We start from the raw sequence: 56282 nt of genomic DNA, 5'->3' as shown, positions 1-56282 counted from the left end.
GACACCGGAGGTCCATCACGGGCTGCCCGGGCCGCGTGGGAGCTGGGAGACCGCGCCCCTGGTCCTCGTCGGCGACGACGCCGCCCGGCGGGCCCGCGGGGCGCCCCGCAGACATGGGGTGGTGCTGGTCGGCCGCGACCAGGACGACCCCGGCGTCTGGCGGCGTGCCGTCGGGATCGGCGCCGACCACGTGCTGATGCTGCCCGACGGCGAGCAGTGGCTCGTCGACCGCATCGCCGATGTCGCCGAGGGCGTCGGACGGCCCGCGCTGACCGTCGGCGTCATCGGCGGCCGGGGCGGCGCGGGCGCGTCCACCCTGGCGTGCGCGCTCGCCGTCACCTCCGCCCGCGAAGGGCTGCGCACCCTGCTGGTGGACGCCGACCCGCTGGGCGGCGGACTGGACGTGGCGCTCGGCGGCGAGACGGCGAAAGGGCTGCGCTGGCCCGCCTTCGCCTCGTCGCACGGCCGGGTCGGCGGCGGGGCGCTGGAGGAGTCGCTTCCGGAACTGCATGCCTTGCGGGTGCTCAGCTGGGACCGTGGCGACTGCCTCTCGGTGCCGCCCCGGGCGGTGCGCGCGGTTCTCGCCGCCGCCCGGCGCGGCGGCGGAGCCGTCGTCGTCGACCTGCCGCGACGCGTCGACGAGGGCGTCGCCGAGGTCCTCGCCCAGCTCGACCTGGCGCTCCTCGTGGTCCCCGCCGAGCTGCGCGCCGTCGCGGCGGCCGGCCGCGTCGCCTCCGCCGTGGGCATGGTCCTGCGCGACCTGCGCGTCGCCGTCCGCGGGCCGTACGCACCCGGTCTGGACGACCACGAGGTGGCCCGGCTCCTCGGCCTGCCCCTCGTCGGGGACGTGCCCGTCGAACCGGCGCTCCAGCGCCCGTACGGCACGGGCCGGCCGCCCGGGGTGACCGGACGCGGCCCGCTGGCCCGCTTCTGCCGGGAGTTCTGGGAGCGCGCGCTGGTGGAGGCGAGGACGGCATGAGCGGCATGGAGACGACCGGGGCGGGGATGCCTCCCGGGCTGCTCGACGGGGTGCGGCGGTGGCTGGCCGAGAGCGGTGCCGAGCCGACCCCCGCGCGGGTGGCGCAGGCCCTGCGCGAACAGGGCCGGGTGCTCGGCGACGCGGAAGTGCTCGGCGCGGCCGAGCAGTTGCGGTCCGAGCTGGTCGGCAGCGGACCGCTGGAACGGCTGCTGTCCGATCCGACCGTGACCGACGTGCTGGTGTCGGCGCCGGACCGGGTCTGGGTGGACCGCGGCGGCGGCCTGACGCTCACCTCGGTCTCCTTCCCGGACGAGCCGTCCGTGCGACGCCTGGCACAGCGGCTCGCGGCGGTGGCCGGCCGGCGCCTGGACGACGCGCGGCCCTGGGTGGACGCCCGGCTCCCCGACGGGACCCGGCTGCACGCGGTGTTGCCGCCCGTCGCGGTGGGCGGCACGTGTCTGTCCCTCCGGGTTGTACGGCCGCGCGCCTTCACCCTCGGCGAACTGGTGGCCGCCGGCACGGTGCCGCCCGGCGGCGACCGGGTGCTGCGGGCCCTGCTGGACGCACGGCTGTCCTTCCTGGTCAGCGGCGGCACGGGCACCGGCAAGACGACCCTGCTCAGCGCCCTGCTGGGGCTGGTCGGGGCGGACGAGCGGATCGTGCTGGCGGAGGACTCGGCCGAGCTGCGGCCCGACCACCCCCACGTCGTGCGGCTGGAGACCCGGCCCGCCAACCAGGAGGGCGCGGGACTGGTGACCCTGGAGGACCTGGTGCGCCAGGCCCTGCGGATGAGGCCGGACCGTCTCGTCGTGGGCGAGGTGCGCGGGCCCGAGGTGGTGCATCTGCTCGCCGCGCTCAACACGGGACACGAGGGCGGTTCCGGCACGGTGCACGCCAACGCGGCGAGCGACGTCCCCGCCCGGCTGGAGGCGCTCGGCACGGCGGCGGGCCTCGACCGGTTCGCCCTCCACAGCCAGCTCGCGGCCGCGCTGTCGGTGGTGCTGCACCTGGTTCGGGACCGCAGCGGCAGGCGGCGGATCGCGGAGGTGCACGTCCTGGAGCGGGACCCCTCGGGGCTGGTGCGGACGGCGCCGGCGCTGCGGTGGGGGCCGGAGACCTTCGTCGCCGAGCCCGCCTGGCCGCGTCTGCGGCAGCTGCTGCGCGCCGCGCAGGACGAGGATGCCCGGGCCGGACGAGAGGCGGTCGGCGCATGAGCGGGGCGACCGGGGCGACGGTGGGCGCGGCGGTGGCGTGCCTGGGGACGGCGGCCTGGGTGCTGGGCGGCGGACACGGGGAGGTCAGACGGGCGCGGGCGCTCGTCGGGGACGACCGGGGTCCGGCGGGACGGCCTCTTCTCGCGTCGGCGGCGGACCGGCTTCGGGCGCGACTCCGCGTCGAGTGGGCGTCCTTGGCCGTCGGCGTGGCGCTGGCGGTGCTCGGGGCGTCGGTGCTGCCGGTCGTCGCGGGGGCGGCCGGGGTGCCTGTGCTGCGGAAGGTGCGGCGGGCGGCCGCGGGGCGCAAGGAGAGGGACGGCCGCGCGGACGCGGTGGTCGCGCTGTGCGGGGCGCTTGCCGGGGAGCTGCGGGCGGGGCGGCAGCCGGGCGAGGCGCTGTTGCCGGCCGCCCGGGACTCCGCAGGGCTCGGTGACATGCAGGCGGCCGTGCTGGCGGCGGCGCGGTTCGGCGGTGACGTGCCGGGCGCGCTCACGGCGGCGGCCCGGCAGCCCGGCGCCGAAGGGCTGCGCGGACTCGCCGCGTGCTGGCGGGTGGCGGTGGACCAGGGCGCGGGACTCGCGGACGGCCTCGACCGGCTGGAGGCGGCCCTGCGCGCCGAGCGGGACCAGCGGGCCGACCTGCGCGCCCAGTTGTCCGGGGCCCGGACCACGGCGGTGATGCTCGCGGGGCTCCCGGTGGTGGGACTGGCGCTGGGCGCGGCCCTGGGCGCCGACCCGCTGCACGTCCTGCTGCACACGCCGTCGGGGACGGTCTGTCTGGCGGCCGGCGGAGCGCTGGAGGGGCTGGGCCTGTGGTGGGCGCTGCGGATCATGCGCGGGGCCGAGGAGGCGTCGGCATGAGCGACGACGTCGTCCACAGGCTGGGGACGGTCCTGGGAATCGCCGCCGTGCTCGTGGGGGCGTGGGCCTGGTGGCAGCGGCTCCGGTGCGAGCGGCGGGCACGGCGGAGACTCGACGCGCTCGCGGCCCGTGAACGGCGGGGAACGGATGCGTGTCTCCCGCTGCTCAGGACCGCGCGCGGCCGGCTGCCGTACGTGGCGGTCGTGGGCGCCGGGTGGGTGACGGCCGGTGGGATCGGCGGTCTGGGGCTTGGACTGGTCCTGGCCGCGGGACTGTGGCAGTGGCGCCGGCGGGAGACGCGGGCGAGTGCCGAGGCGAGCGCCGTTGACACAGCTCTGGCGGCTCGCCAACTCCCGCTCGCCGCCGACCTGCTGTCCGCCTGCATCACGGCGGGCGCCGGACCGGTGCCGGCGGCGCAGGCGGTCGGGGAGACCCTGGGCGGCCCGGTAGGGGACGCCCTGGCGCGAGGCGCCGCGGAGGTACGGCTCGGGGGTGGGCCGGGGGAGGCCTGGCGCCGGCTGGCCGCCCTGCCCGGCGCGGCTCCGCTGGCCCGGCTGCTGGAGCGGGCCGACGTGTCCGGTCTTCCGCTGGCCGCACCGGTGGGCCGGCTCGCCGCCGAGGCGCGGGCCGAGTGGTCCCGCGCGGCGACCACGCGGGCCCGGCGCGCGGCGGTCCTGATCAGCGCGCCGGTGGGGCTGTGCTTCCTGCCCGCCTTCATCGCCGTCGGCGTCCTGCCCGTGGTGATCGGGCTCGCGGGCGGGGTGCTGGGAGGGGGTGGGTGAAAGCGGGGTGCTGGGAGGGGGTGGGTGAAAAAGGAGGGCGGACGACGAGGGACGACAGCGGACGACGACCGATGACGACAACAGGCGACGACAACAGACATGGCGCGTATGGAGGTTCGGATGTATCAGGCGGTGCGGGCGCGGCTGCGTGCCCTGACGGCGAGGGTGCGCGGGGCGCGGAGGGACGCCGGGATGGTGACCTCGGAGTACGCGATGGGAATCGTTGCGGCGGTGGCGTTCGCCGTGGTGCTGTACCGGGTGGTCAACAGCGGCCCGGTCAGCACGGCCCTGCGGAACATCGTGCAGCAGGCTCTCGATGGCCGGATGTGACCGGTGGCCCGGCAGATGGCGCGGCGCGTGGCGCGACAGGCGGCGCGACCGCGGGTTCGTGACGGCGGAGTCGGCGTTGGTGCTGCCCGTGCTGGTGCTGTTCGTGACGGCGCTGGTCTGGGGACTGATGGTGGTGGCCGCGCAGATCCGGTGTGTGGACGCCGCACGGGCAGGTGCCCGGGCGGCGGCACGGCAGGATCCGCCGGACGCGGTGGTCGAGGTGACCCGTCAGGCCGCGCCGACCGGTGCGCGGGTCACGGTCGGCCGGGACGCCGAGCAGGTCCGGGTGACCGTCGTGGCCAGGGCGCCGATGCTGCGCGCGCTGCCCTTCGAGCTGAGGGAGGAGGCCGTCGCGGCGGTCGAGGAGGCGGTGGCGGGCGTGGGCGCGGCCAGGTGAAGGACGCCTCAGGAGGGCGGGACCGCGGCTCCGCCTCCGTCTGGTGCGTCGGTGCGGTCGCCGTGCTGTGCGTGGTGCTCGCCCTGGGGCACGCCGTGGTGGTCCGGCACCGGGCGGCGGGAGGCGCGGACCTCGCGGCGCTCGCCGCCGCCGACCACTGGGCGCACGGTGCGGCCGAGGCGTGCGCGCGGGCGGACCGGGTGGCCCGGGCCCAGGGCACGCGGCTCGTGCGGTGCGTGATGACCGGCGAGGTGTCGGACGTGTCGGTGGCGTCCGGCGTGGGGCCGTTCACCGCGGAGATCAGGGCGCGGGCGGGGCCTCCGGGTCCGACGCCCCCTCGGCCGACGCGCTGACCCGGCCGCCGCGCCCCTCGGAAGCCTCCGTTTCCTCGGCCCCTTCCTCCGCCCCGTCCGTCTTCTCATTGGGCGCCCCCTCCAGCAGCACGTCCAGCAGCCGCACGGCGCCCCGCTTGTGCAAGGGGTCGTTGCCGTTGCCGCACTTGGGCGACTGGATGCAGGAGGGGCAGCCGGCCTCGCACTCGCAGGAGGCGATGGCCTGGCGGGTGGCGGTGAGCCAGGAGCGGGCGGTGTGGAAGGCGCGTTCGGCGAAGCCCGCCCCGCCCGGGTGGCCGTCGTAGACGAAGACCGTGGGCAGCAGGGTGTCGGGGTGCAGCGGGATCGAGACGCCGCCGATGTCCCAGCGGTCGCAGGTGGCGAACAGCGGCAGCATCCCGATCGACGCGTGCTCGGCCGCGTGCAGGGCGCCGCCGAGGATCTCCGGGTTGATCCGGGCCCGGTCCAGCTGGTCCTCGGTGACCGTCCACCACACGGCGCGGGTGCGCAGCGTACGAGGAGGAAGGTCGAGTTTGGTCTCGCCGAGCACTTCGCCGGTGATGACCCGTCGCCGAAGGAAGGAGACGACCTGGTTGGTGACCTCGACGGAGCCGAAGCAGAGGCGTCCGTCGCCCCAGGGGATCTCGGTGTCCGTCTCCAGGACGGAGATGGACGTCGTGTCCCGGGCCACCGTCGTGTAGGACGGGCTGGCCTGCTCGACCAGGGCGACGGAGTCCTCGAGGTCGAGGGAGCGGACGACGTAGGTGCGGCCCTGGTGCAGATGGACGGCGCCCTCGTGGACGCTGGTGTGCGCGGCGCCCGCGTCGACCGTGCCCAGCAGCCGGCCCGTCCCCGCCTCCACGACCTGGACGGGGCGCCCGCCCTCCCCGCGGATGTCGGTGAGGTCGGCGGCCCGCTCACGGCGCGTCCAGTGCCACGCCCGCGTCCGCCGGCGCAGCAGCTTCGCGGCCTCCAGCTGCGGCAGCAGCTCCTCGGTGGTGGGGCCGAACAGGGCGACGTCGTCCTCGGTGAGGGGCAGTTCCTCGGCGGCCGCGCACAGGTGCGGGGCGAGGACGTACGGGTTGTCGGGGTCGAGGACGGTGGACTCCACGGGACGGTCGAAGAGCGCCTCGGGGTGGTGGACGAGGAAGGTGTCCAGCGGGTCGTCGCGGGCCACGAGCACCGCGAGCGCGCCCTGCCCGGAGCGTCCCGCGCGGCCGGCCTGCTGCCACAGGGAGGCACGGGTGCCCGGGTAGCCGGCGATGACCACGGCGTCCAGGCCGGAGACGTCCATGCCGAGTTCGAGGGCGTTGGTGGCGGCGAGGCCGAGGAGTTCGCCGGAGTGCAGGGCGCGTTCCAGGGCGCGGCGCTCCTCGGGGAGGTAGCCGCCCCGGTAGGCGGCGACCCGCCGGGCCAGGGACCGGTCGACCTCGGCGAGGCGCTCCTTGGCGATGACGGAGATCAGCTCGGCGCCGCGCCGGGAGCGGACGAAGGCGACCGAGCGGACGCCCTGCACGGTGAGGTCGGTGAGCAGGTCGGCGGCCTCGGCGGTGGCGGTGCGGCGGACCGGGGCGCCCTTCTCGCCGTGCAGTTCGGTCAGCGGCGGCTCCCAGAGGGCGAACACCAGTTCACCACGGGGTGAGGCGTCGTCCGCGACCTCCACCACGGGCAGGCCGGTGAGGCGGCGGGCGGCGACGGCCGGCTCGGCGGCGGTCGCCGAGGCCAGCAGGAAGACCGGCGACGCGCCGTAGCGGGCGCACAGCCGCCGCAGCCGGCGCAGCACCTGGGCGACGTGCGAGCCGAACACGCCCCGGTAGGTGTGGCACTCGTCGATCACGACGTACTTGAGCGCCTTGAGGAAGGAGGACCAGCGGGGGTGGGACGGCAGGATGCCCCGGTGCAGCATGTCGGGGTTGGTCAGCACGTAGTTGGCGTACTGGCGGATCCATTCGCGTTCCTCGAACGGAGTGTCGCCGTCGTGGACCGCCGCGCGCACCGAATGGCCCAGTGGCTGTGAAAGTTCCTTCACGGATCGGCACTGGTCCGCGGCGAGGGCCTTCGTGGGGGCGAGGTAGAGGGCGGTGGCGCCCCTGCCGTTCGGCGCCTCGGCCCCGTCGAGCAGTGTGGACAGCACGGGCACCAGGTACGACAGGGACTTGCCGGAGGCCGTGCCGGTGGCGACCACCACCGAGTCGCCGTCCAGGGCGTGCTCGGCGGCCCGGGCCTGGTGGGCCCAGGGGTGTTCGATTCCCGCGGCCTGCACCGCGGCGATCACCTCCGCGCGGATCCGGTCGGGCCAGACGGCATGCCGACCCGCACGCGGGGGCAAGTGCTCCGTATGAGTAATGCGCGCAGCCCGGCTCGGTCCGGACGCGAGCCGGTTCAGGACGTCGCCCGGCGCGGCGGTCCTGGATCGCGTGTCCGTCGGGAGTCCATCGGATCGGTGATTCTTGGCCATCGGCACCGAGTGTGTCACCGGCGTGACGGACAATGGGGCCAAGGCGTCGTGCACGCCTGCCGGTAAGTGATTGAATGCCATGGCGGCTGGCGAACCGTCCCGGGGGCTGAGCCGAGATGTCCCAAGGGCGACCGCTCGATAGCTAGGTGCTGGAGGATCCGTGGACCTGTCCCTGTCGACCGAGACCGTGGGCGATCGCACGATCGTCAGGGTCGGTGGCGAAATCGACGTATATACCGCGCCCAAGCTGCGCGAGCAGCTGGTCGAGCTGGTGAACGACGGCAGTTTCCACCTTGTCGTCGACATGGAAGGTGTGGACTTCCTCGACTCCACCGGTCTCGGCGTGCTGGTCGGCGGCCTGAAGCGGGTGCGAGCCCACGAGGGCTCGCTGCGCCTGGTCTGCAACCAGGAGCGCATTCTGAAGATCTTCCGCATCACCGGCCTCACCAAGGTGTTCCCGATCCACACCTCGGTCGAGGAAGCGGTGGCGGCGACCGACTGACCATCCGCTCCCGGGCGGTCGTGCCCGGGCAGCGCAGAGACACCGAAGGGGGCCGGGCGTTCGGCGGCCCGGCCCCTTCACCGCACGCCCGTAGTCGCGAGGGGGATGCATGGCCACCGTCGAACTCCGCTTCAGCGCGCTGCCCGAGCACGTCCGGACCGCCAGGCTCGTGGCGGCGGCGGTGGCGCGCAGGGCCGGAGTGGACGAGGCCGTCCTCGACGAGGTGAGGCTCGCCGTCGGCGAGGCCTGCACCAGGGCCGTCGGACTGCACCAGCACGGCGGCATCTCGGCGCCCGTGCGGGTGCTGCTGATCGAGGAGGAGAAGCAGTTCTCCATCGAGGTCGGCGACGAGGCCCCGCACGCCCCTGTCCGAGCCCGCTCGGCCGACGAGGTGCTCGGCGACCCCGACACGGAGACCGAGGAGGACGAGATGGGCCTCGCGGTCATCAGCGGCCTCGTCGACGACGTCGAGGTCAGTGCCGGGGAGAACGGCGGATCGATCCGCATGAGGTGGCCCACCACGCCGCCGGCCGCGACGTTCACCTGACCGGTTCACCCGTACGCCGACCGTTTTCCGAAGGGCCCCCTGTGTGGGGGCCCTTCGGCGTGTGCGGGCGCCGGGGACCGCGCTTACAGTGGTTCCCAGCGGAAGATCGCGTGAATTCGTTCACGATCCTCCGTGCCCGGGAAAATGCGATCACGAGAATGCTTCAAAGGCATTACCGATTTCCGGCCGGCCGGTCGCCGGAGATCAATGGTGAAGAGCGACTGCACGCCATTTACATTTCTCGTGGTCTGTTTAGATCAGGTTCCGGTACCTACAATCCCGTCCACATCTTGAGCTCAGCCCAAGCGTCAAGGAGGACGAATGGCGGGGCTTTCCATCTCATACGAGTCGGGCCAACCCACATCCCTCGCAGCCGCCGTGCTGACCGACGAGAACCGCGTGCTCGTGGTGACCATCGGCATCGTGGCCCTGGCGGCGCTGGCCGTCGCGGCGGTCCTGGTGCGCCAGGTGCTCGCGGCCGGCGAGGGCACCGACAGCATGAAGGAGATCGCGGCCGCGGTCCAGGAGGGCGCCAACGCCTATCTGGCCCGCCAGCTGCGTACGCTCGGCATTTTCGCCGTGATCGTTTTCTTCCTGCTCATGCTGTTGCCCGCGGACGACTGGAATCAGCGTGCCGGGCGGTCGGTGTTCTTCTTGATCGGAGCGGCGTTCTCGGCGGCCACCGGCTATATCGGCATGTGGCTCGCGGTGCGCAGCAATGTCCGGGTCGCAGCCGCGGCCCGGGAAGCCACTCCGGCCGAGGGCGAGCCGGAAAAGGATCTCACCACCGTTTCGCACAAGGCGATGAAGATCGCTTTCCGTACGGGCGGTGTGGTCGGCATGTTCACGGTGGGGCTGGGGCTGCTCGGCGCCGCCTGTGTCGTGCTGGTGTACGCGGCCGACGCGCCGAAGGTGCTCGAGGGCTTCGGCCTCGGGGCCGCGCTGATCGCGATGTTCATGCGGGTCGGCGGCGGCATCTTCACCAAGGCCGCCGACGTCGGCGCCGACCTGGTCGGCAAGGTCGAGCAGGGCATTCCGGAGGACGATCCGCGCAATGCCGCGACCATCGCCGACAACGTGGGCGACAACGTCGGCGACTGCGCGGGCATGGCGGCCGACCTCTTCGAGTCGTACGCCGTGACACTGGTGGCAGCGCTGATCCTCGGGTCCGCGGCGTTCGGGAACGCGGGCCTTGCGTTCCCGCTGCTGGTCCCCGCCATCGGTGTGATCACCGCGATGATCGGCATCTTCGCGGTGGCGCCCCGGCGCGCCGACCGCAGCGGCATGAGCGCGATCAACCGCGGGTTCTTCATCTCCGCGGTGATCTCGCTCGCGCTGGTCGCGATCGCGACGTTCGTCTACCTGCCGTCGTCGTACGCCGACCTCGACGGGGTGACCGACGAGGCGGTCCTGGCCAAGAGCGGCGACCCGCGGATCCTCGCGCTGGTCGCGGTGGCCATCGGCATCGTGCTCGCCGCGCTGATCCAGCAGCTCACCGGGTACTTCACCGAGACCACCCGGCGTCCCGTGCGGGACATCGGGAAGACCTCGCTGACCGGACCGGCCACCGTGGTCCTCGCCGGCATCTCCGTGGGTCTGGAATCGGCCGTCTACACCGCCCTGCTGATCGGCCTGGGCGTGTACGGGGCGTTCCTGCTCGGCGGCACGTCGATCATGCTGGCGCTGTTCGCGGTGGCGCTGGCCGGCACCGGTCTGCTCACCACGGTCGGTGTGATCGTCGCGATGGACACCTTCGGCCCGGTCTCCGACAACGCGCAGGGCATCGCCGAGATGTCCGGCGACGTCGAGGGCGCGGGCGCGCAGGTGCTCACCAACCTGGACGCGGTCGGCAACACCACGAAGGCCATCACCAAGGGCATCGCCATCGCCACGGCCGTCCTCGCGGCGGCGGCGCTGTTCGGCTCGTACCGGGACGCCATCACCACCGGCGCGCGGGAGGTGGGCGAACGGCTCGGCGGCGAGGGCGCGCCGCTGACCCTGATGATGGACATCTCGCAGCCCAACAACCTCGTCGGCCTGATCGCGGGCGCGGCGGTCGTCTTCCTCTTCTCGGGGCTGGCGATCAACGCGGTGTCGCGGTCGGCGGGTTCGGTGGTGTACGAGGTGCGGCGGCAGTTCCGCGAGAAGCCCGGGATCATGGACTACAGCGAGAAGCCCGAGTACGGCAAGGTCGTCGACATCTGCACCAAGGACGCCCTGCGGGAGCTCGCCACGCCGGGTCTGCTCGCGGTGATGGCGCCCATCTTCATCGGGTTCACGCTCGGTGTGGGGGCGCTGGGCGCCTTCCTGGCCGGCGCGATCGGCGCGGGCACGCTGATGGCGGTGTTCCTCGCCAACTCCGGTGGCGCGTGGGACAACGCCAAGAAGCTCGTCGAGGACGGCCACCACGGCGGCAAGGGCAGTGAGGCCCACGCGGCCACCGTCATCGGCGACACGGTCGGCGACCCGTTCAAGGACACCGCCGGTCCGGCGATCAACCCCCTGCTGAAGGTGATGAACCTGGTGGCGCTGCTCATCGCGCCCGCGGTCATCAAGTTCTCCTACGGCGCCGACAGAAGCGTCGGGATGCGGGTGCTGATCGCGGTCCTCTCCGCGCTGGTGATCATCGCGGCGGTGTACGTGTCCAAGCGGCGCGGGATCGCCGTGGACGACGACGGGGGCGACGCGGAACCGAGCCCCAACTCGCCCGACCCGGCGGTGGTTTCCCGGTAGGGCACGCCGGACACCGGATCAAGGTGCGGGCGGACGGCGCGGATTGACGCGCCGCCCGCCCGCACGGGTTTCGGCCCGTGACCCTTGTCTCGCCTGGTGCAAATGGCTACAAAAAGTCTCTTACCGGACGTTCGGCAAGTGGGTGTAGGCCATCCGGCGTGTATGTTCCGGGGCCGAAGGCCATGGAAGGGACCAATCCGGTGAACAAGAAGCTCGCGGCCGCACTGTCCGGCGGTGCGGTACTGGTACTGGCGCTGACGGGATGCGGCGGCGACGACAGCGACGAGAAGCTGGACGCCTGGGCGAAGGAGGTCTGCGACGCCGTGCAGCCGCAGGCCGCCAAGATCAAGGCGGCCAACACCGCCATCCAGAAGGAGACCTCGGACAACAGCACGCCGCAGGCGGTCCAGCAGGCCGACTCGAAGGCCTTCCAGGACATGTCCGACGCCTACAAGGCCATCGGCGCCGCCGTGAACAAGGCGGGCGCGCCCGACGTCGAGAACGGCGAGCAGAAGCAGCAGGACGCCGTGAAGGAGCTCAACAGCATCTCCGCGTCCTACGCCACCCTGAAGAAGCAGGTCGACGGCCTCAACACCAAGGACCAGGCGGACTTCGCCGACGGTCTGAAGGACATCGCGGCCGAGCTGGACAAGCTGAGCAAGAGCGGCAGCGACGCCCTCAGCACGCTGGAGGAGGGCAAGGTCGGCGAGGCCATGTCCCGGCAGGCCAGCTGCCAGACGGCCACCGCGTCGGCGGGCGCGACCAAGAGCTGACGGCGGCTCAGCGGCCGCGGGTGCGCGCCGGGTGGGGGCGGCGGCCACAATGGAGGGCGTGAGTGACGCCAGCCTGCCGCCCCTGCCCTCGTCCGACCGCACCGACGCCGCCGCCCGGCTGCGGGAGGCGCTGCTCGGCGCCTCCTTCACCGCCGACGGACTGCTCGACCTGCTCGGCGCCCCCGCGTACGCGGCGCTGGCCCGCAGCGAGACCGTGCCCGCGCTCCGCGCCACCCGCGGGGACACCCCGCTGGAGCTGCTCGTACGGCTGTTCCTGCTCCAGCAGCCGGTGCCCCGCGCGGGCCTGGACGGCGTCCTGCCCGTGGACGTGTGCCTGGAGAGCGGCTGGCTCCGCCCCGTGGGCGGCGACACGCTCGCGGCGGCCGTGGACGTCCGGCCGTACGGCGGGTCCGACGGCGAGGACTGGTTCGTGGTGTCGGACCTCGGGTGCGCGGTCGGCGGCGCCGGGGGCATCGGCAGCCGGGAGCCGGGCGTGGTGCTCGGCGTCGGCGGCGCGTCCACCACGCTGGCCGGCATCACCGTCCGGACGCCCGTGCGGTCGGCGCTCGACGTCGGCACCGGGTCCGGCATCCAGGCCCTGCACGCCGCCCGGCAGGCCACGCGCGTGACCGCGACCGACGTGAACCCGCGCGCCCTGCACATCACGGCGCTCACCCTGGCGCTGTCCGGGGTCCCCGCCGCCGATCTGCGTGAGGGCTCGCTGTTCGCCCCGCTGCGGGACGACGAGACGTACGACCTGATCGTGTCCAACCCGCCGTTCGTCATCTCTCCCGGGGCGCGGCTCACCTACCGCGACGGCGGGATGGGCGGGGACGACCTGTGCCGCACGCTCGTCCAGCAGGCGGGGGAGCGGCTCAGCGAGGGCGGGTACGCGCAGTTCCTCGCCAACTGGCAGCACGTGGAGGGCGAGGACTGGCAGGACCGGCTCCGCTCCTGGGTGCCGCGCGGCTGCGACGCGTGGATCGTGCAGCGCGAGGTGCAGGACGTGACGCAGTACGCCGAGCTGTGGCTGCGGGACGCCGGCGACCACCGCGGGGACGAGGCGGAGTACCGGGCGCGGTACGACGCGTGGCTGGACGAGTTCGAGGCGCGCAAGGTCAAGGCGGTCGGCTTCGGCTGGATCACCCTGCGCCGGTCGGACGCGGCCGTGCCGTCGGTCACGGTGGAGGAGTGGCCGCACCCGGTGGAGCAGCCGCTCGGCGACACGGTCCGTGCGCATTTCGAGCGGCTCGACTACCTGCGGTCGCACGACGACGCGGCGCTGCTGGAGGCGCGTTTCGAGCTGGCGTCCGAGGTGGTGCAGGAACAGGTCGGGCTGCCCGGCGCCGAGGACCCGGAGCACGTCGTGCTGCGGCAGAACCGCGGGATGCGGCGGGCGACCAGGGTCGACACGATCGGCGCGGGGTTCGCCGGCGTCTGCGACGGCACCATGACCGCGGGCCGGATCCTGGACGCCATCGCCCAGCTCCTCGGCGAGGACCCCGTCCTGCTGCGCGACCGCACCCCGGCGCAGATCCGGCTGCTGGTCGAACAGGGTTTCCTGAACCCGGTGGACTGAGGGGCCTCGCAAGGGACGGACCAGGGGCCTCCCGAGGGGTCGAGGGGTCTCACGAGGGGTGGACCGAGGGGTCTCATCAGGGCGGCCCGGGCGCCCCGTCCGTCACACGCGCCCCTCCGGTCACACGAGCCACAGTGACCTGCGTCCGTACGCCCCTGTGTCGTGTGCCGCATCTTTCACGCCGCTCTCGGCCCCGGCGCCGGGCCGTCCGGACCCCGCGGAAATTTCCGGAAGCGGACCGCGCGGGCCCGCTTCCGGTCTCCCCGCCGCCCTCCCGAGCCGCTCCGTTCACCTCCGGTTCGTCGTCCCGCCGCCCACGCGTGGCAGCGTCCCGAGCAGTCGGCGCAGGGACGGACGAGAGGGGGCGCGGGCGACCATGGAGAGCGGGCCGGCGATCTTCGCGGGAACGGTGTTCTGCCTGTTCGGTGCCGGTTTGCTGGCCTGGACGGTGTCCCGTGCGCGGCAGCACCGCCCGGTCGCCCTCGGTGTGAACCGCGTCGCATCGACCACGGTCGCCGGGACCGTCGCGATCGTCTCCCTGGCCCTCGGCGCCTGGTGCTTCGGCCGTCTCTGACGCGCGCCGGGATCGGGACCACGCGGTAACCGAAGGATCGCCCTCCGCATAAGAGCGGGCGGAGTCTGGACACTCCGGGCGGCAGGAACGGTGGTAGTCGGGTTACCGTTCGAGTGGCCGTTGCGGGCTTTTCCCGTTTGACACGGGGGCGGGATGTACCGTCACACTCCGCAGCGTCACCATGACCCGACCCCGGGGAGAAGCGCCTGGGGAGGCCCGAGCGTCGACGGAGAGAAGAGCGAAGTTGTCCCCGACCAGCGAGACCGCGAACGGCGGCCGCCGACTCGTCATCGTCGAGTCGCCTGCCAAGGCGAAGACGATCAAGGGCTATCTCGGCCCCGGCTACATCGTCGAGGCGAGCGTCGGGCACATTCGCGACCTCCCCAACGGCGCTGCGGAGGTTCCGGAGAAGTACACCGGCGAGGTGCGCCGCCTCGGTGTGGACGTCGAGCATGACTTCCAGCCGATCTATGTGGTCAACGCGGACAAGAAGGCGCAGGTCAAGAAGCTCAAGGACCTGCTGAAGGAGTCCGACGAGCTCTTCCTCGCCACCGATGAGGACCGCGAGGGCGAGGCCATCGCGTGGCACCTCCAGGAAGTGCTCAAGCCGAAGATCCCGGTCAAGCGCATGGTGTTCCACGAGATCACCAAGGACGCGATCCGGGAGGCCGTGGCCAACCCGCGCGAGCTCAACCAGAAGCTGGTCGACGCGCAGGAGACCCGCCGCATCCTCGACCGTCTCTACGGTTACGAGGTCTCGCCTGTCCTGTGGAAGAAGGTCATGCCGCGGCTGTCCGCCGGCCGCGTGCAGTCCGTCGCCACCCGGCTCGTGGTCGAGCGGGAGCGCGAGCGCATGGCGTTCCGCTCCGCCGAGTACTGGGACCTGACCGGCACCTTCTCCACCGGCCGCGCCGGCGACCCGAGTGACCCGTCGACCTTGGTCGCGCGGCTGCAGACGGTCGACGGACGCCGGATCGCGCAGGGCCGTGACTTCGACTCCCTGGGGCAGCTGAAGAGCGCGAACACCCTCCACCTCGACGAGGCGAACGCCCGCGCGCTCGCCGCCGCCCTGGAGGACACGCGCTTCGCGGTCCGCTCCGTCGAGTCCAAGCCGTACCGCCGCTCGCCGTACGCGCCGTTCCGTACGACGACGCTGCAGCAGGAGGCGAGCCGCAAGCTCGGTTTCGGCGCGAAGGCCACGATGCAGGTCGCGCAGAAGCTGTACGAGAACGGCTACATCACTTACATGCGTACGGACTCGACGACCCTGAGCGAGACGGCGGTCGCCGCCGCCCGCGCCCAGGTCACGCAGCTGTACGGAGCCGACTACCTGCCGCCGCAGCCGCGCACCTACGCGGGCAAGGTGAAGAACGCGCAGGAGGCGCACGAGGCGATCCGTCCTTCGGGGGACCGTTTCCGCACGCCCGCCGAGACCGGTCTGACCGGCGACCAGTTCAAGCTCTACGAGCTGATCTGGAAGCGGACCGTCGCCTCCCAGATGAAGGACGCGACCGGCAACTCCGTCACCGTGAAGATCGGCGGCACCGCCGCCGACGGCCGGGACGTCGAGTTCAGCGCGTCCGGCAAGACGATCACCTTCCACGGCTTCCTCAAGGCCTACGTCGAGGGCGCCGACGACCCGAACGCCGAGCTGGACGACCGCGAGCGCCGCCTGCCCCAGGTCGCCGAGGGCGACGCGCTGAGCGCCGAGGAGATCTCGGTCGACGGCCACGCCACCAAGCCCCCGGCCCGCTACACCGAGGCGTCGCTGGTCAAGGAGCTCGAGGAGCGGGAGATCGGCCGCCCGTCGACATACGCGTCGATCATCGGCACGATCCTCGACCGCGGCTACGTGTTCAAGAAGGGCACGGCCCTGGTGCCGTCGTTCCTCTCCTTCGCCGTGGTCAACCTGCTGGAGAAGCACTTCGGCCGGCTCGTCGACTACGACTTCACCGCGAAGATGGAGGACGACCTCGACCGCATCGCGCGCGGTGAGGCCCGCGCCGTGCCGTGGCTGAAGCGGTTCTACTTCGGCGAGGGCACCGGCAACGGCGGCGCGGCCGAGGCGGGCAACGGCGACGGGGACCACCTCGGCGGGCTCAAGGAGCTGGTGACCGACCTGGGCGCGATCGACGCGCGCGAGGTGTCGTCGTTCCCGGTGGGCAACGGCATCGTGCTGCGGGTCGGGCGCTACGGCCCGTACATCGAGCGCGGCGAGAAGGACACCGAGGAGCACCAGCGCGCCGACATCCCGGCCGACCTGGCGCCCGACGAGCTGACCGTCGAGCTGGCCGAGGAGCTGCTCGCCAAGCCGAGCGGCGACTTCGAGCTGGGCACCGACCCGGCGACCGGGCACGCCATCGTCGCCAAGGACGGCCGCTACGGCCCGTACGTGACGGAGATCCTCCCCGAGGGCACGCCGAAGACCGGCAAGAACGCGGTCAAGCCGCGCACCGCCTCGCTCTTCAAGTCGATGTCCCTGGACACGGTGACGCTCGACGACGCGCTGAAGCTGATGTCGCTGCCGCGCGTGGTCGGCGTGGACACCGACGGCCAGGAGGTCACGGCGCAGAACGGCCGCTACGGCCCGTACCTGAAGAAGGGCACGGACTCGCGGTCGCTGCAGTCGGAGGACCAGATCTTCACGATCACGCTGGAGGAGGCGCAGGCGATCTACGCCCAGCCCAAGCAGCGTGGCCGGGCCGCGGCCAAGCCGCCGCTGAAGGAACTGGGCACCGACCCGGTCAGCGAGAAGCCGGTCGTGGTGAAGGACGGCCGCTTCGGGCCGTACGTCACCGACGGCGAGACCAACGCGACGCTGCGCTCGGGTGACAGCGTGGAGACGATCACGCCGGAGCGCGGTTTCGAGCTGCTGGCCGAGAAGCGGGCCAAGGGTCCCGCCAAGAAGACGGCGAAGAAGACCGCCAAGAAGACGACGGCCAAGAAGGCTCCGGCGAAGAAGACGGCGGCTTCCAAGACGGCCGCGGCGAAGAAGACCACGGCCGCCAAGAAGACGACGGCGAAGAAGACCGCCGCCAGGAAGACGGCCGCGGCGAACGGCGCGGAGGACTGATCACCGTCCCGCCGGGCAGTGGGAACGTCGTCCCCTGACGCAGGGGCCACCGCCCGGCGTTCGGAATGCGAACGCCCCGGCACGGTTCCGTGTCGGGATGTGTGCATGTCAGGCGCGTCGGCCCTGGGGTATCCCCGCGGGCCGATAGGCTGAACGCATGACGCGAGCCGAGCAGCCCACGGCCTTCGAACCGGCCCACGACGACGCCCTTGTCGCGGACTCCCGCGAGCGTGCCGTCCGCGCCCTGCTGCGCCGACCGCAGGTGAAACGGCTGTGGAGCGCGCAGCTCGTGGGCGGGGTCGGCGATGTCCTCGCCCTCCTCGTGCTGACGCTCCTCGTCCTGCAGGCGTCGGTCGCCGAGCAGGCGTTCGGCGGCGGGTACCGCGGAGCGGCGTTCGCAGTGGCGACCGTTTTCGGCGTGCGGATCCTCGCGACGCTGCTGTTCGGCGCCGTGCTCCTCGGCCCGCTCACGTCGCTCACCTCGCAGGACGGGCCGCTGGACCGCCGCTGGACCATGGTCGGCGCGGACGGACTGCGCGCCACCCTGCTGATCGTCGCGCCGCTGTGGATCGACTGGACGCCCGACAACGCCCTGGCGATCCTGCTCGTCACCGCGTTCGTGGCCGGGGTCGCCGAGCGATTCTGGACGGTGTCCCGCGAGGGCGCCGCACCCGCGCTGCTGCCCGGGCCACCGCCCGAGGGCGCCAGCATCCGGCCGCTGCCCGACCACCTGGACGCCCTGCGCCGCCTGTCGCTGCGCACCGGCTTCGTGGCGATACCGCTCGCCGCCCTGACGCTCGTCGCCGCCGCCCTCTGCAACAACCTGCTGGGCACGGGCATCGAGTGGTTCGGCGAGCACCAGGCGGCCCTCGCCTCGTACGTCGCGGCCGGACTGTTCGCCGCGTCGCTGTCCGTCGTCACCTTCCTCGAACTGCCCGGCACCCGCACGCCCCGGCCGCGCTCGCCGCTGGAGGGCCTGCGCCGCCCGCGGCACGCCGACGGTCCCGACAGGGGCCGCACCGGCGCGCTGCCGCTGTTGGTCCTCGCGGGCGCGTCCGTGGCCGGGGCCGTGGCGGCCGCCGTCGCCGTGTCCGTGCTGCACGCCAAGGACCTGGGCGGCGGACCCGTCCTGTTCGGCCTGATGGTGGGCGCGCTCACCGGCGGCGTGGTCGTCGGCATCCGTACGGCGCCCGCCCTGCTGCCGTCCCTGTCCAGGCGGCGCATGCTCGCCCTCACCCTCGCCTTCACGGGCCTCGCGCTGCTCGCCGCCGGCCTCGTCCCGGACGTCACCAGCGTGCTGCTGATCCTGGCGCTGGCCGGCGTCGGCGCGGGCATGGCCGCCAACATCGCCCACACCCTGCTCGACCAGGAGACCGAGGAGCAGCGCCGGACCCGGACCACCGAGCACCTGCACGCGGTCGTCCGCGTGTACGTGGGGCTCGGCGCCGTCGTCGCCCCCGTGGTCGCGGCGGCGATCGGCCCGCACCGCCTGGAGAACGGCAAGTTCGTCTTCGCCCATGGCGGCGCCGCCTTCACGCTCATGCTCGTCGGCGCCCTGCTGCTGCCGGTCGCCGCACTGGTGCTGGCCAAGGTCGACGACCGCTCCGGCGTCCCGCTGCGGCAGGACCTGCGGGACGCGCTGCTCGGCGGCGACGACCCCGCGCCCACGTCCGCCGCCTCCGGCTTCTTCATCGCCCTGGAGGGCGGCGACGGCGCCGGCAAGTCCACCCAGGCCGAGGCCCTCGCCGACTGGATCCGCTCCAAGGGCCACGAGGTCGTGCTCACCCGCGAGCCCGGGGCGACCCCCGTCGGCAAGCGGCTGCGCTCGATCCTGCTGGACGTCTCCAGCGCCGGCCTCTCGCACCGCGCCGAGGCCCTGCTCTACGCGGCGGACCGCGCGGAGCACGTGGACACCGTCGTGCGCCCTGCGCTGGAGCGCGGCGCGGTCGTCATCAGCGACCGGTACATCGACTCCTCCGTCGCCTACCAGGGCGCCGGACGGGACCTCTCGCCGACCGAGATCGCCCGCATCAACCGCTGGGCCACCGCCGGACTCGTGCCGAACCTGACGGTGCTGCTCGACGTGTCGCCGCAGACCGCGCGGGAGCGCTTCACCGAGGCGCCGGACCGCCTGGAGTCCGAGCCCGCCGAGTTCCACGCGCGCGTGCGCTCCGGCTTCCTCACCCTGGCCGCCGCCGACCCCGGCCGTTACCTGGTGGTCGACGCGGGCCAGGAGCCGGAGGCCGTCACCACGGTGATCCGGCACCGGCTCGACCGCATGCTGCCGCTGTCCGAGGCCGAGATCGCCGCCCGCGAGGAGGCGCGTCGCAAGGCCGAGGAGGAGGCCCGCCGCAAGGCGGAGGAGGAGGCGGCCCGCAAGGCCGAGGAGGAGCGCCTGGAGCGCGAGCGCCAGGAGCAGCTCGCCAAGCTGCGCGCCGAGGAGGAGGAGCGCAAGCGGCGCGAGCTGGAGGAGGCGCAGCGGCGCGAGGCCGAGCGTCAGGCGGAAGAGGCCCGGCAGCGTGCCGAGGAGGCCCGCCGCCGCGCCGAGGAGGAACGTCAGCGGCTGCTCGCCGAGGAAAAGGCGCGCGCCGAGGAGGAGGCGCGCCGCAAGGCCGAGGAGGAGCGCCGCCGCAAGCAGGCGGAGGAAGAGGCGCGGCTGCGCGCCGAGGCCGAGGCGCAGCGCCTGGAGAAGCAGCGCAAGGCCGAGGAGGCCCTGCTGCGCGCCGAGCAGGCCCGGCAGCTCGCCGAGCGCGCGGCGGCCGCGGCGGAGGCGGGCCCGCGCACCAGCGTGACGCCCGCCGAGGCCCCGGCCGGGCCTGCCGCAGGCCGGGACGCCGACGAGGCGGTGACCGTGCCGACGCCGGTGGTGACGCCCACGAACGCGACGGGCGGTCCGGTGGACGAGACGGCCGTGCTGCCGCGCGTGCGGGACGAGGCCGGCGCGCGGGACGCGGACCGTCCGGCGCCGGCCGACGCCGAGGCGACGACCGAACTGCCCCGGCCGCAGGTGCCGGGCGCGGCGGACGAGACGGCGGTGCTGCCTCCCGTCCCGCCGGGCGCCGCCGACGAGACGGCGGTGCTGCCGCCGGTGCGCGAGGGCGAACCCGGTCCCGCGGGCGGCCCGGAGGGTCCGGACGACCGTACGCGTGAGCTGCCGCAGGTCGACGCCGGGAGCGCCCCGCGCCGCCGGGAGCGTCCCGACTGGGCGGAGGAGACCCCGCTGGACGACCTGCCGTCGCTGGCCGACGAACTGCTCGGCCCGCACGAGGACGACCACGGGGACGACGAGGGCCGCGGTGGCGGCGGACGGTGGCGCCGGCGCTGAGGAGCGGCCGTGCCGTGCCGGGCGTGCCTTGGGGCGCGCCCGGCACCGCTGTGTTCGGGGCGGACGGGACAGGCGTGTCGGTGCGGACCCGCACAATGGATCCGGCACAGCACGAACGCGACGGAAGGGCGGGCTGACCCATGACCGTGTGGGACGACCTGGTCGGGCAGGAGCGGGTGAGCGAGCAGCTCGCCGCCGCCGCCCGGGACGCCGACGCGTTCGTCACCGCCGCGGCGGGCGACGCGCCCCCGCCCGAGGCGTCCCGCATGACGCACGCGTGGCTGTTCACGGGCCCGCCCGGTGCCGGACGCAACCAGGCGGCGCGGGCCTTCGCCGCCGCCCTCCAGTGCGTCAGCCCCGACCGGGCCCTCGGCGGCGCCCCCGGCTGCGGCTTCTGCGACGGCTGCCACACCGCGCTCGTCGGCACCCACGCCGACGTCTCCACGGTGGCCGCCGTCGGCGCGGAGATCCTGGTCAAGGACATGCGCGACACCGTCCGCAAGTCGTTCACCGCCCCGGCGAACGGCCGCTGGCAGGTGATCCTCGTCGAGGACGCCGAGCGGCTCAACGAGAAGTCCGCCAACGCCGTCCTCAAGGCCGTCGAGGAGCCCGCGCCGCGCACGGTGTGGCTGCTGTGCGCCCCGTCCGTCGAGGACGTCCTGCCGACGATCCGCTCCCGCTGCCGCCACCTCGTCCTGAGCACGCCGTCCGTGGACGCCGTCGCCGACATGCTCGTGCGCCGCGAGGGCATCGAGCCGGACGTCGCCGCCTCCGTCGCCCGCGCCACCCAGGGTCACGTCGACCGCGCGCGCCGCCTGGCCACCGACCCGGCCGCGCGCGCCCGCCGGGCCGCCGTGCTGAAGCTGCCGCTGCGCGTCGAGGACGTCGGCGGCGCGCTGAGGGCCGCCCAGGAGCTGGTCGACGCGGCCGCCGAGGACGCCAAGCAGCTCGCCGAGGAGATGGACGGCAAGGAGACCGAGGACCTGAAGGCGGCGCTGGGCGCGTCCCAGGGCGGCCGTCTCCCCCGCGGCACGGCGGGCGCGGTCAAGGACCTCGAGGACATGCAGAAGCGGCGCAGGACGCGCACCCAGCGCGACAGCCTCGACGTCGCCCTCGCCGACCTCACCAGCTTCTACCGCGACGTCCTCGCCCTGCAGCTCGGCTCCCGCATCGCCCTCGCCAACACCGACGCCGAGGACGCGCTGGAGCGTTTGGCCCGCAGCAGCACGCCCGAGTCCACACTGCGCCGCATCGAGGCGATCGCGGCCTGCGGCGAGGCGCTGGACCGCAATGTGGCGCCGCTGCTGGCGGTGGAGGCGATGACGATGGCGCTCAGGGCGGGCTGAGCGGAGCTGTCCCGTCGAGGGCTGTAACTCGTCCGGGGCACGGTGTGTGCGCAGAGCGTCCGTACGGTCGCTCACCGTTACGCTCCCGGTATGCACACACGGCGCACCCCAGACAGGATTCGTACCGCAGCGGCCTTGTTCACCACGGCCGCGCTGTTGCTGGCGGGCTGCTCCTCCGGGACCTCGACGAGCACGGCCAGTTCGCCGGTGGCGGGAGCGGCCGCCGCCCTCGCCCCGCTGCCCGGCCCGACCCCCGCGGCCCTCGCCGGGTACTACGAACAGAAAGCGGCGTGGCGCGACTGCGGCGTCCCCGGGTTCCAGTGCGCCACGGTCAAGGCCCCCCTCGACTACGCCGAACCGTCCGCCGGGGACGTCCGCCTCGCCGTCGCCCGCAAGAAGGCCACGGGACCCGGGAAGCGGCTGGGCTCCCTGCTGGTCAACCCCGGGGGCCCGGGCGGCTCGGCGGTCGCCTACCTCCAGATGTACGCGGGCATCGGCTACCCGGCGGAGGTGCGCGCCCGCTACGACATGGTGGCCGTCGACCCGCGCGGAGTCGCCCGCAGCGAACCCGTCGAGTGCCTGGACGGGCGGGCGATGGACGCGTACACCCGCACGGACACCACGCCCGACGACGAGAAGGAGACCGAGGCGCTCGTCTCGGCGTACCGGACGTTCGCCGAGGGGTGCGGGGCGAAGGCGCCGAAGCTGCTGCGCCATGTGTCGACCGTCGAGACGGCCCGGGACATGGACATCGTGCGCGCGGTGCTCGGCGACGAGAAGCTGAGTTACGTCGGCGCGTCGTACGGCACGCTGCTGGGCGCGACGTACGCGGGGCTGTTCCCGGAGCGGACCGGGCGGCTGGTGCTGGACGGCGCGATGGACCCGTCGCTCGGTGCGCGCCGGCTCAACCTGGAGCAGACACAGGGCTTCGCCACGGCGTTCACGGCGTTCGCGAAGGACTGCGTGCGACGGAGCGACTGCCCGCTGGGCGGCAAGGGCACGTCGCCGGAGAAGGCCGGCGAGAACCTGAAGAAGTTCTTCGAGGAGCTCGACGCCCGCCCGCTGCCCGCGGGCGACGCCGACGGCCGCGAGCTGACCGAGTCGCTGGCGACGATGGGCGTGATCGCCGCGTTGTACGACGAGGCGGCCTGGCAGCGGTTGCGCGAGGCGCTGACGTCGGCGACGAAGGAGGACGACGGCGCGGGGCTGCTCGTCCTCTCCGACAGCTACTACGAGCGGGACGCGGGCGGCGCGTACAGCAACCTGATGTCCGCCAACGCGGCCGTCAACTGCCTCGACCTGCCGCCCGCCTTCGAGACGCCGGAGCAGGTGCGCAAGGCGCTCCCCGACTTCGAGAAGGCGTCCCCGGTGTTCGGCGAGGGTCTCGCCTGGGCCGCGCTGAACTGCGCGTACTGGCCGGTGCGGGCCACGGGTGAGGCGCAGCGCATCGAGGCGAAGGGCGCGGCGCCGATCGTGGTCGTCGGCACCACCCGGGACCCGGCGACCCCGTACCACTGGGCGAAGGGCCTGGCCGGCCAGCTCTCCTCGGCCCGCCTCCTCACCTACGACGGCGACGGCCACACCGCGTACGGCCGCGGCAGCTCCTGCATCGACTCCGCGATCAACACGTACTTGATCGCCGGCACCCCGCCGGCGGACGGAAAGCGCTGCTCGTAGCGGGTACGGCCGCCCCCGGAGGCGACGGCCCGGCCCCGCCTCCGGGGGCGGTACGAAGCACCCCCGGAAACTGTGTAGACTTACCGACGTCGCTGATCGCACCATGGTGCACACGGCGCGCCGCCTTAGCTCAGATGGCCAGAGCAACGCACTCGTAATGCGTAGGTCTCGGGTTCGAATCCCGAAGGCGGCTCTTCTTCAAGCCCCGCACAGACACTGTCTGAGCGGGGTTTTCTCGTTCCGGTGCGCTCACGCGCCGTTCCGGACCAGTTCCCCGGCGGGCTCGCCGAAGCCCGCGTCCCGGGCCAGCACCACCGCCGTCGCCCGGTCGTGCACCTCGAGCTTGGCGAAGATGCGCGAGACGTAGTTGCGGACGGTCTTCTCGGCCAGGAAGAGCCGGCGGGCGATCTGCCGGTTCCCCATGCCGCCGGCCAGGAGCTCCAGTATCTCCAGCTCGCGGCTGGTGAGCCCCGGAAACCCGGCGCTGTCGTGCAAGCCCTGCATGGCGGAGAAGTAGCGGCTCATGCGGGCCGCGACGCTGGGGCAGAAGGCGGCGCCGCCCCGGGCGACGACCTTCAGGGAGCGGAGCAGTTCGTCGGCCGAACCGAGGCGGGAGAGGTAGCCGTTGACGCCCGCCCGGAGGGCCGAGACGATCATCTCGTCGTCGTCGTTCTGCGCCACCACGATCGTGTGCGGCCGGGACGCCTCGTCGGGGAAGGCGGCGGCGACGTGCCGGACGCGTGCGGAGACGGTTCTGCTGGAGGACGGTTCGCTCAGGACGACCACGTCGGGGTGGAGGGCGGTGCCGGCCAGGTCCGACAGACATCGGAGGTCGTCCGAGTCGTCCGTGGCACGGCCGACAAGAGCGCACTCCTCATCCTGATCGACAATCGCTTCCAGCCCGGCGAGGGAGACCGGGTTGTCGCTGACCACGAACAGGTTGACGGTCATCTCGTACATCCCCCAGAAATGCGTCGGCGTGGTGCGGACGGTGCCGGACGGTCCCCGGGGGCACACGCGACGAAGGCTCGGTCCGTGTGCGACCGACTCCGGGCGTGACGTAGTCAGTTGTGGCTTTCAGTGGCCCCCGTGGCCATGACCTGTCGGCGCAGGCATGGTGGTGCGTCAGAGCGCGCAGGGCGTTCGTGATGCCGAGTATGTGAACGCGCCCGGAGAGAACGCAAGGTCGTCGGCGCCCCCGTACGGTCCGAAGGGTGAGTATCGGCCGGACCCCGCCGAACCGCCGCGTTTCCGGCGTCGGCGGTGGTGGGGGCGGCTCCGGGCGCGCGCCCCGCAGGACCGCACGCCCGTGTGGGCCGTGGTGCGGGGCGGACGACACTGTCCGAAACGGTCACCGCGCGGCGCGACACGCGGACGTCCGGCCCTGCGCCCGTTGGACGGGCCGGGAGCGAGCGCCTACGTTCGACGGCATGGGTGAGGGGTCCCGGAGACGTGCGCTCGTGCTGGACGGGGCTGCGGCCTGCGCGTTCACGCTCCTGCCGCAGGTGTCGCTGCTGCGGCCGGCCGTCGACGGCGGGACGGACGGCGGCCTCCTGTGGCTGCTGTCCCTGGGCGCCGGACTCCCGCTCACCGTACGGCGGTTGTGGCCCGTCCCGGTCTTCGTCGTCGTCCTGGCCGCCGCCTGCGGGGCGCTGGCCGCCGGCCTCGGACCCGCCTCGTTCCTGGCCGCCGCCTACGCCGTCCACATGGTGGCCACCACCCGGCGGCGCGACCCCGGGGTGTCGGCCGTCGCCGTCGCCGGGCTGTGCGCGGCGGTCGCGGCCGTGCTCACGTTGTCGGGCGGGCAGTCCTACCAGGGTGGCAGCACCGCCGTGCAGGCCGTGTTCGGCCTCCTCGTGCTCGGCGCGACCTGGGCGGCCGGCTCGGCGGTCAGGGAGCGCAGACGCAGTACCCGGCGCGCCATCGAGCACGCCGCCGAGCAGGCGAAGACCGAGGAGCGCCTGCGTATCGCCCGCGACATCCACGACGTGGTCACCCACAGCGTGGGACTCATCGCCGTGAAGGCCGGCATCGCCAACCACGTCGTCGCCACCCGCCCGGAGGAGGCGAAGGAGGCTCTGGCGGTCATCGAGGACGTCAGCCGCCGGGCGCTGCGGGACATGCGCGCCACCCTGACCGTGCTGCGCGGTGAGGACCGGAGCGAGGCAGGGGACCTGCGGCCCGCCCGCGGCCTGGCGGACCTGCCCGCGCTGCTCGGGACCGCCGAAGCGGCAGGCGTCCGCGTCGAACTGCGCACCCGCTACGACCAGGAGCCGCCCGAGGGTGTCGCGCTGGCGGCGTTCCGCATCGTCCAGGAGGCCCTCACCAACGTGGTCAAGCACGCGGCGCCGACCGGCTGCCGGGTGGACGTCACGGCGCGGGAGGGCGTACTGACGGTGGACGTGACCGACGACGGCCCCGGAGCCGGACGCCGGACCGCGGTGCCCGGCAGCGGCATGGGGCTGGTCGGCATGAAGGAGCGGACCGCCGCGCACGGCGGCACCCTCAGCGCCGGCCCCCGGCCCGGCGGCGGTTTCCGGGTGACGGCCACCCTGCCCTTCCAGGTCTGACGGACAGCGACTCATCCTCGGGTATGAGGGGCGCCCGCCCGGCACCGTGCCGGGTTCCCGACCGCGGGCCGATGCGGTCGCGGGGTGCGCGCCGCGAGACTCGACGCGTGATGCTTGCCGAGAGACTGACCAAGCGGTACGGGCCCGCCACCGTCGTCGACGACCTGTCCTTCACGGTGCGACCAGGGGTCGTCACCGGCTTCCTCGGGCCCAACGGCGCCGGGAAGTCGACGTCGATGCGGATGCTGCTCGGCCTGACCCGCCCCGACAGCGGCACGGCCACCATCGGCGGACGCGCCTACCGCGACCTGACCTACCCGCTCCGGCACGTCGGCGCGCTCCTGGAGACGTCGGCCCCGCACCGTGGCATGACCGCCGTCGGTCATCTGTCGTGGCTGGCGCGGAGCAACCGCATCCCCCGCCGTCGGGTGGACGAGGTGCTCGACGCGGTCGGTCTCACGGGAGCCGCCCGTAAACGGGTCGGCACCTTCTCCCTTGGCATGGGACAGCGCCTCGGCCTGGCGGCGGCCCTCCTCGGCGATCCCCCGGTCCTGGTGCTCGACGAGCCGGTCAACGGGCTCGACGCCGAGGGCATCCGGTGGCTGCGCGAACTGCTGCGTGCCAAGGCCGCCGAGGGCCGCACCGTCCTCGTCTCCAGCCATCTGATGGCGGAGATGGCGCAGGTCGCCGACGAGCTGATCGTGATCAGCCGGGGCCGGCTCCTCGCCGAGACCAGCGTGTCGGAGTTCATCGGCCGTCACGGCCGGACGTTCGTACGGGTCCGGACCCCCGAACCGCTGCGGGCCGCCCAGGAGTTGCAGGCGAAGGGCGCCACCTCGGTGCGGCGGGCCGCGGACGGCGGCCTGGAGGTGGACGGCCTGCCGGCGGGCGAGGTGAACCGCATCGCCGCGGCGGCCGGCGTCCCCGTCGAGGAACTGAGCACCCACACCGGCTCGCTGGAGGAGACCTTCCTCAAGCTCGTCGACGACGGAGGAGATCCCACGCATGTCTGAGACCCTCGCGGCCGCTCGGGCGGAGTTCACCAAGATGCGGGCGGTGCGCGCCACGTCCGTCGCGCTGCTGCTGTTCGCCGCCGTCAGCGTGTTCATCGCCGCGCTGGGCGGCTGGTCCGCCAAGGGCGCGATCGAGTCCGACAACCCCGGGCTGCGCTCCGACTTCACGCCCGAGCAGGCCGGCCTGGACGGCATCCTCTACGGCCAGCTCGCCCTGATCGTGTTCGGGGTGCTGATGATGTCCGGCGAGTACACCTCGGGCATGATGCGGGTCTCGCTGCTCGCGGTGCCCCGGCGCGGCCGGCTCTACCTGGCCAAGACGGCCGTCACCGCCGTCGCGGCCCTGGCCGTCGCCCTCCCGGTCACGGTCGTGTCGTACCTGGTCACCCAACTCGCCCTCGGCCCCCACGGGTCGACGTTCGACGCGGACGGCGTCCCGCGCGCCCTGGCAGGCGCGGTCGTCTACCTCACCCTCATGAGCCTGCTCGCCGTAGGGGTGGCGGCCGCCGCCCGCAGTGCCGTCCTCCCGCTGGCCGTGCTGCTGCCTCTGGTGCTGGTCGGCTCGCAGATCCTGTCCGTCATCGGGGCGACCAAGGAGGTGGCGCGCTGGTTCCCCGACCGCGCCGGTGCCCAGATGCTCACCGTCGACTCCGGCGACGCCCTCACCGGCCTCCTCGTGCTGCTCGCGTGGACCGCGGCCGCGCTGACGGCCGGCTGGCTCCGGCATCGCTCGTGGGACGGGTGACGGGACGCGCCTGAGTCATGTGCCCCATGCAGGTGGGACATGGCCCCTCGTAGGTTCCCGGACAGGTCACGGAGCCGAAAAGGTCGGCCCGGGCCGTTCGACCCACGGGAGGAACCATGACCGCGATCTACGAGCCGCCCGCCCTGCAGGAGATCGGCGACTTCGACGAGCTCACCAAGTGCCTCGGCATCGGGAGCTGCAACGACTTCGCCGGCTGCGGTTACGCCGTCGTCTGCTTCTGGTGATCGCACCGGTGCCGGTGTGCCCCTCGCGGCACACCGGCACCGCCCGGGGGAGTGAGGCGACATGGAATTCACAGTGCTTCCGGACTGTCCCGCCGGCGCCGCGCTGGCGGACCGGGTGGCGGCGCCGAAGCGGATCGACCACGCGTCGGGACGGCCCTGGATCGTGGGGGACTGGGCCGAGGGCGAGGCGACGGTGACCGAGGCCGGCACCCGTCGCCTGGCGGTGTTCGGACACACACGGTCCGACGACGCGGGAACGGCCTCCGCGCTCGGCCGGATGCGCTCGCTGCACGACGTCGACCGGGTCGCGTCCCGGCTGCCCGGGGTCTTCCACCTCGCGGCCTCCCTGGACGGCGCGGTCCGTCTCCAGGGCTCCGTGGCAGGCGTACGGCAGGTCTTCACCGCCCGGGTCGACGGGGTGACGGTCGCCGCGAGCGCCGTGGACCCGCTGCTGCGCCTCACCGGCGCGGGACTCGACGAGACCCTGCTGGCCGCACGGCTGCTGGCGCCCGGCGGGGCGCCCTGGCCGCTCTCGCTGCGTCCGGTCCGCCGCGGTGTGGACGCGCTGCCCACCGGCCACTGGCTGGAACTCGGCGCCGACGGCCGGGCCCGCAGCGTCCGGTGGTGGGAACTGCCCGAGGCGACCCTCTCGCTGGAGGAGGGTGCCGGTGCCGTCCGCTCTGCGCTCACCGACGCCCTCGCGACCCGTGTGGACCCGCACCGCACGATCAGCGCGGACCTCTCCGGCGGACTCGACTCGACCACCCTGTGCTTTCTCGCCGACGCGGCCGGCGCCGACCTGGTCACCTACCACGTCATGCCGCTCGACGAGGCCAACGAGGACACCGCATGGGCCCGCAAGGCCGCCGCCCATCTGCCCCGTGCCCGCCACCACATGCTCGCCGCGGACCGCGCCGCCAACCTGTTCGACATCGGCTACACCGCCGACACCGTCAACGCGGCTCCCGAGGGCCCCTCGACGTGGGCCTCCGGACTCGCGCACATCCGGGACCTCGCCGGGCGGGCCACCGCCGAGGGCGCGGCCTTGCACCTGTCCGGGTTCGGCGGGGACGAACTCTTCGGCCGGATGCCCGCCTGCGCCTGGTCCCTCGCCCGTATCCGCCCGGCCGACGGACTGCGGCTGGTGAACCGCTACCGGCTGGCCAACCGCTGGCCCTGGCGCAGCACCCTGCGGCAACTCGCGGACCGTTCGACGTTCGCGCAGAACCTGACCGAGGTCGCCGGGCGGATCACCGCCCCGCCCCCGCCGGTCAACGAGCCCGACTTCGGCTGGGTGTTCGCGCCGCGTATGCCCGCCTGGGCCACCCCGGACGCGGTGGCAGCCGTGCGGGACCTGCTGACCACGGCAGCCGAACGGACCCCGGAACCGCTGGACGCCGACCGGGCCCGGCACCAGGCGCTGTCCTCCGTCGTGTTCGAGGGGAACACCGTCCGGCAGGTCAACACCGCCGTCGTCGGCACCGGCCTGGTCTGGGAGGCGCCGTTCCTCGACGACCGGGTTCTCGAGGCGGCCTTCGCCACCCGGATCGACGAGCGGCTGGCCGCCGGACGGTTCAAGCCGCTGCTGACCACCGCCGTGCGGGGCCTGGTGCCCGACGACTTCCTCTCCCGTCGCGACAAGGGCGAGTTCAGCGCCGAGACGTTCCGGGGCATCGAACGCAACCGGGACCGGATCCTGGACCTCTGCGAGGACTCGCTCCTGGCCCGGCTCGGCCTCGTCGACCCGGACGCCCTCCGGTCCGCGGTGCTCAATCCCGGGCCGATGTCCCATCACCTTCAGCCGATCCAGACCACGGTGGCGTGCGAGAGCTGGCTGCGGGCGCACCCCCAGGACACCGGAGAGAACCGATGAAACTGAGTCTTGCCCGCGATGTCACTCTCACGCCCGTCGATTCCGGGGCGGTCCTGCTCGACGGCCGCCGCGGCCGCTACTACCAGCTGAACGCCTCCGGCTCCGCGATCCTGCACAGGCTGCTCGACGGCGACACTCCCGCCGCGGCCGCCGCGAGCCTGTCGGAGTCCGCCCCCGTCAGCGAGGAGCGGGTGCACCAGGACGTACTGGCCCTGGTCCGCTCGCTGAGCGAGGCCGACCTCGTGGAGGTGACACAGTGACCACGCCCGCCGTCGCCGAACAGGCCACGCGCCTCCCGCTGCACCGGCAGATCGCCCCGAGATGCGCGGCCGGCGCCGCCCGTCTGCTGGTGAGGATGCCCCCGGCCCGGCTGCACCGGGTGCTGCGCGTACTGAGCAAGGGATCCCGGCCCGCCGGGTACGCCCAGGTGGCACGGGCCCGACGGTCCGTCGTCTCGGTCAGCACCCGCTGCGCGGGCCTCGGCTGCCTCCAGCGGTCCGTCGCCACCGTGCTGCTGCTCCGCGTCCGGGGCAGGTGGGCCGACTGGTGCACCGGCTTCCGCGTGCAGCCCTTCGCCGCGCACGCCTGGGTCGAGGCCGACGGCCGCCCGGTCGACGAGCCGGGAGAGGTCGGCGTGTTCCGCACCGTGCTGGCCGTGCGCCGCACCGGAGGCGGCTCATGACGGCGATCCGGGCCGAGGGCCTCTACGCGTACTACGGCACGACACCGGCCGTGAACGGTCTCGACCTGAACGTCCCTGAGGGGGCCACGTTCGGATTCCTGGGGCCGAACGGCGCCGGCAAGACCACCACCATCAGCATGCTCACCACGCTGCTGAGGCCCACGGCGGGCCACGCGGAGGTGGCCGGGTTCGACGTCACCACGCACGCCGCCGAAGTACGGCGAAGGATCGGCATCGTCTTCCAGGAGTCGACGCTCGACCTGGAGCTCACGGCCACCGAGAATCTGCGCTTCCAGGCCGACCTGTGCGGTCTGGGCCGGGCCGAGGCGCGCGCCGCGGTGGCCGCGATGCTCGACATGATGGAGCTCACGGGACGCGACAGGACCCCCGTACGGCACTTCTCCACCGGTCTGCGCCGGCGCCTGGAGATCGCCCGCGGCCTGCTCGGCTCCCCGCGTGTGCTCTTCCTCGACGAGCCGACCACCGGCCTCGACACGCAGACCCGCGCGGCCGTCTGGCACCACCTGGACCGGCTCCGCGAGGAGCAGGGCATCACGGTCTTCTTCACCACGCACCAGCTGGAGGAGGCCGAGCACTGCGACCGCATCGCCATCTTCGACCGCGGCAAGCTGGTGACGGAGGGCTCACCCGCGGAGCTGAAATCCGTCATCGGGGCCGACGTCGTCGACCTGCGCACCGAGGACGACCGGCTGGCCGTGGACCTGCTGTCCGACCGCTTCGGACTGACGGCCGAGAGCACCCCCGGCGGGCTGCGGCTGAGGGTGCAGGACGGCGCCTCCATGGTGCCCCGCCTGTGCACCGGCCTGGGCCTGACCGTGCGGTCGGTGACGGTCACCCCGCCCTCGCTCGACGACGTCTACCTGCACCACACCGGGACCGCCATCAGGGACAGCGGGTCCGGCGCCCGCTCGCTCGACAGCCTCGGGGAGGGACTGCGATGACCCGTACCGACATCCCGCCGAGCGTCACCTTGACGAAACCGGCCCCGCCCTCGTCCGAGGTGCGTACCTGGCACACCGTACGGCCCTACGCGCTGCTGTGGCGGCGGGAGATGACCCGGCTGCGGCACAATCCGCTGCGCCTCGTCATGGGCCTGGTCACCCCGCTGCTGTTCCTGGTCGTGCTGGGCACGGGGCTGGAAGCGGCGTCGTCCACGCTCGGCAAGGCCCAGCTGAACGACTACCGGGCCTACCTGTTCCCGGGCGCGCTCGTGATGTCCGTGCAGGCCCCGGCCATCGCCGTGGGCATCTCGCTCGTCTGGGACCGCCGGCTCGGCATGCTGCGTCAGATGCTCGTCTCCCCGTTCCCGCGGTCGAGCATCGTCCTCGGCCTCGCGCTCGGCGGAGCCACCACGGGTGCCGTCTACGGCCTCGCCCTGCTCGCGGTCGGGGGCATCGCGGGCGTCCGCTACACGCCGATGCTGCTGGTCGTCCTCGTCGAACTGCTGTTGGTTTCCCTGCTCTTCACCTCGTTCGGCCTTCTCGCCGCCGTCACCATCCGGCAGGTCGACACCTTCCAGATCGTGGTGAACCTCAGCCTCATGCCGCTGATGTTCTTCTCCGGCGCGATGTTCCCGCCCAACGGACTGCCGGGCTGGCTCGACACCGTCGTCAAGCTGAACCCGTTGACCTACGGCGTCGACGCCGTGCGCCGGACCCTGCCCGGCCCCGACGTCCTCACCTCGGAGCAGACCCGGCTGATGCTCGGCGACTGGAATCCGCCCGTGTACGCGGAACTCGGCGTGCTGGCCGCCCTCACCGCCGCCGTACTGGGCCTCGCCACCTACCGGTTCTCCCGGACGCAGTGAAAGGGGGCCGGCCGTGACGTTCGTGCGGACATGGGCGGGCACCGCGGCCCGGATCGTCCTCGCGGCGGTCCTGGGTTACGCGGGCTGGGTGAAGGTCCAGGACCTCACGGAGGCCGGCCGTACCGTCGCCCTCTACCAGCTCGTCCCCGAGGAGAGCGCACAACTCGTCGGCACTGCGGTGGCGTTCGTCGAGTTGGCGCTGGCCCTGCTGCTTCTCGCCGGGCTCGCCACCCGCGCCGTGGCGGCCGTCACCGCCCTGCTGATGGTCACGTACATCGCGGCCATCGCCTCGGTGTGGGCGCGCGGGATGTCCATCGACTGCGGCTGCTTCAGCAGCGGCGGCACCCTCACCGGCGGTGCGGAACGGGGCTACGCCGTCGACATCGCGCGCGACCTCGCCTTCCTCGGCGCCGCCGCGTTCCTGATCACCCGCCCGCGAACCCGTTACGCCCTGGACCGCTGGGTCCTGGAGACGAAGGAGCGATAGACATGCAGCCGTCGACGGACGCCCAGGTCCGGGACATGGTGCACCGGCGCCGGCGGCGCCGCCGCACTGTGCTGGTGTCGCTCGCGGCGGTGGTCACGGTGGCCGGCGCCGCGCTCGTCGGCGCCGGCCTCGTCCGGGCCACCGACACCGAGCCCGGCGAGGCGCCCGAGAAGGTCCCCGCCGGCGTGGCCGCCGACCGGGCCGGACTCGTCATGTCCGAGGGGCCGGTCCGCGTCGACCTCTACCTCGACTACCTCTGCCCCGAGTGCCGCATCACCGAGAAGGCCCTCGCGCCCGAACTGAGGAAGATGCAGGAACGCGGAGAGGTGCGCGTCGTCCACCATCCGGTCGCCTTCCTCGACGACCGCAGCGCGCCCGCCGGCTACTCCACCCGGGCCGCGTCCGCCGCCGCCTGCGCCGCGGACCATAACCGGTTCGAGCCCTACACGGCGGCGCTGTTCGACGAGCAGCCGCCGGAGCAGGGCCCCGGACTCGACACCGACCGCCTGGTCGCCCTCGGCCGGGACGTCGGCATCACCGGCGCGTCCTTCGAGCGGTGCGTCCGCGACGGCACGTACCGGCCCTGGGTGACGTACGTGTCCGATGTCGCCGCCTCCCGCGGGGTGGCTCTCACCCCGACCGTGAAGGTGGCCGGCAAGCGCGTGGAGCTCTCCGGACCCGACCGGGCGGAGGCATTCGTGCGAGCGGTGGAGGAGAGCCGTTCATGAGCCGCCTGACCGTGGCCCTGACCGGGGACTGCATGATGACGCGGGGTGCGCCGCTCACCTCCGACCCCTCCGCCGACCGGCTGGGCGAGGTGCTGCACACGGCCGACTTCGCCTTCACCAACCTGGAGGTCGCGCCCGCCACCGGACGCGGCCACCCCGTACCCGACGCGGCCAGCGGAGGCGGCCTGATCGCGGACCCCGCCGTTCTCGACGATGTGGCGGCGATGGGCTTCTCTGCCCTGAGCTGCGCCAACAACCATGCCCTCGACCTCGGCACGGAGGGCGTCCTCGGCACGGTGGACCTCTTGCGCGCCAAGAGGGTGCGGTTCGCGGGGATCGGCGCCGACCTCACCGCGGCCCGGCGCCCGGCCTACGTGGACCGGCCGGCCGGCAGCCTGGCGCTGATCGCGTGCACCGCCACCTTCCGGGACGGGCAACAGGCCGCCGCCCCGTCCCCCGACCTGCCGGGCCGGCCGGGACTCAGCCCGCTGCGGCACAGCGCGACGCTCCGGGTGACGGATGCGCAGCTGGAGGTGTTGCGGGAGATCGACGGCGCCACCGGGCTGCGGTCCCGGCGGACCGAGGCGCGCACCCTGCTCGGGTTCGACCCCGCCATGCCCGGACCGGGCCGGCTCGCGCTGTTCGGCACCCGGTTCGAGACCGCGGACACCCCGGGCCTGACCACCGCCTGCGACCCCCGGGACGTCCACGACATCACCCGCTGGGTGGCCGAGGCGCGCCGCCGCGCGGACCTGGTCCTGGTCAGCGTCCACTCCCACGAACCCGGCCCGACACCCGAGACCCCCGCCGAGTTCCTGCGGGACTTCGCCCACGCGGTGATCGACGCCGGCGCCGACGCCGTGGTCGGACACGGCCCGCACATGCTGCGCGGGGTGGAACTCCACCGGGGCCGGCCCGTCTTCCACAGCCTGGGCAACATCGTCAGCCAGATCGAACTGGCCGACCGCATCCCCTTCGAGGACTATGCGCGGGCCGGTACGGACGAGGCCCTCACCCCCGGCGGGTACTTCGAGCGGATCACCGCCCACGGCCGGCGGATGTTCGCCCCGCACCGCCGGTACTGGCAGTCGCTCGTGCCGGTGCTCACCTTCGACGACGGGGTTTTCACCGGCGCCCGGCTGCACCCGGTCGACCTGGGCTTCGGGCAGCCCGTGCACCGGCGGGGACGGCCCCGGGCGGCCGGTCCGGTCGACGCCAAGGAGATCCTCACCGACTTCGCGCGGCTCGCGGAGCCCTACGGCGTCACCGTCACCGTCGGGGACGACGGGACGGGGGAACTGGTGGCGGCGGAAACCTGACGGCGGCCGCCGGCCCGGCCGATAGGGTGTGCCGGGGGCAGGCTGACGAGGCGTCGGACCGCCGGGCCCGGCGGCGACCCGAGGTACGAGGGATGCGGAATGGCCGAGGCGGTCCGGGTCCTTATCGCGGACGACCAGGCGCTGCTGCGCGGGAGCTTCCGGGTCCTCGTCGACTCGACTCCCGGCATGGAGACGGTGGGGGAGGCGAGGGACGGCGCCGAGGCCGTCGCGCTCGCCCGTGAACTGACGCCGGACGTCGTCCTGATGGATCTGCGGATGCCCGTCATGGACGGGATCGCCGCCACTCGCGAGATCTGCTCCGACGCGTCGCTGGCGGCTGTACGGGTGCTGGCCCTCACGATGTTCGACATGGACGAGTACGTCTACCCGGCCCTCCAGGCGGGGGCGAGCGGCTTCATGCTGAAGGACGCCTCGCCGGACGACCTGGTCGCGGGCATCCGCGTCATCGCCACCGGAGAGGGCGTGCTGGCCCCCTCGGTCACCCGCCGGGTCATCGCGAACTTCTCCCACCAGGACACGGCCGCCCGGCCGGCCCCCCGGCTCGTCGGCCTCACCCCGCGTGAACAGGAGGTGCTCGTGCTGATCGCCAAGGGCCTGTCGAACGCGGAGATCGCCGACCACCTGGTGATCAGCCTGCCCACCGTGAAAACCCACGTGAGCAGCCTGCTCTCCAAGCTGAACGCACGCGACCGCGCCCAGCTGGTCATCGTCGCCTACGAGAGCGGCATCGCCGAGCGCGGGCTGCCGCCGGCCTGATCAGGGGGCGGCGGTTCCGGCCGCGCGAAGGGCGGTCCTCAGGGCGCGTCAGCCGCCCGGGCGGCCGGGCCGCGTTCCGCGCGCAGGAGTGCGCGGGCCGCCCGGAGGACGTCCTCGTCCTCTCCCGCACCGCAGGCGACGAGGACGCGGAGCAGCCGGGTTCCCCATACGTCCGGGTCCGTCGCGTGGGCGTCGAGGACACGGAGGCCGTAGGGGCCGCCCGTGTTGCCGGGGGCGGTCAGGCGTCGGCGGACCGCCTGCCTCAGCGCGTCGTGCAGGTCGTGGACGGTTCCGCGGGCCGGGCCCGTCAGTCCGGCCGCCGCTCCTGTGGTCAGCGCGGTGGCCACCAGTTCCGCTCCGGTCAACGTGGGTCCCTTCGGATGTGCGGGTTGTGCGCGTTCGCACCGGTCACTGTGTCCGCAGGTGCTGCAATGCTGATGAACCGGCGATGAAGTGCGGGAGCGGAGGCTCGGGTTGGGCGGGAATTCTCAGCGGCTGCGCATCGAGGTGCTCGGCCCGCTGCGGGCGTGGCGGGACGGAAGCCCTCTGGCCCTGGGGCCCGTCAGACGGCAGACCGTGCTGGCCGCCCTGCTGCTCCGGGACGGCGCCGTGGTGAGCCACGAGCACCTGCTCGACGGCGTCTGGGGAGCCGACCCGCCCGCGTCCGGCACCAAGGTGCTGGCCAGTCATGTCAATCCGCTGCGCAGGACGCTCGACCGGGCGGGGACCCGCCACACGGAGTCGGTGATCCGCAGCGGGAAGGGCTGGTACCGCTTCGTCCTGGACGACGTCCGCCTCGATCTAGCGGACCTCACCGAGCTGGGCGACCGGGCGCTGCGGACGAAGGCGAGCGGGGATCCGGCCGAAGCGGCACAGCAGTTGACCGACGCCCTCGCGCTGTTCCGGGGTGAGCCGCTGGCCCAGCTCTCCGGGCCGTTCGCCGCGGCCGAGCGGGAACGGCTCCTGGAGCGGCGGCGCACCCTGCGGCTGGCCCGGCTCTCGTGTCTGGTCGACCTCGGGCGGTACGGCGACGCCCTGGACGACGCGGCCCGTCTTCCCGAGGCCGACCGGTACGACGAGTCGATGCTGGCGCTGCGCATGCGCGCCCTCTACGGCTGGGCCGCACCTACGCCTCGGCCGGGCGGCCCGCCCGAGGCGCGGGAGCAGTTCCGCGTCGCGCTGGCCGTGCCGGGCGCCGACAGGTACCCGAAGGAGCACAAGCAGGCGGTCGAAGGGCTCGCCGCCACGGAGGGGCCGGTGCGGGCGGGCTGACCGGGTACGGGGGCCGGAAGGGAACGAGGCCCCGGTCGTTCACCTCTGGCGACCGGGGGGCCTCGTGAAGCGGATCGGCCGACGGCGACACTCCCCCGAGTTGCGCGTCCCACGCGCGCACCCCCGAGCCGGATCCGATGTAGTGATCACATCAAACCTTGCCAACGGATGGCTAACATGAGGCCAACGGATACCCATTCGGTCACCCGGAAGGCAGTGGTGCGGCGTGACACGGCGCGGGCTGCGCTTCGGACTGCTGGGAACGCCTGTTCTCTACGGCGGTGAGCCGGCGGGAGGTGTGCCCGGGCGGCACGGTGACACCCCCGTCCTCCCCGTGACCAGCCCGAAGCTCCGTACCCTCCTCGCCGTCCTGCTGCTCGACGCCGGGCGGGTCGTCTCCGTCGAGGTGCTGAAGGACGCCCTGTGGGGCGGGGCGCCGCCCGTCTCCGCGCTGCCCTCGCTGCACAACCACGTCGCCCGGCTGCGCCGCCTCCTCGACGAGCCCGGCCGGCTCCTCACCGTGCCCACGGGGTACGTCCTCCGCGTCGACGACGGCGAACTGGACGTCCAGGTCTTCGACGCCCACGTCGCCGCCGCACGTACCGCCCGCGCCGAGGGCGACTGGGAGCGGGTGCGCCGCGAGTGCCGGGCCGCGCTCGGGCTGTGGCGGGGCAGTCCGCTGGGGGGACCGGCGCCCGAGGTGGGCGGGTACGCCCTCGCGCGCCGCCTGGAGGAGGCGCGGCTGCTGCTCCACGAGTGGCGCTACGACGCCGAACTCGCCCTGGGCGACGACGGCCTGGCCGACCTCGTGCCCGAGCTGTCCGCCCTGGCCGCCGAGCATCCTTTGCGGGAGGCCTACCACCGTCAGCTCATGCTCGCCCTGCACCGCACCGGCCGTCAGGCGGAGGCCCTCGTCGTCCACCGTGATCTGCGCGCCCGGCTCGCCGACGAACTCGGTGTGGAGCCGGGGCGGCCCGTGCGCGAGGCGCACGTCGAGGTGCTGCGGGGGAGCGGGACGCGGGACGGCGCGTCCCGGTGGGTGCGGCCCGCGCAACTGCCGCCCGCGCCGGCCCCTTTCGTCGGGCGGGCGGACGTCCGGGAGAGCATCGCCCGGGCGCTCTCCGGGACGGACGCGGCCGGCGCCGTCGTCGTCAGCGGGACGGCCGGCGTCGGGAAGAGCGCCCTCGCGCTGCACGTCGCGCACGGCCTGCAGGAACGTTTCAGCGGTGGTCAGCTCCACCTCAACCTGCGGGGAACGGAGCCCGGTTCGACGCCCCTGACCGTCGAGGAGGCCCTCGCCTCACTCCTCCGCGACCTCGGCGTCCCCTCCGAAGGCGTCCCCCAACACCGTGACGCCGCCTCCGCTTTGCTGCGGTCCCTGCTCGCCCCCACCCGCACGTTGCTCGTGCTGGACGACGCCGCGAGCGCCGCCCAGGTGCGGCCGCTGCTGCCCGCCGGTCCCGGGTGCGGGGTCGTCGTCACCAGCCGGTCGCCCCTCACCGCCCTCGACGGCGCCGCCCGCTTCCCCCTCCGGCCGCTGAGCGACGAGGAGAGCGCCGCGCTGCTGCGCGCCGCGTCCGGACGGGACGGGATCACCGCCCGGCATCCGCTGGTCGCCCTCACCGGCCGGCTCCCGCTGGCGCTGCGCGTCGTCGCGGCCCGGCTCGCCGCCCGCCGGGCCCTCACCCCGGACGACCTCGCCGTCCAGCTCGCCTCCGCCGACAGCAGGCTGGACCTCCTCGACTACGACGACCTCGGCGTCCGCCGCTCACTCGACGCCGCCTTCGACGCCCTCACCGCCTCCGAGCGCCGCTCCGACCAGGACGCGGCCCTCGTCCTGCGCCTCATCGGCGCCCTCGGCCTGCCCTTCTGCGACGCCCCGTCGCTGGCGCGCCTCACCGGTGTCGACGAGGCGCGGGCCGAGGCGGCGCTGGAGCGGCTGGCGGACGTGGCCCTGCTGGAGGAGACCGCGTACGGGCGCTTCGAGCCGTACGACCTCGTGCGGGACTACGCCCGCGAACGGGCGGCGGAGCCCTGCGCGCACTCCCCGGCGGGGTGTCACTTCGCGTCGGCGTAGCACTCCACCACCGCCGTGGTGAAGGGGAACCGCACCGGCGTCTCCCCGAACGCGATCCGCCCCGCCTGCTCGGCGGCCTCGCGGATCGCCGCCGTCACCGCCTCCGTCTCCTCCTCGGGGCAGTGCACGATCACCTCGTCGTGCTGGAAGAAGACCAGCTCCGCCGCCATGCCGGTCAGTGCCCGGCGCAGGCCGGCGAGCAGCAGCAGCGCCCAGTCGGCCGCGCTGCCCTGCACCACGAAGTTACGGGCGAAACGGCCCCGGGCGCGGGCGTCGGTCGAGGCGTAACCGGGGGTCCACGCGCGGGCCGCCTCGGAGTCCGGCTCGTCGCCCGCCACCGGGATGCCGGCCTCCTCCACCGCGTCGTCCGTCGTCCGCGCGGCCGGCGGGCACGTGCGGCCCAGCCAGGTGCGGACCAGCCGGCCCTCCTCGCCCGCGCGCGCCGCCTCGTCGACGTACGCCACGGCCTGGGGGAAGCGGCGGCGCAGTGCGGCGAGGTTCTTCAGGCCGTCACCGGAGGTCTGCCCGTACACCGCGCCCAGGACGGCGATCTTGGCGCGGTCGCGGTCGCCGGAGAAGGCACGCTCGGACACCGCCTGGTAGAGGTCGCTCTCCCGGCCGGCCACCTCCATCAGCCCGGGGTCACGGGAGATCGCCGCCAGCACGCGCGGCTCCATCTGGTCGGCGTCGGCGACGACGAGCCGCCACCCGGGGTCGGCGACCGCCGCGCGGCGGATCACCTTGGGGATCTGCAGGGCGCCCCCGCCGTGGGTGACCCAGCGGCCGGTCACCGTGCCGCCCGCGAGGAACTCCGGGCGGAAGCGGCCGTCGCGCACCCAGTCCTGCAGCCAGGACCAGCCGTGCGCGACCCAGATCCGGTACAGCTTCTTGTACTCCAGCAGAGGCTTCACCGCCGGATGGTCGACCGACCCGATCTCCCAGCGGCGCGTGGACGTCACTTTGATCCCGGCCTGCGCGAACGCCTTGATCACGTCGGCCGGGAGGTCGGGCCGGACCCGGCGGCCGAAGGCGGCGGACACCTCGTCGGCCAGCTCGGCCAGCCGGCGCGGCTCGCCGCCGCCCGCGTACCGCTCGCCCAGCAGGTCGTGCAGCAGCGCGCGGTGCACGTCCGCCCGCCAGGGCAGCCCCGCGCGGTTCATCTCGGCGGCGATCAGCATGCCCGCCGACTCGGCGGCGGTCAGCAGACGCATCCGGTCGGGGTGCGCGGTGGCGTCGATGCGCCGCTGCTGCTCGGCGTAGACCGTGAGCAGGTCGGCCGGCGGCAGCGGGGCCGCCCGCGGGTCGAACAGCGACGACTGGGCGCCCGGCTCCGCCGGCCGCTGCGGCGGGTCGGGCGGCACGGGTCCGCCGCGCAGCCGGGCCAGCGCGGCCGCGGCCGAACGCGGCTCCCCGTACCGCCCCTCGTGGCCGAGGAGCAGGGTCTCGGCGGCCTCGACGTCGTACGCCCGCTCCACTCGCACCCCCGTGGCGAGCAGACGCGGGTAGACCTCGGCCGTGGACCGCCACACCCACCGGGCGACGCCCGGACGGCTCCGTACGGCCTCGGCGAGGTCCGCCTCGCGCCGCACCGGGCCGGAGGGCAGCCCGTCCGGGCCGAGGGGGGCGACGTCCACGCCACCGTCCTCGGCCGGAGCGAGCACCCACCGGCCGGCCATGTACGCGAGTGTCGCAGGAGGGTGTGACAACGGCCTGGTGGGAGCGGGTGGGGCCGCTGTGGGTCAGCCCTCCTGCGCCGGCTCGTCCCCCGTCTTCGTCTCCACGTACTGCGCGAGCATGCCGGCCACGTACCGCTCGGTGGCGTCCTTGGTGACGCCGAGGCCGCTCAGCACTCCGGTGCCGTTCTCGTGTTCCAGGAGGGCGAGCAGGATGTGCTCGGTGCCGATGTAGTTGTGGCCGAGGCGCAGCGCCTCGCGGAAGGTCAGTTCCAGCACCTTCTTGGCCGCAGAGTTGTACGGCACCAGCTCCGGGGCGGCCTCGGCGGCCGGCGGCAGCGCCGCGCGCGCGGCCTCGCGGACCGCGTCCACGGTGACGCCCTGCTCGGTGATCGCCTTGACGGCCAGGCCCTGCGGTTCGGCCAGCAGCCCGAGGACCAGGTGCTCGGGAACCATCTCGGCGTTGCGGGCGGCCTGCGCCTCGTTGTGCCCGGCCATGACCGTGTTGCGGGCGCGGGGTGTGAAGCGGTCGAAGCCCTGGTTCGGGTCGAGGTCGTTGCCCCCCTGGGGGACGAAGCGCTTCTGGGCGGCCTGCCGGGTGACGCCCATGCTCCTGCCGATGTCGGTCCAGGAGGCGCCGGAGCGCCGGGCCTGGTCGACGAAGTGGCCGATCAGGTGGTCCGCGACGTCGCCGAGGTGCTCGCCTGCGAGCACCGCGTCCTGGAGCTGTTCGAGCGGTTCGTCGTGGACCGTCTTGATGGCCGCGATGAGGTCGTCGAGACGGACGGATGACTTGATGGCGGGGTTCGTCATGTGTCAACCGTAAGTTGACAGTCCCGGAGTGTCAACCCGTCGTTGACACTTCGGGGTGACAGGACGCGGCGTGGCACGATCGGCCCTGTGAGTACGTCCGGCACCGTCGACCGCGCCTTCCGTTCCGCCCTCTACGACACGGGCGACGACACCCTCGACACGGGGGCCTCCCTGCTCGCCGCCGACCCCGCCGCGGATGCCGAGCTCGCCCGGCGCGGCGAGGACCTCGTCGCGTCCGCCTGGCAGCGGGGGTGGCAGCCCGCGGACGTCGTCCGGGTGGTGCGGCGGGAGCTGGACGAGACGCACGCCCGTCTGGCCGGGTCCCTGATTCGCGCCCAGGCCCTGCGGGACGGGCGGGTGCGGGGGGCGCGCTGGGAGGCGCAGGTCGCCGGGCTGCCGACCTCCGAGGCGGCTGCGCGCGCTGACCGGTTCTCGTACGCCACCGCCGTTCTGGAGCTGTACCGGCTGCTGCTGCGGCTGCCCGCGCTGGAGCCGCTCGACGAGGCGGCGGGGGCGGGGGAGCCGCCCGGTGGGCGGGAGCGGAAGCCGGAGTCGCGGATGCTCGGGCGCATCCGGGCGCTGCTGGCGAAGGCCGAGGCGACCGGGTTCCCGGAGGAGGCGGAGGCGCTGAGCGCCAAGGCGCAGGAGCTGATGGCGCGGCACAGCGTCGACGAGGCGCTGCTCGCCGCGCGGGCAGCCGTCACGGAGGGGCCGGACGCCGTCCGGATCGGGGTGGACCCGCCGTACGAGCAGGCCAAGGCGGTGCTGCTGGACGCGGTGGCCGCCGCGAACCACTGCCGGGCGGTGTGGAACGAGGCGTTCGGCTTTTCGACCGTGGTGGGGTTCGCCTCCGACCTGGAGGCGGTCGAGCTGCTCTACACCTCGCTGCTGGTGCAGGCGACCGGTGCGATGACCAGGGCGGAGGCGGCGCAGCGGGCGGGTGGGCGGAAGCGGACGAAGACGTTTCGGCAGTCTTTCCTGGCTGCGTACGCCCACCGGGTGGGGGTGCGGTTGGCGGCGGCTGCGGCCGAGGTGCCGGTGGGGGAGGATCTGCTGCCGGTGCTGGCGTCGCGCGAGGTCGCTGTGGGGGAGCGGATGGACCGGCTGTTCCCGGAGACGACCACCACGCGGTTGCGCGGGGTGAGTGATGCGGCGGGGTGGGAGGAAGGGAGTCGGGCGGCCGACGCGGCGCAGGTGCGGGGGCGGAAGCGATTGCCCTGACCCGGGGCCGCAGGGTCGTCGGGCGCTGTGCGTCGCCGACCGGGGGCGCCGGCTGCGCCCACCCTCCCCCGCTCGCGGCTCCGCTCGAGCGGGGGAGGTGCTCCGCGGACGGCGGCGGGCCGCGTCCTACGAACCCAGGCCCTCCGTCGGCAGCCCCGGAGGCAGTGAGCCGCCCTCTGCCTTGGTGTACGTCTCCTCGCCCGCCGCGCCCTCCCACGTGACCGTGAGGGACTTCCCGTCGACCGACGTCACCGTCCCCTTGGTGCGGCCGCCGTCGCCCGTCGGGCACTTCAGGGTGATCGTCGGCTCGGTGTCGCCCTTGGCCGTGCCGCTGCACACCGTGCCGCCCGTGGCGAAGAGGGCCGCCTCCTCGCCGTTGACCATCAGGACCACCGCCTTGCCGTCCGCGGTGGTGAGCCAGCTGCCCTGGAGGCCGCCGGGGGCGCCGTCGGAGCCGCCCGTGCCGCCGCCGGAGTCCGCGGTCCGTGTGACGGCCGGGGTGGGCGTGGCCGAGGAGTCGTCCGAACCGCCGCCGTCGCCGCACGCCGTCAGGGTCAGTGCGCCGGCCAGCCCCACGGCCGCGGCCGTCCACCGGGCCCGCCCGGAACGCCCCGCGCGCGTGCGTGCCGGACCCATCTGCTCCACCGAAGCCTCCACAGTCACCGCTGTCCCCTCCCTGGCGCCGGCCCGGGCGGCCGGACGACCGGTGTCAGCTAACAGGAACCGCCCCGCGCCCGGCCAGGGCTGCGTGACGGACCTCGCACCATCGCCGTCGGCCCGCCCTGAACACATCACCGCCCGCCCATCGGAAGGGCACATGAGGGAACAGGAACGCACCCGCGTGCGTCTCTAAGGCAGCGGGGCTCGGTCGAACCTCCGTCAAGGCGGGCACCGCGGGGCCGGTGAGGCTGTAACCGCCCCGACACCCCTCGTGCACGTGCATCCGCTCATGCATATGCACGTGAACGGAGCTATGATCCGGGTCAGTTGACCACTGCATCAATGGCCACACCAGCCAGTGCACCAGCGGGGAGCGACCTGTGGACCACGACGTGTACGACGGTGACGGGCACGACGGTGCCGGCGCGACCGGCGTGTACAACGGCATGGCGGCCGCGCGGCTGGACGGTGTGGCCTGGCAGAAGAGCAGGCACAGCAACTCGCAGGGGTCCTGCGTGGAGTTCGCCCGGCTTCCGGGCGGGGAGGTCGCGGTGCGCAACTCCCGTTTCCCCGAAGGCCCCGCGCTCGTCTACACCCGTGCGGAGATCGAGGCCATGCTGCTGGGTGTGAAGGACGGGGAGTTCGACCACCTGGTCGCCGGCTGACCGCGGAGGGCCCCGGCTCCCGCGGTCAGCCGCCCTGTCAGGCGTGACGCGCGTAGACAAGCGGCACGCGCGTGTGCCGTACGGAGATCAGGGCCGCGGGAGCCGGAACAGCGCCCACACCACCTTGCCGCTGAGCGCGCCGGCCAGCGGGTGCCAGCCCCAGCTGTCGCTGAAGGAGTCGACCAGGAACAGTCCGCGCCCCGACTCGGCGGAGCAGTCCTCGGACAGATCCTCCGGCTCCCGGGTGACCGGGCCCTCGTCGCTGGGGTCGCGCACCGCGCACACCAGCCGCTCGGTCCACCGCATCAGGTGCAGCCGCACCGGGGGCTCCGGGGCGGCGAGGTGCGGGGTGTTCGCCGGCAGGGCGTGGCGCAGGGCGTTGGTGACGAGTTCGGAGACCACCAGGCAGACGTCGTCGAAGCGGTCCCCGAGGTGCCACTGGTCGAGGGTGCCCCGGGTGAAGTGCCGTGCCTCGCGCACCGCTTCGTAACGGGCGTGCAGGGCGCAGGAGGCGGCGTCCGAGGCGGCCGCGAGGTTCAGCGGCGGAAGGCCCTGCCGTAACGGCTCGAGCATGGTCGATCCATTCGTCCCCATGCGAGGCACTCCCGGGAATTCGCGGTCGTAGCGAGGCGGCGGTGGTGCGGGGACCATGGTTTCGGATGCGCACAGCAGATGCAAGGGCAGATGCACGTGCAGCTGACCGAAATCAGCCCTGCCGTTCTGGTTTGTTGGGCAATTTTTCCGTCATCCCGCGTCTTCTCCTGGCTGTTCTCTTGTCCCCTCGTTGCGTCGGGGTGCCCGTTCCGTGCTGCTTCCTGACCGGATCGAGCGGACGAATTCCGTTTGTGTAATCGGGTGAGTACTGCTCGGAGTGTTTTAGTGGCAGACTGCGGGCCCTGAAGACGTTGGGGAGGCTGTCGAACGTGAGCGCGGGAGAGCCGGGATCGGTGGTGCGGCGCATGCTGCTCGGATCACAACTCAGGCGACTGCGTGAGGCGCGGGGGATCACGCGCGAGGCCGCGGGCTACTCGATCCGCGCCTCGGAATCGAAGATCAGCCGGATGGAGCTGGGCCGGGTGAGCTTCAAGACCAGGGACGTGGAAGACCTGCTGACGCTGTACGGCATCACGGACGAGCAGGAGCGGGCCTCGCTGGTCTCCCTCGCCAAGGAGGCCAACGTGGCGGGCTGGTGGCACAGCTACTCGGACGTCCTGCCCAGCTGGTTCCCCACCTACGTCGGCCTGGAGGGCGCGGCCTCGCTGCTGCGCGCCTACGAGGTGCAGTTCGTGCACGGACTGCTGCAGACCGAGGAGTACGCCCGCGCGGTGGTGCGGCGCGGCATGAAGAGCGCGAGCGACGCCGACGTGGAGCGCCGGGTGGCGCTGCGGCTCGAGCGGCAGAAGTACCTGGTCGCGGAGAACGCCCCCGAGTTCCACGTGGTGCTCGACGAGGCGGCGCTGCGCCGGCCCTACGGCGACCGCGCGGTGATGCGCGGGCAGCTCCAGCATCTGATCGACGTGTCCGAGCGGCCCAACGTCCGTCTCCAGGTGGTGCCGTTCAGCATGGGCGGTCACTCCGGGGAGTCCGGCGCCTTCACCATCCTCAGCTTCCCCGAGTCCGACCTCTCGGACGTGGTGTACCTGGAACAGCTCACCAGCGCGCTCTACCTGGACAAGCCCGAGGACGTGGCCCAGTACGAGAAGGCGCTCAAGGAGCTGCAGCACGACAGCCCGGGTCCCGACGAGAGCCGGGACCTGCTCCGGGGGCTGCTCCAGCTGTCCTGAGGGCGACCCCGGTTGTCTCAAGGCCCCCTTCAACTCCCTTTGCACACAAGTACGATGACGTTCGATCACGCCCCGGTGTGCTGATCGTGTTTCTGCTGACGCAGCAAGGGATCGAGGGATCGCATGTCGTCGTACTTCACCGACCTGGCTCAGCAGTACATCGACGGTGAGTGGCGCCAGGGCACCGGCTCCTGGGACATCATCGACTTCAACCCGTACGACGACGAGAAGCTCGCGTCGATCACCATCGCCACAGTCGACGAGGTCGACCAGGCGTACCGGGCGGCCGCCCGCGCGCAGAAGGAATGGGCGGCCACCAACCCCTACGCCCGCCGCGCGGTGTTCGAGAAGGCGCTCCGGCTGGTCGAGGAGCGTGAGGAGGAGATCGCCGAGGCGATCGTCGCCGAACTGGGCGGCACCCGGCTGAAGGCCGCCTTCGAGCTGCACCTCGCCAAGGAGTTCCTGCGCGAGTCGGTGCACCTGGCGCTGGCCCCCGAGGGGCGGATCATCCCCTCGCCGGTGGACGGCAAGGAGAACCGCGTCTACCGCGAGCCGGTCGGCGTGGTCGGCGTGATCAGCCCGTTCAACTTCCCCTTCCTGCTGTCGCTGAAGTCCGTCGCGCCCGCGCTCGCGCTGGGCAACGGCGTGGTGCTCAAGCCGCACCAGAACACCCCGGTCGTCGGCGGCTCCCTGGTCGCGAAGCTCTTCGAGGACGCGGGGCTGCCCGCCGGGCTGCTCAACGTCGTGATCACCGACATCGCGGAGATAGGCGACGCCTTCATCGAGCACCCGGTGCCGAAGGTCATCTCCTTCACCGGCTCCGACGAGGTCGGCCGGCACGTCGCGACCGTCTGCGCCTCGCTCTTCAAGCGCGCGGTGCTGGAACTGGGGGGCAACAGCGCGCTGGTGGTGCTGGACGACGCCGACGTGGACTACGCCGTGGACGCGGCCGTGTTCAGCCGGTACGTCCACCAGGGCCAGGTCTGCATGGCCGCCAACCGCATCCTGGTCGACCGGGCGGTGGCCGACGAGTTCACCGAGAAGTTCGTCGCCAAGGTGCGTACGCTCAAGGCCGGCGACCCGCGTGACCCGCGGACCGTCATCGGCCCGGTGATCAACGCCCGGCAGGCGGACGCCCTCACCGGCGTCGTCGAGCAGGCCCTCGCCGAGGGCGCCACGGCCCTGGTACGCGGTGGACGCAGCAACAACCTGCTCGAGCCGTCCGTCGTCACCGGGCTGCCGGCCGACTCCGCCCTGCTGCGGCAGGAGGTCTTCGGCCCCGTCGCCTTCCTCGTCCCGTTCGACGGCGAGGAGGAGGCGGTGCGCCTGGTGAACGACACCCCCTACGGACTCAGCGGCGCCGTGCACACCGGGGACGTGGAGCGGGGCGTGCGGTTCGCGAAGCGGATCGACACCGGGATGTTCCACGTCAACGACGGCACCGTGCACGACGAGCCGATCGTCCCCTTCGGCGGTGAGAAGCACTCGGGCGTGGGCCGGCTGAACGGCGACACCATGCTGGACGCCTTCACCACCACCAAGTGGATCTCCGTGCAGCACGGCCGCAGCGGCTTCCCGTTCTGAGCCGTCCGGTTCCGAGCCGTCCGGTGCGTTCGCGCAGGCCGCTCCCGGCGCAGCCCGGGCGCGGCCTACGCTGGTCGGCATGTCAGTGATCCGTCTCCTCGTGCTCGGCGCGGTGCGCCAGCACGGGCGGGCCCACGGCTACCAGGTGCGCAACGACCTGGAGTACTGGGGCGCGCACGAGTGGTCCAACGCCAAGCCCGGCTCGATCTACCACGCGCTGAAGCAGATGGCCAAGCAGGGGCTGCTCGTCGCGCACGAGACCGCCCCCTCCACGGCCGGCGGCCCGCCGCGCACCGAGTACGAGGTCACCGAACAGGGCACCGAGGAGTACTTCCGGCTGCTGCGCGAGGCGCTGACCTCCTACGACCAGAAGCCGGACGTGCTCTCGGCGGGGCTCGGCCTGATGGTCGACCTGGAGCGCGAGGAGGCCCTCGCCCTGCTGGAGCGCCGGCTGGCGTCGATCGAGGAGTGGCGCAAGGAGGTCACGGAGTACTACGTCCCCGAAGGCGGGCCCGGTCGGCTGGGGCACATCGGCGAGATCATGGACTTCTGGCTCCACTCGGCGGACACCGGGGCAGCGTGGACACGCGGCCTCATCGCGCGCGTCCGGGGCGGCGCCTACACCTTCGCCGGCGAGGGCGAGCCGTTCGTCGGCGTGCTCGCCGAGGGCGAGGAGAACCCGTACGCGACGGGACAGCGGCACGCGGGGGACACCGAGTAAGCAAGTCTGACGAGTGGGGGTCGCGGGTACGAAGGGGGTTCCGGCGTCCGACGCGGCGATCACCGTCGAACTGGTCCGGCTCCCGTCCGCCCGGGAGCCGGACCGACGGCTCAGTGGTGGAACCCGGTCGCCGCGTTCCGGTCCCGGGTGAGCGGGTGCGGCTGGCTCCGCAGTTCCGGCAGCAGCCGGGTCAGGTCCTCGGCGAACAGGTCGGCGAGGTCCTCGGAGAAGCCGTTGCGGCACACCACCCGCAGCACCGCGAGGTCCTGACGGTTCGCCGGGAAGGTGTACGCCGGCACCAGCCAGCCGTTCTCCCGCAGCCGCCGCGCCACGTCGAACACGTCGAACGCCGTCATGTCCGGCGCGGTGGTGAACGCGAACACCGGCAGTTCGTCGCCGCGGGTGAGCAGCCGGAAGTCGCCGAGTGCCTCGATCCGCGCGGACAGTCCCATGGCCACGTCCCGCGCGGTTTGCTGCACCGCGCGGTAGCCGTCCCGGCCCAGCCGCAGGAAGGAGTAGTACTGCGCCACCACCTGGGCGCCCGGCCGGGAGAAGTTCAGCGCGAACGTGGGCAGGTCGCCGCCCAGGTAGTTCACCCGGAACACCAGCTCCTCGGGCAGCGCCGCCGCGTCCCGCCACAGCACCCAGCCCACGCCCGGGTACACCAGTCCGTACTTGTGCCCCGAGGTGTTGACGGACGCCACCCGGTCCAGGCGGAAGTCCCACACCAGCTCCTCGTCGAGGAACGGCGCGATCATCGCCCCCGACGCGCCGTCGACGTGCACCGGGACGTCGAGGCCCGTGCGCTCCTGGAGGTCGTCCAGGGCCGCGCACAGCTCGGCGACCGGCTCGTAGGACCCGTCGAAGGTGGAGCCGAGGACGCCGACGACCCCGATGGTGTTCTCGTCGCACAGCTCCGCGGCGGCCGCCGGGTCGATGTGGAACCGGTCGCCCTCCATGGGCACCTGACGGGGCTCCACCTCCCAGAAGGTGCAGAACTTGTCCCAGCACACCTGGACGTTCACGCCCATCACCAGGTTGGGACGGGCCTCCCGCGACGGGTAACGGCCGGCGTTGCGCAGTGCCCAGCGCCGCTTCAGGGCCAGGCCGGCCAGCATGCACGCCTCGCTGGACCCGGTGGTCGAGCAGCCCACGGCGGCGGCCGGGTCGGGTGCGTTCCACAGGTCGGCGAGCATCGCCACACAGCGCCGCTCCAGTTCGGCGGTGCGCGGGTACTCGTCCTTGTCGATCATGTTCTTGTCGCGGCACTCCGCCATCAGCCGCCCGGCCTCCGGCTCCATCCAGGTGGTGACGAAGGTGGCCAGGTTGAGCCGGGCGTTGCCGTCCAGCATCAGCTCGTCGTGCACCAGCTGGTACGCCGTCGACGGGGCCATGGGGCCGTCCGGCAGCCGGTGCCTGGGCGGCGCCTCGGTCATTCCCCCGACCGGGTTGGCGGGCCCCAGGACGGGGTTGACGGACATCGGTCGCTCGCCGGCCGGCCGACCGGGGTGCAGCGGCATGGTTCCTCCGTGGGAGTCGGGCGGCCCTGGGCGGGGCCGCCGGGGGGCGCGGGGGTCACCTGACGGCCGTCCCGTCCGGCCGCAGCTGCATGTGCGGGCGTCCGGTGACGAGCAGCCAGGCGGGCAGGGAGGCGAGGCAGAGCAGGGTGAGCATGCCGGGGGAGGCGACCAGGACGGCCGCGACGAACAGGCTCACCCAGCCCTGCCGGGTGACGGCGAGCAGCACGCCCAGGACGGCCGCGGACACCCCGACCGCCGGATGCACGCCGGGCACCAGGGCGTGCGCGCACAGGCCGAGCGCGGTCCCCACGAACACCGACGGGAAGATCCGGCCGCCGCGGAAGCCGCAGGACGCGGCGACCAGCAGCGCGGCCAGCTTCACCACCGTTATCACGGCGAACTCGCCGGCCGTCCAGCCGTCGGGGTCGGCGGCCAGCTCGGCGATCTCGTCGAGTCCCTTGAACAGGGTGAGGTGTCCGCCCAGGGCGGCGAGCGCGCCCAGGACCACGCCGCCGGCCGGGAGCATCAGCATCGGGTGCCGCAGCCGCCGGAACGCGCCGTGCACGTACGGGAAGGCGTACACGGCGCACATGCCGAGCAGCGCGCCCGCCGAGGCCACCACAAGCGACGCCAGCAGGTCGGCCCAGCCGGGCCCCCCGAACGGCGGCAGGTGCAGGTCGAAGCTCGGCTCCGACACCAGCGTGGTCGTCAGCGCTCCCGCCCCGGCCGCGGCCAGCGGTGCGAACAGGCTGTCCCAGAGCTGTCCCTTGACGCGCTGCCCGGCCAGCGCCTCGGAGATCACCAGCGCGGCGGCGACCGGCGTGCCGAACAGCGCGCCGATGGTGCCCGCCTCCGCCAGCGCCACCCAGCCCCGCCGGGCCGTCGCCGGGAAGGCGCGGGCGCCGAACCACACCGCCAGCGACACGTTCACGGCGATGATCGGGTTCTCCGGTCCCAGGCTGGGGCCGCCGGCCAGGACCAGCGCGGTCACCAGCAGCAGCCCCGGCAGCACCGCGAGCGGCAGCACCGGCGCCTCCAGGCCGGTGGTCGCCGGATCGGGTCCCGCGTGCCCGGGGACCTTCCACACCACGAGCCCGACCGCGACACCGGTGGCGGTCAGCATCGCGAACATCCACGCCACGGAGTAACGCCCGACGCCGAGCGCGTCCGGCAGGTCCTGCCAGAGCGCGTGCTGCAGCTCCTCGGCGGCCGCGCTCACCCCCAGCAGGACCAGACTCGTCACCACGCCGACCAGCAGCGCGGGCACGATGGTCGGCAGAAGAGCGCGTGCCGAGGCCGCCGGGGCGGTGCCGGGCGCCGGCTGCGTGCTGTCCTGGGCCACGCGCACACGATAAAGGGGACGAAAGGGATAAACCGGTAACCCGCTTGCACCTCACGTGGCGTGAGGACCCAGCCTGGAGCGCGCAAGGAAAGGAGCGGACATGAGCTGGTCCGTGGGACAGGTGGCCGGTTTCGCCGGCGTCACGGTGCGCACCCTGCACCACTACGACGCCATCGGCCTGCTCGTGCCGAGCGAACGCAGCCACGCGGGGCACCGGCGCTACAGCGACGCCGACCTCGACCGGCTGCAGCAGATCCTGTTCTACCGCGAGCTCGGCTTCCCGCTCGAGGAGGTCGCCGCGCTGCTCGACGACCCGGACGCGGACCCGCGGGCGCATCTGCGCCGCCAGCACGAGCTGCTGAGCGCCCGGATCGAGAGGCTGCAGAAGATGGCGGCGGCCGTGGAACAGGCCTTGGAGGCACGCACGATGGGAATCAACCTCACGCCCGAGGAGAAGTTCGAGGTCTTCGGCGACTTCGACCCCGACCAGTACCAGGAGGAGGTCCAGGAGCGCTGGGGCGACACCGACGCCTACCGCCAGTCGCGGGAGCGGACGGCCTCCTACACCAAGGAGGACTGGCAGCGGATCCAGAACGAGGCCGACGAGCTCACCCGGCGCTTCGTCGCCCTGATGGAGGCGGGCGAGCCGGCGGACTCCGAGGCGGCGATGGACGTCGCCGAGGACCACCGGCAGGGCATCTCCCGCAACCACTACGACTGCGGCTACGAGATGCACACCTGCCTGGGCGAGATGTACGTCAACGACGAGCGGTTCACGCGCAACATCGACCAGGCCAGGCCGGGACTGGCCGCGTACATGCGGGACGCGATCCTCGCCAACGCCGTACGGCACACCGCCTGACCGGTCGTGGCCCGGCCGCACCGGGCCACGACCAGCGGCGATTGCCCTACGGCGCCGGCTCGCGGCTTTCCCCGGGGCGGGGCACAGTGCATCCTGGGTACCCCCGCGGAACCTGGGCTTCGACGGCTGCGTTCATAATTTGGGCAGCCAGCCCCGCCCTTGACCCCCAGCTGCAGGAGCCACATCCCCGTGACCACGCTTGCGCTCGGCCCCGAGTGGCTGAGCCCGGACTACCTCATCGAGACCTTCAGCCTCCCCGGCATCCTGCTGATCGTCTTCGCGGAATCCGGACTCTTCGCGTTCCTGCCCGGCGACTCCCTGCTGTTCACAGCGGGTCTCTTCGTGGCCGAGGGCACCTACATCAGCCAGCCCCTGTGGCTGGTCTGCACGCTGATCGTGCTCGCCGCCGTGATCGGCGACCAGGTCGGCTACATGATCGGCAAGTTCTTCGGACCCCGGCTGTTCAACCGGCCGAACTCCAAGCTCTTCAAGCAGGAGAACCTGGAGAAGGCCCACGAGTTCATGGAGAAGTACGGGCCCAAGGCGATCGTCCTGGCCCGCTTCGTGCCCATCGTGCGGACCTTCGCGCCCATCGTGGCCGGCGCCGGCCGGATGAAGTACCGCACGTTCCTCACGTACAACGTCATCGGCGGCATCGCCTGGGGCACGGGCGTCACGCTCGCCGGCTACTGGCTCGGCCAGATCAACTTCATCAAGGAGAACGTCGAGGCGATCCTCGTCCTGATCGTCCTGGTCTCCGTGGTGCCGATCATCGTCGAGTACCTGCGGGAGCGCGGCAAGAAGAAGCGCGCCGCCGCCGAGGCCCCGGCCGCCGCGCAGCACCCGCAGCCGCCGGTCATGGACGACGCCACCACCCAGCTGCGCCGCATCACCCCGGCCGCCGCGCCCCAGCAGCCCCGCCCGCAGCAGTACGGCGGCCAGGGCGGCTACCCGCAGCAGCACCAGCAGCAGCCCTACGGCGGCGGCAACGGCTACCCGCAGCAGCAGCCCCGTCAGCAGCCCTACGGCGACGACCAGCGATACAACCAGCAGCAGTACGACCCCCAGCGGCCGTACAACGGCGGCTACTGAGCGATCCCCGCCGGGCCGGCGGGCGGCGCGCGGGCTAGAAGCCTCGCGTCCGCTTCGCCGCCCGTCGCTTCTCCGCCGAGCCGATCCGCAGGAAGAGCCGGGAGATCTCCGAACCGAGGTTCACCCCGATCGCGATGGCCATCGCCAGCGCCACCGCCTTGGTGAGCGACGTCAGACCGGAGTCGACCTCGTTCTGCGCGATGCCCAGCAGACCGAAGTAGGTGGCCGAACCGGGCAGCAGCGGCCCGATGGCAGCCGTCGTGTACGGCAGCGCGGACGCGAACCGGTAGCGGGCCAGCAGCTGACCGAACAGACCGACCACACCGGCCGCCACCGCGGTGGACGCCACCGGTGAGATGCCGCCCGTGTAGTTCATCGCCCCGTACACCACCCAGGCGACCCCGCCGTTCAGCGTCACCATCAGCACGGTGGAGCGTTCCTGCTGGAGCAGCACCGCGAAGGCGAACGACAGTCCCAGGGACGCGGCGATCTGGAGCAGCGGCTGCGGGTCCGACCCGCCGAGCGCGGCGTCCGGCACCAGGTTGGCGCCGAGCTGCACTCCGAAGTACAGCACCGTCAGCACGCCGATCACGATGCCGACGAAGAAGTACAGCACCTCCAGCAGACGTGCCGACGCCGTGATGTAGAAGCCGGTCAGGCCGTCCTGCACGCCCGCCACCAGCGCCCGTCCGGGCAGCAGCGCGAACAGCCCACCGGTGATCACCGCGGACGCCTTCACGTCCGCGTGCGCCAGGGTCAGCGCCACCCCGATCGCGGCCGGCGGCGTCGCGGCCACCGTGAACTGGTAGAACTCCGGCAGCCCGCGCCCGGCGCACAGCCACGCCAGCCGGTCGCCGAGCATGGCGCCGACCGCCGCCGCGACGAACACCAGCAGACCACCGCCGACCAGCACCGAGGCGGAGCCGGCCAGCAGCCCGCTCGCGAGGGTCAGCGCCCAGCCCGGGTAGGGGTGCCGGTTACGGCGGATCTCCGCCAGCCGCCGGTACGCCTCCTCCAGGGTGACCTGGGTTTCGTCGTCGCTGAGGTCGTCCACCAGCTGGTAGACGGCCGCCAGCCGGGTGTAGTCGGGGCTGCGGCGGCGCACCGTGCGGGAGGCGGTCACCGGGTCGTCGACCAGCGAGGGCTGGTAGGAGACCGAGAGCAGGGTGAAGGTGACGGTGGGCTCGCAGCGGTCCAGGCCGTAGGAGCGGCACACGGCGAACATCGCCGCCTCCACGTCCTCGGCGCCTTCGCCGCCCGCCAGCAGCAGCTCCCCGATCCGCAGGCTCAGGTCGAGTACGCGCGGCACCGCCGGGCCGGAGTCGTCGTGCCGCTGCACGGGCTCCGGGGCGGGCCGCTCCGTCACCGGCATGCGCAGCATCGTGCGCATCCGGTCCTGCCAGGGCACGTCCTTGGTCAGCCGGACCAGCGGGACACCGGCCGGCGGGGTGAAGGCGGCGGCCTGCCGGGCGCTGTACGTCCGCGGCGTGCTGAACGCCGAGCCCTCCGGCTCGTGCTGCGGGGGCGGTGCGACGTCCAGACCGGCCGGAAGAGCGAATTCCGAGGTGGTCTCGGACTCCGGTCCCGGCTTCGGCACGGCCAGCCCGTCGGGCACGGCGAACTCGGACGTCGTCGACGACTCGCTGTCGGCCGGCGCCGCGACACCGGAAGGGGGTACGAAGACGCTCCTCGCCTCGTCCGACTGCGGCTTGCGGTCCTCCGCGTCCGTCACGTGCCTTTCTCTCCCTGCTGACGACACCGTCCCTCAGTGTGCCCTCTGTGACGTCGATATGCGCACACAGCACGACGACGGGCCGCACGCCAGCGCGTGCGGCCCGTCGTCATGTCCCCGTGGCGCGGGGGCTCAGTGGCCGCCCTGCTCCTTGAAGCGCTTGTAGGACCGCTCGATCTCGGCCTCCGCGTCGACCCGGCCGACCCAGTTGGCGCCCTCGACCGACTTGCCCGGCTCCAGGTCCTTGTAGACCTCGAAGAAGTGCTGGATCTCCAGACGGTCGAACTCCGACACGTGGTGGATGTCGCGCAGGTGCTCCACGCGCGGGTCCGTCGACGGGACGCACAGCAGCTTGTCGTCGCCGCCGGCCTCGTCGGTCATGCGGAACATGCCGATGGCGCGGCAGCGGATGAGGCAGCCCGGGAACGTCGGCTCGTCCAGGATGACCAGCGCGTCCAGCGGGTCGCCGTCCTCGCCGAGGGTGTTCTCGACGAAGCCGTAGTCGGTCGGGTAGGCGGTCGAGGTGAAGAGCCGACGGTCCAGGCGGATCCGACCCGTCTCGTGGTCCACCTCGTACTTGTTCCGCGAACCCTTCGGGATCTCGATCGTGACGTCGAACTCCACCGGACGCTCCTCCATGATCAGCACATCGTTCTGGTGGTTAAGTGTCCCTCACGCAGGTGTGTGATCGCGAAAGGGGCTGGTGGTCGTGCCAGAGCTGAGGCCTTGGCGGGCCGCGGGACCGCACGTCGTGCGGATCGCGGACGCCGTACGACCGCGTCTGGCACGGGTCGCCGCGGCCACCGGGCCGTGGCTCACCGGGGGACGCCGGCCGGGATCGCCGCAGTCCCCACGGGTCGCGCGGCCCGGAACCGGCTGGTACACCGCGACCGCCGCCACCGCCGGTCTGGCGCTGGCCGCGGGGGTGGCGACCGCAGCCGGCCCCTGGGACTCCTCGGGTCAGCGTACGGCCGAGCGGCACCGGGCCGTGGCCCTGGAAGCCTCGCGTGGCACAGATCACGGCGGCTCCCTGGCGCGCGCCGGCACACCGCCGCGCGGACCGCAGGCCGCCCCGCCCGCCCCGTCCGTACTCACCGGCCTCGGCGGCACCGCCACCGCCGCCCGTTCGGCGCCCGCCGGGAAGGCGCTCGCCGCCGTCCTCGACCCGCTGCTGAGGGACCCGGCCCTGGGCCGCCGCTCCGCCGCCGTGGTCGACGCCGCGACCGGCCGCCGCCTCTACGGCGCGGACTCCGCGAACGCGCTCACCCCCGCCTCCACCACGAAGATCGCCACCGCGGTCGCCGCGCTGTCCGCGCTGGGCCCCGACCACCGGCTCACCACCCGCACGGTCTACGAACCCGACACCGAAGAGGTCGTCCTGGTCGGCGGCGGCGATCCGACGCTCACCGCCCGCAAGAACGCCAAGGGGTCCGCGAGCCTGCGCGACCTGGCCGCCCGCACGGCGGCCGCCCTCGCCAAGCGGGGCGTGCGCAAGGTGACGCTGTCGTACGACACG

Annotated in this window: 51 protein-coding genes and 1 tRNA gene (2 of these 52 only partly in view); 41 read left to right on the top strand and 11 right to left on the bottom strand. The window is 73.3% G+C overall.

Going from position 1 to position 56282, the window contains the following annotated elements:
- The 7 genes from ssd to ELQ39_RS14100 form a co-directional block, all read left to right on the top strand.
- Nucleotides 1-979, top strand: the 3' portion of a protein-coding gene (gene ssd / locus ELQ39_RS14130; RefSeq protein WP_242592092.1) for a septum site-determining protein Ssd. 122 nt of this gene lie to the left of the window's left edge; 979 of the gene's 1101 nt are visible here — the last part of the coding sequence; its start codon lies beyond the left edge, outside the window; its stop codon occupies nucleotides 977-979.
- Entirely contained in the window at nucleotides 976-2193 is a 1218-nt protein-coding gene (locus ELQ39_RS14125) for a TadA family conjugal transfer-associated ATPase (protein ID WP_242592091.1), read from the top strand. Before ssd ends, ELQ39_RS14125 begins: the two co-directional genes overlap by 4 nt.
- Entirely contained in the window at nucleotides 2190-3053 is an 864-nt protein-coding gene (locus ELQ39_RS14120; RefSeq protein WP_242592090.1) for a type II secretion system F family protein, read from the top strand. Before ELQ39_RS14125 ends, ELQ39_RS14120 begins: the two co-directional genes overlap by 4 nt.
- Complete coding sequence (locus ELQ39_RS14115; RefSeq protein ID WP_242592089.1) at nucleotides 3050-3835, top strand: type II secretion system F family protein; 786 nt, start codon at nucleotides 3050-3052, stop codon at nucleotides 3833-3835. The genes ELQ39_RS14120 and ELQ39_RS14115 overlap by 4 nt, the downstream gene beginning before the upstream one ends.
- A gap of 120 nt (nucleotides 3836-3955) precedes the next feature.
- The gene (locus ELQ39_RS14110) at nucleotides 3956-4165 is read left to right on the top strand and encodes a DUF4244 domain-containing protein (protein ID WP_019527080.1); all 210 of its coding nucleotides are present in this window, start codon (nucleotides 3956-3958) and stop codon (nucleotides 4163-4165) included.
- A complete protein-coding gene (locus ELQ39_RS14105) occupies nucleotides 4152-4562 on the top strand; it encodes a TadE family type IV pilus minor pilin (protein ID WP_242592088.1) in 411 nt (136 codons plus the stop codon). The genes ELQ39_RS14110 and ELQ39_RS14105 overlap by 14 nt, the downstream gene beginning before the upstream one ends.
- Complete coding sequence (locus tag ELQ39_RS14100; protein ID WP_242592087.1) at nucleotides 4559-4915, top strand: Rv3654c family TadE-like protein; 357 nt, start codon at nucleotides 4559-4561, stop codon at nucleotides 4913-4915. Before ELQ39_RS14105 ends, ELQ39_RS14100 begins: the two co-directional genes overlap by 4 nt.
- On the opposite strand, the gene ELQ39_RS14095 is transcribed toward ELQ39_RS14100, so the two are convergent.
- Nucleotides 4863-7433 carry a DEAD/DEAH box helicase gene (locus tag ELQ39_RS14095; protein ID WP_242592086.1) on the bottom strand — a complete coding sequence of 857 codons (2571 nt, stop codon included), beginning with the start codon at nucleotides 7431-7433 and terminating at the stop codon, nucleotides 4863-4865. The two genes, ELQ39_RS14100 and ELQ39_RS14095, sit on opposite strands and share 53 nt — an antisense overlap.
- A gap of 79 nt (nucleotides 7434-7512) precedes the next feature.
- On the opposite strand from ELQ39_RS14095, the gene bldG reads away from it, so the two are divergent.
- From bldG to ELQ39_RS14040, 11 genes are all read left to right on the top strand, one after another.
- Nucleotides 7513-7854, top strand: coding sequence for an anti-sigma factor antagonist BldG (gene bldG, locus ELQ39_RS14090; RefSeq protein WP_006132569.1), 342 nt, complete (start codon nucleotides 7513-7515; stop codon nucleotides 7852-7854).
- 109 nt (nucleotides 7855-7963) lie between these two features.
- Entirely contained in the window at nucleotides 7964-8401 is a 438-nt protein-coding gene (locus ELQ39_RS14085; RefSeq protein ID WP_190004726.1) for an ATP-binding protein, read from the top strand.
- A gap of 321 nt (nucleotides 8402-8722) precedes the next feature.
- A complete protein-coding gene (locus ELQ39_RS14080; protein WP_225625541.1) occupies nucleotides 8723-11134 on the top strand; it encodes a sodium-translocating pyrophosphatase in 2412 nt (803 codons plus the stop codon).
- A 182-nt stretch (nucleotides 11135-11316) separates the two neighbouring features.
- Complete coding sequence (locus ELQ39_RS14075; protein ID WP_242592085.1) at nucleotides 11317-11907, top strand: small secreted protein; 591 nt, start codon at nucleotides 11317-11319, stop codon at nucleotides 11905-11907.
- 49 nt (nucleotides 11908-11956) lie between these two features.
- Complete coding sequence (locus ELQ39_RS14070; protein WP_242592084.1) at nucleotides 11957-13486, top strand: DUF7059 domain-containing protein; 1530 nt, start codon at nucleotides 11957-11959, stop codon at nucleotides 13484-13486.
- A gap of 376 nt (nucleotides 13487-13862) precedes the next feature.
- Nucleotides 13863-14060: a hypothetical protein gene (locus tag ELQ39_RS14065; RefSeq protein WP_190004730.1), complete on the top strand. Its 198-nt coding sequence runs from the start codon at nucleotides 13863-13865 to the stop codon at nucleotides 14058-14060.
- Between the two features lie 244 nt (nucleotides 14061-14304).
- Nucleotides 14305-17133 carry a type I DNA topoisomerase gene (gene topA, locus ELQ39_RS14060; RefSeq protein ID WP_242592083.1) on the top strand — a complete coding sequence of 943 codons (2829 nt, stop codon included), beginning with the start codon at nucleotides 14305-14307 and terminating at the stop codon, nucleotides 17131-17133.
- Between the two features lie 157 nt (nucleotides 17134-17290).
- On the top strand, nucleotides 17291-20458 hold the full coding sequence (gene tmk / locus ELQ39_RS14055; protein ID WP_242592082.1) for a dTMP kinase: 3168 nt from the start codon (nucleotides 17291-17293) through the stop codon (nucleotides 20456-20458).
- A gap of 140 nt (nucleotides 20459-20598) precedes the next feature.
- Complete coding sequence (locus ELQ39_RS14050) at nucleotides 20599-21804, top strand: DNA polymerase III subunit delta' (protein WP_225625538.1); 1206 nt, start codon at nucleotides 20599-20601, stop codon at nucleotides 21802-21804.
- A gap of 90 nt (nucleotides 21805-21894) precedes the next feature.
- Complete coding sequence (locus tag ELQ39_RS14045; RefSeq protein ID WP_242592081.1) at nucleotides 21895-23481, top strand: alpha/beta hydrolase; 1587 nt, start codon at nucleotides 21895-21897, stop codon at nucleotides 23479-23481.
- Between the two features lie 119 nt (nucleotides 23482-23600).
- Nucleotides 23601-23674: transfer RNA gene (locus ELQ39_RS14040), tRNA-Thr, on the top strand.
- A gap of 56 nt (nucleotides 23675-23730) precedes the next feature.
- Here the strand turns inward: ELQ39_RS14040 and ELQ39_RS14035 are convergent.
- Nucleotides 23731-24432: a LuxR C-terminal-related transcriptional regulator gene (locus tag ELQ39_RS14035; RefSeq protein WP_242592080.1), complete on the bottom strand. Its 702-nt coding sequence runs from the start codon at nucleotides 24430-24432 to the stop codon at nucleotides 23731-23733.
- Between the two features lie 479 nt (nucleotides 24433-24911).
- Between ELQ39_RS14035 and ELQ39_RS14030 the strand changes: the two genes are divergently transcribed.
- From ELQ39_RS14030 to ELQ39_RS13970, 13 genes are all read left to right on the top strand, one after another.
- Nucleotides 24912-26051, top strand: a complete 1140-nt coding sequence (locus ELQ39_RS14030) for a sensor histidine kinase (RefSeq protein WP_242592079.1) — start codon at nucleotides 24912-24914, stop codon at nucleotides 26049-26051.
- Between the two features lie 110 nt (nucleotides 26052-26161).
- Nucleotides 26162-27064: an ABC transporter ATP-binding protein gene (locus tag ELQ39_RS14025; RefSeq protein WP_190004822.1), complete on the top strand. Its 903-nt coding sequence runs from the start codon at nucleotides 26162-26164 to the stop codon at nucleotides 27062-27064.
- Nucleotides 27057-27809, top strand: coding sequence for an ABC transporter permease (locus ELQ39_RS14020; protein WP_190004737.1), 753 nt, complete (start codon nucleotides 27057-27059; stop codon nucleotides 27807-27809). Before ELQ39_RS14025 ends, ELQ39_RS14020 begins: the two co-directional genes overlap by 8 nt.
- A 116-nt stretch (nucleotides 27810-27925) precedes the next feature.
- On the top strand, nucleotides 27926-28054 hold the full coding sequence (locus ELQ39_RS14015) for an aborycin family tricyclic lasso peptide (RefSeq protein ID WP_106963308.1): 129 nt from the start codon (nucleotides 27926-27928) through the stop codon (nucleotides 28052-28054).
- A gap of 61 nt (nucleotides 28055-28115) precedes the next feature.
- Entirely contained in the window at nucleotides 28116-29927 is a 1812-nt protein-coding gene (locus ELQ39_RS14010) for a lasso peptide isopeptide bond-forming cyclase (RefSeq protein WP_242592078.1), read from the top strand.
- The gene (locus tag ELQ39_RS14005) at nucleotides 29924-30187 is read left to right on the top strand and encodes a lasso peptide biosynthesis PqqD family chaperone (protein WP_190004739.1); all 264 of its coding nucleotides are present in this window, start codon (nucleotides 29924-29926) and stop codon (nucleotides 30185-30187) included. The genes ELQ39_RS14010 and ELQ39_RS14005 overlap by 4 nt, the downstream gene beginning before the upstream one ends.
- On the top strand, nucleotides 30184-30609 hold the full coding sequence (locus tag ELQ39_RS14000) for a lasso peptide biosynthesis B2 protein (RefSeq protein ID WP_190004740.1): 426 nt from the start codon (nucleotides 30184-30186) through the stop codon (nucleotides 30607-30609). Before ELQ39_RS14005 ends, ELQ39_RS14000 begins: the two co-directional genes overlap by 4 nt.
- On the top strand, nucleotides 30606-31571 hold the full coding sequence (locus tag ELQ39_RS13995) for an ATP-binding cassette domain-containing protein (protein WP_225625520.1): 966 nt from the start codon (nucleotides 30606-30608) through the stop codon (nucleotides 31569-31571). The genes ELQ39_RS14000 and ELQ39_RS13995 overlap by 4 nt, the downstream gene beginning before the upstream one ends.
- Nucleotides 31568-32437, top strand: coding sequence for an ABC transporter permease (locus tag ELQ39_RS13990; RefSeq protein ID WP_190004742.1), 870 nt, complete (start codon nucleotides 31568-31570; stop codon nucleotides 32435-32437). The genes ELQ39_RS13995 and ELQ39_RS13990 overlap by 4 nt, the downstream gene beginning before the upstream one ends.
- A 13-nt stretch (nucleotides 32438-32450) precedes the next feature.
- Nucleotides 32451-32924 (top strand): MauE/DoxX family redox-associated membrane protein, encoded by a 474-nt coding sequence (locus ELQ39_RS13985; protein WP_242592077.1) that lies wholly within the window; start codon nucleotides 32451-32453, stop codon nucleotides 32922-32924.
- Nucleotides 32925-32926: 2 nt separating this feature from the next.
- A complete protein-coding gene (locus ELQ39_RS13980) occupies nucleotides 32927-33652 on the top strand; it encodes a DsbA family protein (RefSeq protein ID WP_242592076.1) in 726 nt (241 codons plus the stop codon).
- Nucleotides 33649-34971: a lasso peptide C-terminal Trp epimerase gene (gene mslH, locus ELQ39_RS13975; RefSeq protein ID WP_242592075.1), complete on the top strand. Its 1323-nt coding sequence runs from the start codon at nucleotides 33649-33651 to the stop codon at nucleotides 34969-34971. The genes ELQ39_RS13980 and mslH overlap by 4 nt, the downstream gene beginning before the upstream one ends.
- A 99-nt stretch (nucleotides 34972-35070) precedes the next feature.
- A complete protein-coding gene (locus tag ELQ39_RS13970) occupies nucleotides 35071-35748 on the top strand; it encodes a response regulator (protein ID WP_242592074.1) in 678 nt (225 codons plus the stop codon).
- 38 nt (nucleotides 35749-35786) lie between these two features.
- Here the strand turns inward: ELQ39_RS13970 and ELQ39_RS13965 are convergent, their stop codons facing one another.
- On the bottom strand, nucleotides 35787-36113 hold the full coding sequence (locus ELQ39_RS13965; protein WP_242592073.1) for a hypothetical protein: 327 nt from the start codon (nucleotides 36111-36113) through the stop codon (nucleotides 35787-35789).
- Nucleotides 36114-36222: 109 nt separating this feature from the next.
- Between ELQ39_RS13965 and ELQ39_RS13960 the strand changes: the two genes are divergently transcribed.
- Together ELQ39_RS13960 and ELQ39_RS13955 are read left to right on the top strand one after the other, a co-directional pair.
- Entirely contained in the window at nucleotides 36223-37020 is a 798-nt protein-coding gene (locus ELQ39_RS13960) for an AfsR/SARP family transcriptional regulator (RefSeq protein WP_242592072.1), read from the top strand.
- Nucleotides 37021-37246: 226 nt separating this feature from the next.
- Complete coding sequence (locus tag ELQ39_RS13955) at nucleotides 37247-39097, top strand: AfsR/SARP family transcriptional regulator (protein ID WP_242592071.1); 1851 nt, start codon at nucleotides 37247-37249, stop codon at nucleotides 39095-39097.
- On the opposite strand, the gene ELQ39_RS13950 is transcribed toward ELQ39_RS13955, so the two are convergent.
- A complete protein-coding gene (locus tag ELQ39_RS13950) occupies nucleotides 39079-40773 on the bottom strand; it encodes a bifunctional 3'-5' exonuclease/DNA polymerase (RefSeq protein WP_242592070.1) in 1695 nt (564 codons plus the stop codon). The genes ELQ39_RS13955 and ELQ39_RS13950 overlap by 19 nt on opposite strands.
- Before the next feature lie 63 nt (nucleotides 40774-40836).
- Nucleotides 40837-41583: a Clp protease N-terminal domain-containing protein gene (locus ELQ39_RS13945; protein WP_242592069.1), complete on the bottom strand. Its 747-nt coding sequence runs from the start codon at nucleotides 41581-41583 to the stop codon at nucleotides 40837-40839.
- Between the two features lie 87 nt (nucleotides 41584-41670).
- On the opposite strand from ELQ39_RS13945, the gene ELQ39_RS13940 reads away from it, so the two are divergent.
- Nucleotides 41671-42804: a DUF2786 domain-containing protein gene (locus ELQ39_RS13940; protein WP_242592068.1), complete on the top strand. Its 1134-nt coding sequence runs from the start codon at nucleotides 41671-41673 to the stop codon at nucleotides 42802-42804.
- 126 nt (nucleotides 42805-42930) lie between these two features.
- On the opposite strand, the gene ELQ39_RS13935 is transcribed toward ELQ39_RS13940, so the two are convergent.
- Nucleotides 42931-43440 carry a hypothetical protein gene (locus ELQ39_RS13935; RefSeq protein WP_242595608.1) on the bottom strand — a complete coding sequence of 170 codons (510 nt, stop codon included), beginning with the start codon at nucleotides 43438-43440 and terminating at the stop codon, nucleotides 42931-42933.
- 404 nt (nucleotides 43441-43844) lie between these two features.
- On the opposite strand from ELQ39_RS13935, the gene ELQ39_RS13930 reads away from it, so the two are divergent.
- Nucleotides 43845-44129, top strand: a complete 285-nt coding sequence (locus ELQ39_RS13930) for a DUF397 domain-containing protein (protein WP_190004753.1) — start codon at nucleotides 43845-43847, stop codon at nucleotides 44127-44129.
- 87 nt (nucleotides 44130-44216) lie between these two features.
- Here the strand turns inward: ELQ39_RS13930 and ELQ39_RS13925 are convergent, their stop codons facing one another.
- On the bottom strand, nucleotides 44217-44702 hold the full coding sequence (locus ELQ39_RS13925; RefSeq protein ID WP_190004754.1) for an ATP-binding protein: 486 nt from the start codon (nucleotides 44700-44702) through the stop codon (nucleotides 44217-44219).
- Between the two features lie 386 nt (nucleotides 44703-45088).
- Between ELQ39_RS13925 and ELQ39_RS13920 the strand changes: the two genes are divergently transcribed.
- The 3 genes from ELQ39_RS13920 to ELQ39_RS13910 all read left to right on the top strand — a co-directional run bounded on the left by ELQ39_RS13920 (nucleotide 45089) and on the right by ELQ39_RS13910 (nucleotide 48218).
- On the top strand, nucleotides 45089-45913 hold the full coding sequence (locus ELQ39_RS13920; protein ID WP_242595607.1) for a helix-turn-helix domain-containing protein: 825 nt from the start codon (nucleotides 45089-45091) through the stop codon (nucleotides 45911-45913).
- Between the two features lie 123 nt (nucleotides 45914-46036).
- Complete coding sequence (locus ELQ39_RS13915; RefSeq protein WP_190004755.1) at nucleotides 46037-47497, top strand: aldehyde dehydrogenase family protein; 1461 nt, start codon at nucleotides 46037-46039, stop codon at nucleotides 47495-47497.
- A gap of 79 nt (nucleotides 47498-47576) precedes the next feature.
- On the top strand, nucleotides 47577-48218 hold the full coding sequence (locus ELQ39_RS13910) for a helix-turn-helix transcriptional regulator (RefSeq protein WP_242592067.1): 642 nt from the start codon (nucleotides 47577-47579) through the stop codon (nucleotides 48216-48218).
- 110 nt (nucleotides 48219-48328) lie between these two features.
- On the opposite strand, the gene ELQ39_RS13905 is transcribed toward ELQ39_RS13910, so the two are convergent.
- Nucleotides 48329-49738 (bottom strand): glutamate decarboxylase, encoded by a 1410-nt coding sequence (locus ELQ39_RS13905; RefSeq protein WP_242592066.1) that lies wholly within the window; start codon nucleotides 49736-49738, stop codon nucleotides 48329-48331.
- A gap of 55 nt (nucleotides 49739-49793) precedes the next feature.
- Nucleotides 49794-51080, bottom strand: a complete 1287-nt coding sequence (locus ELQ39_RS13900) for an ion channel protein (RefSeq protein ID WP_242592065.1) — start codon at nucleotides 51078-51080, stop codon at nucleotides 49794-49796.
- Nucleotides 51081-51180: 100 nt separating this feature from the next.
- Between ELQ39_RS13900 and ELQ39_RS13895 the strand changes: the two genes are divergently transcribed.
- Complete coding sequence (locus tag ELQ39_RS13895; RefSeq protein ID WP_225625509.1) at nucleotides 51181-51942, top strand: MerR family transcriptional regulator; 762 nt, start codon at nucleotides 51181-51183, stop codon at nucleotides 51940-51942.
- Nucleotides 51943-52131: 189 nt separating this feature from the next.
- Nucleotides 52132-53034 carry a DedA family protein gene (locus tag ELQ39_RS13890; RefSeq protein ID WP_242592064.1) on the top strand — a complete coding sequence of 301 codons (903 nt, stop codon included), beginning with the start codon at nucleotides 52132-52134 and terminating at the stop codon, nucleotides 53032-53034.
- 34 nt (nucleotides 53035-53068) lie between these two features.
- Here the strand turns inward: ELQ39_RS13890 and ELQ39_RS13885 are convergent, their stop codons facing one another.
- Together ELQ39_RS13885 and ELQ39_RS13880 are read right to left on the bottom strand one after the other, a co-directional pair.
- Entirely contained in the window at nucleotides 53069-54766 is a 1698-nt protein-coding gene (locus ELQ39_RS13885) for a threonine/serine ThrE exporter family protein (protein ID WP_225625507.1), read from the bottom strand.
- Nucleotides 54767-54898: 132 nt separating this feature from the next.
- Nucleotides 54899-55390 (bottom strand): inorganic diphosphatase, encoded by a 492-nt coding sequence (locus ELQ39_RS13880; RefSeq protein ID WP_006132604.1) that lies wholly within the window; start codon nucleotides 55388-55390, stop codon nucleotides 54899-54901.
- Between the two features lie 79 nt (nucleotides 55391-55469).
- On the opposite strand from ELQ39_RS13880, the gene dacB reads away from it, so the two are divergent.
- On the top strand, nucleotides 55470-56282 hold the 5' portion of the coding sequence (gene dacB / locus ELQ39_RS13875; RefSeq protein WP_242592063.1) for a D-alanyl-D-alanine carboxypeptidase/D-alanyl-D-alanine endopeptidase. The gene runs 786 nt beyond the window's last position; the window shows 813 of its 1599 coding nt (coding positions 1-813); the start codon lies at nucleotides 55470-55472; the stop codon falls past the right edge of the window.

This window comes from Streptomyces sp. GB4-14 (genome assembly GCF_022696125.1).
Lineage (GTDB): Bacteria > Actinomycetota > Actinomycetes > Streptomycetales > Streptomycetaceae > Streptomyces > Streptomyces werraensis.
The sequence above is the reverse complement of the archived record's forward strand: the minus strand, read 5'-3'. Positions and strand labels throughout refer to the sequence as shown.

Bases quoted from the DNA above. Each gene is read 5' to 3' on its own strand.
- ELQ39_RS14125 (WP_242592091.1), top strand. From the start codon at position 976: ATGAGCGGCATGGAGACGACCGGGGCGGGGATGCCTCCCGGGCTGCTC.
- ELQ39_RS14120 (WP_242592090.1), top strand. From the start codon at position 2,190: ATGAGCGGGGCGACCGGGGCGACGGTGGGCGCGGCGGTGGCGTGCCTG.
- ELQ39_RS14115 (WP_242592089.1), top strand. From the start codon at position 3,050: ATGAGCGACGACGTCGTCCACAGGCTGGGGACGGTCCTGGGAATCGCC.
- ELQ39_RS14110 (WP_019527080.1), top strand. From the start codon at position 3,956: ATGTATCAGGCGGTGCGGGCGCGGCTGCGTGCCCTGACGGCGAGGGTG.
- ELQ39_RS14105 (WP_242592088.1), top strand. From the start codon at position 4,152: ATGGCCGGATGTGACCGGTGGCCCGGCAGATGGCGCGGCGCGTGGCGC.
- ELQ39_RS14095 (WP_242592086.1), bottom strand. From the start codon at position 7,433: ATGGCATTCAATCACTTACCGGCAGGCGTGCACGACGCCTTGGCCCCA.
- ELQ39_RS14085 (WP_190004726.1), top strand. From the start codon at position 7,964: ATGGCCACCGTCGAACTCCGCTTCAGCGCGCTGCCCGAGCACGTCCGG.
- ELQ39_RS14080 (WP_225625541.1), top strand. From the start codon at position 8,723: ATGGCGGGGCTTTCCATCTCATACGAGTCGGGCCAACCCACATCCCTC.
- ELQ39_RS14075 (WP_242592085.1), top strand. From the start codon at position 11,317: ATGGAAGGGACCAATCCGGTGAACAAGAAGCTCGCGGCCGCACTGTCC.
- ELQ39_RS14070 (WP_242592084.1), top strand. From the start codon at position 11,957: ATGGAGGGCGTGAGTGACGCCAGCCTGCCGCCCCTGCCCTCGTCCGAC.
- ELQ39_RS14065 (WP_190004730.1), top strand. From the start codon at position 13,863: ATGGAGAGCGGGCCGGCGATCTTCGCGGGAACGGTGTTCTGCCTGTTC.
- tmk (WP_242592082.1), top strand. From the start codon at position 17,291: ATGACGCGAGCCGAGCAGCCCACGGCCTTCGAACCGGCCCACGACGAC.
- ELQ39_RS14050 (WP_225625538.1), top strand. From the start codon at position 20,599: ATGACCGTGTGGGACGACCTGGTCGGGCAGGAGCGGGTGAGCGAGCAG.
- ELQ39_RS14045 (WP_242592081.1), top strand. From the start codon at position 21,895: ATGCACACACGGCGCACCCCAGACAGGATTCGTACCGCAGCGGCCTTG.
- ELQ39_RS14035 (WP_242592080.1), bottom strand. From the start codon at position 24,432: ATGACCGTCAACCTGTTCGTGGTCAGCGACAACCCGGTCTCCCTCGCC.
- ELQ39_RS14030 (WP_242592079.1), top strand. From the start codon at position 24,912: ATGGGTGAGGGGTCCCGGAGACGTGCGCTCGTGCTGGACGGGGCTGCG.
- ELQ39_RS14025 (WP_190004822.1), top strand. From the start codon at position 26,162: ATGCTTGCCGAGAGACTGACCAAGCGGTACGGGCCCGCCACCGTCGTC.
- ELQ39_RS14020 (WP_190004737.1), top strand. From the start codon at position 27,057: ATGTCTGAGACCCTCGCGGCCGCTCGGGCGGAGTTCACCAAGATGCGG.
- ELQ39_RS14015 (WP_106963308.1), top strand. From the start codon at position 27,926: ATGACCGCGATCTACGAGCCGCCCGCCCTGCAGGAGATCGGCGACTTC.
- ELQ39_RS14010 (WP_242592078.1), top strand. From the start codon at position 28,116: ATGGAATTCACAGTGCTTCCGGACTGTCCCGCCGGCGCCGCGCTGGCG.
- ELQ39_RS14005 (WP_190004739.1), top strand. From the start codon at position 29,924: ATGAAACTGAGTCTTGCCCGCGATGTCACTCTCACGCCCGTCGATTCC.
- ELQ39_RS13995 (WP_225625520.1), top strand. From the start codon at position 30,606: ATGACGGCGATCCGGGCCGAGGGCCTCTACGCGTACTACGGCACGACA.
- ELQ39_RS13990 (WP_190004742.1), top strand. From the start codon at position 31,568: ATGACCCGTACCGACATCCCGCCGAGCGTCACCTTGACGAAACCGGCC.
- ELQ39_RS13980 (WP_242592076.1), top strand. From the start codon at position 32,927: ATGCAGCCGTCGACGGACGCCCAGGTCCGGGACATGGTGCACCGGCGC.
- mslH (WP_242592075.1), top strand. From the start codon at position 33,649: ATGAGCCGCCTGACCGTGGCCCTGACCGGGGACTGCATGATGACGCGG.
- ELQ39_RS13970 (WP_242592074.1), top strand. From the start codon at position 35,071: ATGGCCGAGGCGGTCCGGGTCCTTATCGCGGACGACCAGGCGCTGCTG.
- ELQ39_RS13950 (WP_242592070.1), bottom strand. From the start codon at position 40,773: ATGGCCGGCCGGTGGGTGCTCGCTCCGGCCGAGGACGGTGGCGTGGAC.
- ELQ39_RS13945 (WP_242592069.1), bottom strand. From the start codon at position 41,583: ATGACGAACCCCGCCATCAAGTCATCCGTCCGTCTCGACGACCTCATC.
- ELQ39_RS13935 (WP_242595608.1), bottom strand. From the start codon at position 43,440: ATGGGTCCGGCACGCACGCGCGCGGGGCGTTCCGGGCGGGCCCGGTGG.
- ELQ39_RS13925 (WP_190004754.1), bottom strand. From the start codon at position 44,702: ATGCTCGAGCCGTTACGGCAGGGCCTTCCGCCGCTGAACCTCGCGGCC.
- ELQ39_RS13920 (WP_242595607.1), top strand. From the start codon at position 45,089: ATGCTGCTCGGATCACAACTCAGGCGACTGCGTGAGGCGCGGGGGATC.
- ELQ39_RS13915 (WP_190004755.1), top strand. From the start codon at position 46,037: ATGTCGTCGTACTTCACCGACCTGGCTCAGCAGTACATCGACGGTGAG.
- ELQ39_RS13910 (WP_242592067.1), top strand. From the start codon at position 47,577: ATGTCAGTGATCCGTCTCCTCGTGCTCGGCGCGGTGCGCCAGCACGGG.
- ELQ39_RS13905 (WP_242592066.1), bottom strand. From the start codon at position 49,738: ATGCCGCTGCACCCCGGTCGGCCGGCCGGCGAGCGACCGATGTCCGTC.
- ELQ39_RS13895 (WP_225625509.1), top strand. From the start codon at position 51,181: ATGAGCTGGTCCGTGGGACAGGTGGCCGGTTTCGCCGGCGTCACGGTG.